We start from the raw sequence: 56,400 nt of genomic DNA, 5'->3' as shown, positions 1-56,400 counted from the left end.
GACAGGGGTGCCGTTGCGCGCGATGACGACTTCGCTTTCCTCGCCTAGCTCGAGCCGCTCGACCAGGCTCGACAATTTCGATTTCGCGTCATGCATGTTGACCGTGAGCATTGCACCCCCGAAGTTAGCTAATCAATGTTAGCTAGTATGCCGGCGTTGAGCGCAAAAGACAAGCAAGCCCCGCACCTTTTGCCGATCGCTGCTCGCGGAAAGTGATGCAACTCGCAATTTCCCCTAATCCAAGCCGCGTTCACAGAAGCGCTAACCGGTTCGTCATTTCTGCTAGCGCGCCTTGGCTGGATCGAAGTGTCTATAGTAGTCCTAATAGTAACGGTTCGTCGCACGAAGGGAAGTTGGCAGTCTCACTGAGGGGTGCCGTTCTGGGCCGTCTGGTACGTCATCGGCATGGCGCTTCCCGCCGTGGCGGGCGCGCTTCTCGGGCCGCGATACTTGCGATGGTAGAAGGCCGACCGACCGTGCATTCGACAGAGACGCGACTGAGAGCCCTGCTCATCAGCAGCATGAGCGGCGACGCCGTGGCCTATCACACTTTCCTGAGCGAGCTGACGCGCCACTTGCGCGGCTACCTGCGCAAACGCATTCCTCAGCTCACCGACGACGTCGAGGATCTCGTCCAGGAGATCCTGCTTGCCGTCCACAATGGACGCCACACCTACCGGCCCGAGGAGCCGCTGACGGCGTGGATTCACGCGATCGCGCGCTACAAGCTGATGGATTTCTTCAGGGCACGGGCGCGCTGCGAATCGCTGCACGATTCCATCGACGATCACCTCGACATCTTCTGCGCGTCGGACGACGAACCATTGGCGGCACGCCGCGACATCGGCAAGCTGCTCGATCAGCTGCCCGACAAGCAGCGCTTGCCGATTCTGCATGTGAAGCTCGAGGGTCTGTCGGTCGCCGAGACCGCGCAGCTGACAGGGCTCTCGGAATCGGCCGTCAAGGTCGGCGTGCATCGCGGACTCAAGGCACTCGCGGCCCGGCTGCGCGGGGTGGCTTAAGTAGTTGCTGTCTGAAGCCAGCAACTCTCCTTCACCCCGACCCCTGCACTGCAGCCTCGCGAAGCAAAAAATTTCGTTCGCTGTAACCCGGCGTCAATATCCGGCGAATTAACTGGCGTATCCACCACGGATACCTTCCATTCTTACTCTTGGAGAGATTTCATGTCCGCAAAGATCAATGTCAGTGCTGCCCTGCTCGCCGGCGCAGTTGCAAGCCTTCTCGCATCGGCGGCGCATGCCGCGCCGCTCACCAAGGCGGAAGAAAGTGCCGCTCTCGCGGCTCACAAGGAAAAGTGCTATGGCGTCGCGCTGAAGGGGCAAAACGATTGCGCGGCCGGCCCGGGCACGACCTGCCAGGGTACGTCGGCGGTCGATTTCCAGGGCAACTCGTGGAAGTTCGTTCAGGGTGGCACGTGCAAAAGCATTCAGGTGCCGGGCGGCGGCCACGGCTCGCTCACGCCGACCTGATCGCGCAAACGACAAGAGGGACGGGACGACCATGAGCGATTCCAAGAGATCAGCGGCGGCGAATTCGCTTGGCCGTCCCCGTCGTTCGGCGCCCGGCGCTACCGGGCTTGCCGGCACCAGCTTCAAGCACGCACACCTCGCCGCAATTCTCGAAGACGGCCTGCCGGATGGATTCTTCGAGGTTCACGCCGAGAACTACATGGGCGCGGGCGGACCGCCGCATCGGGCGCTTGCCGCAATCCGCGAGCGCTACCCGATTTCGCTTCACGGCGTATGCATGTCGATCGGCGGGCCGGATACGCTCGACGTCCGTCACCTTGCGCGCTTTCGCGAACTGGTGGAGCGCTACGAACCCACGCTCGTTTCCGAACATCTCGCGTGGTCCTCGCACGGCGGCACGTTCTTCAACGACCTCCTGCCCCTGCCGTACACGAAAGCCACGCTCGACAAGGTGTGTGAGCACATCGACCAGGTTCAGGAAGCCATCGGGCGTCCGATGCTGCTCGAAAACCCGTCCACCTATGTCGCCTTCGCGTCGTCAACCTTGAGCGAGCCGGATTTCATCCGCATAGTCGCGCAACGCACGGGTTGCGGTCTGCTGCTGGACGTCAACAACGTTTTCGTCTCGGCGGTCAATCATGGCTACTCCGCGTGCGCCTACCTCGCGGAATTTCCGCTCGAATACGTGGGCGAAATACATCTGGCCGGCCACAGCGAGCAGCATGACGACGAGAACACACTGCTGCTCATCGACAGTCATGACCGGGCCATCGCTGATCCGGTCTGGGATCTTTACCGGCATGTCGTGGCACGCACCGGGTCGATACCGACGCTGATCGAGTGGGACAGCCATCTTCCTGCGTGGCCGGAACTGCGGGCTCAGGCGCTGGCGGCTCGACGGATCGTCTCGGAGCACGAAACTGGAGAACGCCGGCCATGAAGCCTGAGTATCGTCCTCTCGAATATGCGGCGGCGTTCGCGCCGGGTTTGACGAATCCGGAGACGACGGCGCCCGAAGACGTCGTGGCTGCGCGCGGAAAAGGCGTGGTCAAGCGGTACAACGTTTATCGCAACAACGTCACGGTCAGCCTCATCGACGCGCTGGCCGCCACCTATCCCGCCGTCCAGCGCATCACGGGCGTCGAGTTCTTCCGCGCGATGGCGCGCTTTCACGTCCGCGCCACGCCGCCGGTTTCGCAGCTGTTATTCGAGTATGGGCGGGATTTCCCCTCGTTCATCGAGTCGTACGAATACGCGCGCGACATGCCCTGGCTGGCGGATACGGCGCACATCGAACGCGCCTGGCTGGACGCGTATCACGCGGCGGACGCCGCCCCGCTCAAGGCTGAGGCTTTGGTGAGCGTCGATCCGTCATCGTTGGCGCACGTGCGATTCGTCCCGCACCCTGCCGCGCGAATCGTGCGGTCGCGCTATCCGGCCGTCGCGATCTTCGCGATGAACCGCGCGGACGGCCCTGTTTCCCCGCAGTTTTCGAGCGATGCGGAAGATGCGCTCGTCACTCGGCCGGACGAGGACGTGATTGTTTCGCGCCTGCCCGCCGGTGGCGCCGCCTTCCTCATCGCGCTCATCGAGGGCGAGCCGCTCGGCGCCGCGGCCGAAGCGGCGTTCGAAGAGACCGATTCCTTCGACCTGCCGGCCAATCTGGCAGCGATGATTTCAGCTGGCGTGTTTACCGGCATCCAACAGGGGGAGTAATCAAGATGTCGACTCGACAAGACACACGACTGTCCTTCCCGCGCATCGTCGCGAATGCAATCGTGCGCGCGCAACGCCTCGTCGAACGGCTCGCGCAACCGTGGTTCGTGCAACTTGTGCTGCGCATTGCGCTGGCCGTGCCGTTCTGGAAATCGGGCATCCTCAAATGGCACGGTTTCCTGCAACTCAACGATACGGCCATCGACCTCTTTACCGATGAATTCCGGCTGCATCTGCCGGGCGGCCCGTATCCCTTTCCGGCCCCGGCCGTCTTCGCCTTCCTTTCCGCTTGCGGAGAGGTCACGTTTCCGGTGCTGCTCGTGCTCGGCCTCGGCACGCGGCTCGCCGCCGCGGGTCTGCTTCTGATGACTTGCATCATCGAATTGACCGTGCCGGACGGCTGGCCGATTCATATCACCTGGGCGGCCATGGCGCTTGGCATCGCCGCTTGGGGACCGGGCCTGATTTCGATCGACTATCTGCTTGGAGACCGTGCGAACAGGTCATGAAAACGCGAGATCTGGTCACCCGGCTAGCCAGCGACATCTCGCCGGTCAAGCGCAACGCCGTCCCCAAGCTGCTCAATTGCGCGCTGATCTTCGGCCTTGCCGGCAGCACGGTCCTGCTGGTCGCGCTGTACGGTGTCCGAAGCGACATGCCGGAGCTGATCCTCACGACGATGTTCTGGGTGCGCCTTATCTTCCCGCTCGCGATTATCGCTGCGGCCATGAAGCTCGCGGAGCGGCTCGGACGCCCCGGCGCGCCGCTCAAGTTTGCCTGGTTCGCGGTCGCGCTGCCCATCGTCACGATGCTGCTCGCCGCCGGAAGTATTCTGATGGCAACGCCGCCGGGCTACCGGCTTCAGCTGATGCTCGGCACGACATGGCGCACCACGACGGCGAGCGTCGTGGTGCTGTCTTTTCCGTCGCTCACCGCCATGATGCACGCCATGAAGCAGCTCGCGCCTACCCGCCTCGCGGTGGCCGGCGCGGGCGCGGGCCTGCTGGCCGGCGCACAGGGGCTGCTCGTTTACTCGCTGTATTGCTCGGAAATGGCCGTGCCGTTCTGGGGCGTTTGGTACGTGCTCGCGATCGCCATTACCACCACCATCGGTGCGGCCATCGCGCCGCATTGCCTGCGTTGGTGACGTTCGCGGTTTGCGGATGGCTTCGGCACATTCGCCGCCCGGGGTTCGCGCCGTTAGACTGAAGTGTTAGAGTCGAGGACCGGTTCGCCCGTCGTGCCGGTCGTCGGTTTCAGGCGTGACGATACAGAGGTGGTCCTGCCCGATGGTCGCCATGATGCAACGTTCATCGTCGCGGGCTGGAACGGCCGTTTAAGGGGCGGAGCTGACCTCTGATTGTCCGAACAACGATGGGAGCGAATGACCCTTCATGGCTGATCCGAGACGGTGGTCGCGACAGCAGAGCCGGTTACCCGTCTCCCATGCGGCGGTCACAATTTACTTGAACGAACGACCATCTCAGAAATCGCCGTTAGCCGCACTCAAACATCGTCATCTCCCACTCCCCGGCGACCTCGTCGTGGCGCAGAATATAGACGGCAGCATCATCGCCTCGGACCTTGAAATAGCGGTGGTCCGGCGCAAGCCAGCAGTCGAGTACCTCCACGACCCGGATCCGGCGTTTTCCAAGAAAGAACACACGTGGTGTCTCCTCGCCCCGATAGCCGGCGTAACACTCTACCCGAATGCCCATATTGATTTCCTCCTGCTGATCCGGCGATTCCGGGCTAACGTTGCTTGAGGCCGTGGAAGGTACGCGGCGGCACTCAATAGGCAACGTTGAACGTCGGCGAGTCTTCCAGCGGCCCGTCCAACCAGCTTGCGATTCAGTCGTTCCACGATTTGGTCGGCGCTCAATAGCAGCATGCGTCGATCAGTTTCCCGGCTGATGCTGTCAACCATGCGCCGTATGCCTTTCTTCGAAGGACGCTTACCGAGATACGCCCTGTCGGTTTTATGACAGTAGCAACACCCGAAGGTGTAGCCGAGGAAGTCAAAACGTTCCTGCGGTATCCGGCAGGGATGGGCTTTATCGTCATTGACCTCAGCTTGAGCTTCGCCATCCGGTGACGCCGATGGTCATAGATGCGGGTGGTCGCGATGTTTGCATGCCCCAGCCATTCCTGGAGCTTCGCGCAATCGGCCACGCGCTCGAGCGCATTGCTCGCCGGCGTCGCGCCCAGTCTGTGCACACCGAAGCTGTTGATCGCGATCTTTGCGGGCGCTGCGCAAGCCACCGCGGGGAACATCGGACGACGGTCGCCGCAAAGTGGCTGAAGCAAAGCAGGCCCACGCACTGGCGGTCACTGCAAGCCTTTGTTTTCGCCGCAGGCATTATGGGAGCGGTCACGCCCGCAACGGAGACCGTGCACTGCCGCCTTTTTCCGGGCGTCAGCCAGTCACGTCCTGTTCCACATGCTTCAACGCCTGCAGAAACGATGAACACCACCAGTGAACGTCGAGCTTGCGGATCCGGCTCAGCAGCGCCTCGTGCCGCTGGATCCGTTCTTCGAGGGGCATCGAGAGCGCACGCTGGATCGCCTCCGCCGTGCCCTGTGTGTCGTACGGATTGACGAGCAACGCCTCCTTCAGTTGCTCTGCGGCGCCCGCGAAGCGCGACAACACCAGCATCCCCGGGTCGGCCGGGTCCTGGGCGGCGATGAATTCCTTCGCGACCAGGTTCATCCCGTCGCGCAAAGGGGTGACCAGTGCCACCCGACTCGCGCGGTATAACCCGGGCAAGCGCCTGCGGGCGACATTGCGATGGATGTAGCGCACCGGCATCCAGTCCAGTTCGCCGTAGTCGCCATTGATCGCACCGCACAGGCTGTCCATCTGGCGGCGCAGATCGTCGTAGGCACTGACGTCCTCGCGGCTCGGCGAAGCAATCTGGATCAGGGTAGCGCTGTTGCGGTTTTCCGGATAGCGCTCGAGCAATGCCCGGAACGCCTGGACACGTTGTGGCAGTCCCTTCGAATAGTCGAGGCGGTCGACGCCGAGCAGCAGGCGGCGCCGCGCGTATTCTTCGCGCATCCGCAAAAACGTCTCACGCCCTTCCTTCGCTTGCGTGAGGCGAATGAAGTCGTCGACGTCGATGCCGATCGGGTAAGCGCCCACCCGAAGTGTCCGGTTGAACGCGCGGAAGCGTTCTGGACTCAACTGTTCAGCCTGTGCTTCCGCTTCAATGTAGTGGGAGAAGTGCGTCACGTCCGTCTCGCTCTGGAAGCCGACCAGATCGTAGGCGAACAGCGAACGCATCAGCCATTCCTGCTCCGGGATCGCCGCCATGATCAGGCGCGGGGGCATCGGAATATGCAGGAAGAAGCCGATGCGGTTACCACATCCCAGTGCGCGCAGTTCGGCGGCGAGGGGAATCAGATGGTAATCGTGCACCCAGACCAGATCTTCAGGCTTGAGCAATGGCAGCAGCTTCTGCGCGAACAACCGGTTCACCCGCCGGTAGCCCGCGGCGAAGCGGGTATCAAACTTGGCCAGGTCCAGGCGATAGTGGAACACAGGCCACAGCACGCCGTTGGCGTAGCCGAGGTAGTACGCGTCGTGATCTTCCTGGTTCAGATCCAACGTCGCCAGCGTCACCTCGCCGGCAGACTGGAAGTGAAGCTGGCCTTGGTCGGCACGGTCGGTGACCGCTTCGTCCTGAACCCTGCCGCTCCAGCCAAACCAGAGCCCCCCGGTCTGCTGTAGGCTTTCCCGCACGGCCACCGCGAGTCCACCGGCAGCGGGTTTGCGGGGATCGGCGATGCGATTGGAAACGACGACAAGGCGGCTCACGGATTCCTCCTGTTGTGGCGCGCGAAGGCGGAGCGGGCGGGAGCCATTCAGGGAGCAACATCCCCCGGACTTGCCACGGCCAGGTGTAGCGGCTCGATAACTTCCGACGCAGGAACCGATTACATCGGGGTTTGTAGAACCACATTAGCTGAGAATGTCGGGACGCGTGGGAGCACATTACGTGAGAACGGGCCCCGCTTTATGTGATAACAGCCTGATTGCATCGGCCAGAAACCACATTCCGCGAGAATGCCCGCGGGTCTCAGCCAAGGTAGGTCTTTAAGTCTGCTAACGACCCCCTTGCCGTCATTCGAATCGCCGGCATGGCAACGACCGCTCTCAACCTGAGCCGCCATTCAACTCTCGAGAAAGCTGACACTCGCGAAGTGCGATTGCCGCCCCCAAGGGATCATTGAGAGAATCTTGCAATAGGATCAAGCAAGTGGAATATCACGCCCCCCCGAATGAGCAACCTTTTCGCATCAGCCACCTTCGCTGCAGGCGCCGTACACCGTCCCAGCGCTCGACTCACTTTCGGACGTCCCCGTGGACGCAAATGCGCGAATGTACGCCCGCTAGAAAGAGTCGAGGCGACTCGGCAGCGGCCGCGCATGGTCGGACGATCCATCCATCGCGATAGTGACTCAATCGGCGAGCGAACCACGAGGAAGGTCGACTTTGCCAGCCTCCCGGTGACGGCGAGTGCTCATCGCCCCCGGCCACGACATAGCGTGTATAGCGGACAACGCCCGTCGCAGCCTTGGATTTACAAGGGGTTTGAAACTTACCCCGTGGTCTTCGCGCGCGCGTTCCACCGCGTCGATAGGCATCCCCGCTAGGCGGAAGGCTTCGACGTAGCGGTACGTGTCTGCCGGTCCGGTGCTGGCGCCGAACCACAGCGGAGCCGCGTATGCCGCCTGCAACTGCGCGCCCCCTCCCCGATTTTGGCGCAGCCCGGAGGGCGGCCTGGCAGCGGGGCAAGGAGATCATCGACGGAAAAGATAGACGACGCATCCGTCGCCAATTTATGAAGCGACTCACGCGTCAGCGGCGAGGGGAAGGGGTGCTCGCCATTGCGCATGCCCAACCTGATTGATCGAGTCAGAACCAAGGAACGCCTTGACCACTGTCATTCCAAAGATGAACGAAGCGGTTGAAGTTGCCCTGCGGCGCTTTCGTCGCGCCATCGAAAGCACAGGTTTGGTCAAAGACTGGCGTGCGCGTACGGCCTACGAGAAGCGCACACAGCCGAACGCAAGCGAAAGAAGGCTGCCGCTGTCGCGCGACTGCGCAAGCAGATTTGCAGGGGTCTGCCCCACGGAAACTGTATTGACCGTTTCGCCTGAGTATCGCAGTGAGGAGCAAAACACGTTTGTCGACCGATGGGGACGCAATTCGTGAAGATCCTCCGTATCGGGGGATGACGCGCGATAAAAGGAACGGATACGCGCGCCTTGGTGGTACACTGGGTTGGTCGCCTCAACTTCCCCTCTAGAGCTTTCTGCCGATCAGGCGCAGTGTTGAAAGGCCGGGCGTTTGCGCAACTCTCCCTTCCGACTGTCTGGTCAACATCCGTCTGTTGCCAGAAGAAGCGATCCCCTCGTCTCCGGACGCCGATTACGTTGTGCCGCCGCGATGGTTCATCCATTGCGAAACGTTTGGCACATCAAATTCATCGCGATATCGCTCGCGCGAGGCGTGGACCACGAGTCCGCGCGCTGGTAGGGCTCGATCGCTCCCAGCGATGGCTCACACTTCTGGACAGCACATCATGGAAGACATCACGAGAACCTATAGGGGGCTGGAAATCTATCCCCTCGTTTATCCCCGCACACCGCGCGGCGCTGTCGGTTCGTACGACTACGGCTCAGGGTTCGACGCCGCCGTCAGGATTTGCCGCAGGGGGACCAACGATACACTGACCGCGAGCCGTGTCTTCCGAATTCCTCAGCTCACGCCGTTTCGTGCTGCTGGCGAGGCCCGGCGAGCATCGACCAACTACGCAGAGAGTCTCATCGACGGACAGATCGACGGGAAGTCAATCGGCGATCTCTAAGCGGTCCGTATCGGACCCCGCAGCAAGTCCAATTCATGTCGGAGGGCGAGTTCCCATGAAACGCGACGTTCCCGACCACGAAGACTATAACGTTGCTGCATCATCCCGCCGGGCATTTAGCGGATCCGTTCCGACGTTGAAAGTAACCCGTCTTTCCGACAGGCGGATCATTTATCCGTTCGCTGGCTGTGCCGACATGCCGGTCTGCGCGGACCCGGAAAGTGCCATCCAATATGCGGAAACATATGGCAGGCAACTTGTCGATGGCGACATTGCCGTCCCGGAGTAGTCCACGGCCCCAGCCGTAAATGTCGTTGCCGTTGGCGAACGACACGGCTGCTTGGCAATTGAGCACAGGGGTCGATGGAACCCCTTCTTCTCGCCGCGACACGCGTAGGGTGCGCTCGCGCAAACGCGCTGCTGACGCGTGCGCCAGTGGTTTCTTTTTCGTATACGATGAACGGCTGTTCTTGGTGATGAGTCGGCATGTCGTATTCTCCGAGCCGAGCGGCACTTCCCTGATCGCCTGGAAATTGAACTGCACGTCGATCGGTGAAGTTGGGCGCATCCGCCTCGTTTTCAATTCCGCTCTATGTCTACAGTAAAAGTATCTGGCGGCCCGGCGAGGCGCTTAGCTTGAACTGTGCACGGTACGCGGACATTTCGATGACTCTCACAGCGTGCTGAAGTGCTGCGATCCTGGGCGGTTCGTACATCCCGCTTGTAGAACGTGAACCGGTAGTCGGGCAAAATGGCAACGGTCAGATGGTTTGCAAGGAAGCGTGCACGGTGCGAGACATCGATCCGGTAGTTACGGTCAGACAGAGCGACACAGCGGCGCCCAGCGTACCTCCGACACACACCGCTGATATTGCGAATGCACGAGAGAAATGGAGTTGGTCATGACGATTGACATGCATGCAATTCCGCATTTCCTGGTTTTGCGTGGTAGAAGCCAATCCTATGTCCTGAACAAAGATCGGCTACTGCTTCGGCGCGAAGCGAGCCGCCTGCTGGACACCTTTGCGAAAGCGCGCGGCAAACCGATGTCCATTGAAGATATGCTTTGGGATACCTTCTCGCAGACAGAAGGATTCTCACTGACTGAACGTGAGCGCGCGTGTTCCTACACGCTGGTTCACGGCAGCGAGACCGAGCACCAGCTTAGGCTCCTGAGCAGCCTGTGACTTCGTGGTCTGGCGATTCGTAACGGATGCGACGAGGCGAGCCACTGCCCCTGGTTCGATGCATAGCGTATGCCCGACGTACTGTACTGGGCTCTGCCCGCATAGCGACTGCGTGGGCAAAAAAGGCGCCCACGTTCGATTACAACGGAAGCTTTGTGGAGACATGACGGGCTGCTTCCATCAAATATCCGGCCGACCGTCCGGTTTCGGGCGTCGCTTTCGACTGACCGCTCATGGCCGGTTGTACGCGTTCACCGCTTTTTGCCGCAACCCGCCGTTTGAAAGCCTCGACACCCCGCTAGCGGCAACTATATGGCGTCCTATCCTAGCGGGGCACTCGGTCGACCTACGTCCCTCGGGCATGCGGTGGATTGAGAAGTAACCCAGCCATTGGGTCGCGGGCGAATCCGCGCGGAGTGAGCAGCAAACAAGCGTCGCACTCTCGGGAGTTACATCGGACTCCTTCCGGTCACCCGCGACCATGCGTCGGCCAAGCGCGCGAATGTCATCAGCACCCAGGCCGGCGTTGCGCGGCGCGGTGTGCGCTCGCCCAGTGCATCGCCCACGCGATGCGCCAAATCAGCAAGGCTCGCGTGCTCGCCACCGACCAGGTAAGCCTCATCAAACCGCTCTCTCTGCCAGGCGCGCACCTGAGCGCGCGCGATCTCGCGGACATCGGCAAATGACCCGATGTCTGGCAGCTTCTCGCGATCCACCATGACGATGAGGCGCGCCCAGTTGTGACGGTTGCCGGCGAAGCGATCGATCGCGTATTCGATCTTGGTCGGCGCGTAAGCATAGAAGTGGCCGAAGCCGCCGCCCAGATAGGGGGCACTACCCACCTGCCAGAAGAGCCAGTTCAGTGTCTCCGTGCGCACTGCGAAGTCGTTCGGGAGGAAGGCGCCGAACTTTTCCGCGAGATAAAGCAGGATCGAGCCCGACTCGAACACGCGGATCGACTTCGGGCCGCTACGGTCGAGTAACGCCGGAATCTTTGAGTTGGGGTTGACCGCCACGAAGCCACTGCCGAACTGGTCGCCATCGCCAATCTTGATCAGTCAGGCGTCGTACTCGGCGCCGGCGTGGCCCAGGGCCAGCAGTTCTTCCAGCATGATCGTGACCTTGACGCCGTTGGGCGTGCCAAGCGAGTAGAGCTGCAGTGGGTGCCGGCCCACAGGTAGCTCCTTATCATGCGTCGGCCCGGCGATGGGGCAATTTGTGCTTGCAAAGGCGCCGCCATTGGGCCTGGTCCAGGTCCAGACCTCCGGGGGCGTGTAGTCGATGGAGTCCGCCATGTGTTCTCCGCAATCGGTTCGTGGCCGGTTCAGGCTGCCGGGGGGTAGTTCGACGGAAAGAGTGCGCGCTGCGTCTCTTCGTCGTTTATCTTCTTGAACGGGTGGTCTTTGCCGACGGCGCGCGCGCGCGCGACGGCCGGTCGCACATCGACAGTCTCGAAGAAGCGCTTGAGGTTGGGGAACGGCCCGAGGGGGTTGTCCGCGTTTTTGCGCACGCGCGAGGCGCGATCGAGCCATCCCCAGGCCGCAATGTCTGCGATGGTGTACGTTTCTCCGACCATGTACGTCCGCCCTTCAAGGTGATCGTTCAACACCTGGTAATGACGCTCGGCTTCGCGCCGGTAGCGGTTCACCGCATAGTCGAGGCCTGCCGGCGCGGCGAACTGGAAGTGCACGGCCTGGCCTGAGAACGGGCCGAGACCGGACGCGAGGAAGAGGAGCCAGGAAAGCAGCTCCGGCCGGTCTTCCGGAGAGCCGAGGAACTTGCCGGTCTTTTCAGCCAGATAGAGCAGGATCGCCGTGGAATCGAAGACGCGCGTTTCCTTGCCGGCCGGTCCCTCTGTGTCGACGATGGCCGGCACCTTGCCATTGGGGTTGATGGCACGGAAGGTTGGCGCGTGCTGCTCGCCCTTGCTGGTGTCGACGGGGATCAGTTCGTAAGGGAGGCCCGCCTCTTCAAGAAAGAGAGCGATCTTCGCCGGGTTCGGAGTGGGATGGAAATAGAAGCGGATCATGGCGGCAATCTAAGGTTTGCGAAACGGTTTGGATGCGTGGTGCGCTAGCTGGGCTTGTGGCCGAGGTCGCGTCCAGATTGCGAATTTTAGAATGCTCATTCTATAATGAATCGTTGCAGCGAGGATTGCAAGCTCGCTGAGCACTGATGGGATCGGGTGACGGAATGGCGAGACCGAGAGAATTCGACGAGATGGCGGTCTTGGACGCGACTGTCCGGTGCTTTTGGAGCCGCGGTTATGAGGCGACGTCAGTGAAAGATCTGATCCAGGGGACGGGAGTTACCGCGGCTAGCCTCTACAATGCCTACGGCGATAAGCGTGGACTTTTCCGGGCAGCCCTTGATCACTATGTGGAGCGCGGCATTATGGAGCGCATTCGGCGCTGCGAAGCGCTCCCCCCCCGTCAAGCAATTGGCTCCTTTTTCGATGAAATCCTGAGCCGCTCGTTGAATGACAACGAGCACAAAGGTTGCATGCTCGTGAACTCGGCCCTGGAAATCGCGCCACATGATCGCGAATTCCAGAGGAGCATCGCCAACGCGCTCGCTCGCATTGAAACGTTTTTCCTCCATTGCATCAACGCAGGTCAGGCCGACGGAACCGTCACCCTGTCGCAGTCCGCGGAAATCCTCGCTCGGCATCTCCTCGGCGTGCTAATGGGCGTTCGCGTCCTGGCTCGGGTTCGCCCCGAAAGAGCTCTACTGGAAGGAGTGGTTGCGCCAGCTCTTGCGCTGATCGCGCCGTCGGATGGCAAGTCTGTCTAACGAACGTGAGCGGCGACCACCCTGCCAAGCCCGAGTGAAAGGACAGTGTAGGCGTGCGAAGGTCAGCCGCTATATGGAACGACCAGGTTTGCGAAATCGATCAATCGATCCCGGTCAACCGACGCTTCCGGTGCGACGAGCTGATCAACTTTCTGGCGCAGCGGCAGGCTTTGTACTTGTTGCGTAACCACGGACGCAACCGCGCAGCAGTGTAGTTGTCGAGCGCCCGATACGCGGGTCTGGCCGTTCCTACCTTGGAGTAGTTCGCTCAGCCGCGCAGCGTGCGGTTCAACTTACCTACCAGCTCCATGGTCTCCTGCCACACCGTCTTGAGAGCGGTCATCGCATGAATCTTTTCGACCATGCGACGGATGGCCGCACCGGCATCAGCAGTTGCTCAGATCGGGCGGCGTCACCCGCTCCGGGTATCGCGGTAAAAATCAGCAGAGGACAACAGTTCGATGTCGAATGCAAAGGAGACACCCATTAGCCGGCCGGAGTCAAGGGCAAAAAAAAGTACGAACGGCCTTGCTGAGGTGCTTACAAAAAACACGCCCTCAGCTCAATACTTCATATCCATTTGCGCGACGGCTTGTCATGCTCCATCTCCATTCGCATCATCTTTGTCTTAGCAAGCGCGCGGACTCGATGTCGTGAGCTCGGATCAAATGACCTGGCCGCCAACCGAAACCTTCGTACTCCGGGCGCGCTTCCGTCCGACCGCGTCAACGCCCCCGATAGAGGGCTAACAGTTGCATTTGCATCTCCATCATCGATTCCTGATACTTCACATCCATCTGCATGACGGCGTGGTCATGCTCCATCTGCGCCTGCATCATCCTTGACTTGATCTGCACGACCTGATCGCGCTGCCCGGGCGTCAACCTGTCCATCGAGATGACGACCGCTGTACTGGACGGGCCAACGGACATCTCGCTGCGGCCGATACCCTGCGCGTCCGCAGTCGCGCCGAACGCGAGGACAAGCGGCACCAGCGCACACGTCATCAATTTGCGTGTCGTAAACATGGAAACTCCTATCAGCTGTGGAGGCATGCGCCAATCAGCACGTTGGAAAATATGCGTGGACCACGCCCGAACTCCGTATCAAATGACGCGGCCGGCAAACGACGCCGCAGCCCCGATTTGAAGCGCAGGGATGCCCCGGCTTTGCAATGGCGAACGATGTATCAATGGTCTGTTCGCCACCGGCTGGAAGGTTCACTGAACCTGCACTTCTGACGGATATTCTGGTTGGCGAATCTCACGTGCCTGTCAACGAAGAATCACGTGTTCATCACGAATGCAGGAGAGCGATAAGGCGTCGACGCTCTCATTGGTTGATCGCTGGCGTGCCGGCAGCCGTGGCGTAATTCCGTGTCAGGCGGTCCAGCACCATCTTGCGTTCGATTTCCACGGCCGCGCGCGCGGTGAAGATCGAATAGACGGAATCCATCAGCACGTCCTCTTCCTTCATTTCCTTCTCGTCGAAGAAGGCCATGTGTCCGACCACCTGCCGCTCGCTGTTGAAAATCGGAAGTCCGTAGTAGCTGTCGAACTGTTCGTCGCGCGGAAACAGTTTGCCGACCCCTGTCGCATGAAACGCGGGCCGCTTCAGGTTGAAGACCGCTTCGCAAGGCGTGCCCGCCAGTTCGAACTCAAAGTTCTCGCGAAAGCTGTCCTGAAACCAGAATGCGAGCGTATGGACACTCTTCGGCGGCCAGCCATTGCACTCGGTAACGAACGCGCATGACACATCGAGCGCGCCCGCGAAGTGGCGCACCAGCGTACGGAAAAAATCCTCGCCGCATGTCCCCGAGGTTCCTTCGACGATATGCTGAAGAATATTCTCGATTCGCCTCAGGCGCGTCACGTCCGTATCGAGCGCGATGAGGCGCGACGGCCGGCCGTTCGCGTGGCGGATCACGCTGCCAGTCGAACTCACCCAGCGGTAACGGCCGTCTTTATGCAGGAGCCGCAACTGTTGCTCATAGCGCGGCGTCGTGCCGTCCAGATGGGACTTGAGTGCCGCATCGGCTGCTGGAGCGTCTGCCGGATGGACGCACTGCAGCCAGGACAGTCGTGTATTCGGCAGTTCCTCGTCATCGTAGCCAAGCATGCTTTTCCAGCGCGGCGACAAGACGAAGTCGTTAGTCTGAAGATTCCACTCCCAAAGGCCGTCGTCGGCTGTGCGCATCGCGAGCACGTAGCGCTCTTCGCTGGACCTGAGTGCGACGTCGATCTGGCTGCGCTGCTCCGTCGCGAGTTCCAGCGCCTGCTCCAGATTCTCCACCTTGCCATGGAGCAAATCGATCGTCGTCCGGGCCTGTTCAATCTCATTGGATGCGCGGGAAAGCGGGCCAGTGCGCGGGTTTGGGGCGCTTTCGCAGGGGTACGCATGCATGATCGCGGCCAGCGGGCGCCGCACATACGCGTCGATGGCCGCGCTGGTGACCGCCAGGAGCAGCACCAATCCAGCGGCGACGACGATCAGGATGCCCACTCTTGTCGAAATCGGCTCCGCGCCAGGCACCCAGCCCACCGCGAGATAAACGAGCATGAGCAATCCGCAAACAGCGATTGGAAGCAGCAGCTTTCGTCTGAGGCCCATATGCATTGTCCCTGGACAGAAAACCGCACGTCGAAAGACGATGGCGGCGACTAGTCCGGCTTGAGCGTTGCCGGATGCAGCCCGGGTGGAAAGGCGTGCCTCGGGCGTCATGTCAATCCTTCGAAGATAGCGCGGATCCAGTGTGCCGTGAGCGCCGGCATAGGTACACGGCCGATCGCGACATAAACGCAACAGCGTCGTGATCCTTTTGTGATCTTTATAGGCGAAAGTACACAGGCGAGCCAACCCAGCGACGAGAATTTCTGATGCAATCGCTAAATAGTCCATTTGAAGCGCCTGCTGCGATTCCCTGCGACGTCGGTATAGGACTTCGCGCGCCGCATTATCGGCAGATCCTGTCGGAGCGGCCGGCGATTGGCTGGATGGAAGTGCATAGCGAAAACTACTTCGGCGATGGCGGCCAACCCCTGCACTACCTCCATCGGATTCGCAACGCGTATCCACTGAGTCTGCACGGTGTCGGCCTGTCCATTGGCACGACGGATCGCCTCGATATGGGCCATCTGAGGCGCCTGAGGGCGCTTGTCGAGCGCTTCGAACCCGGGCTCGTCTCGGAGCATCTCAGTTGGGGAGCGGTCGCCGGACGCTTTCTGAACGACCTGCTGCCGCTGCCTTATACGGAGGAGGCGCTCGCCGTGGTACGTGAGCATGTTCAGGAAGTGCAGGATTACCTGGGCCGGCAGATTCTCGTCGAGAACGTCTCGAGCTACATACGCTTCCGTCACTCGACGATCCCCGAGCACGAGTTCATCACCGAGCTTGCAGCAAGCACGGGCTGCGGGATTCTCCTCGATGTCAACAATGTCCACGTCAACGCAGTGAACCACGGGATTGACCCCGTAAGCTATCTCGATGCGATGGCGGTTCACGCGGTCAAGGAAATCCACCTGGCTGGATTCGACCGTGTCGGCGACCTGCTGATCGACACGCACGGACAGCGCGTCGCTGAGCCGGTGTGGGCGCTGTACCGGCACGCGGCGAAACGCTTCGGGCCGGTGCCGACGTTGATCGAATGGGACACCGATATTCCCGAACTCGCTGTCCTTCTCGACGAAGCCGCCAGGGCCAGCGCCATCCTCGGAGACGAACATGCCGTCTCTGCGTGAACTTCAACTCGACTTTGCCGCGGCGATCATCGATCAGGACGTGTCCCGCATGAGCGATCACGTGCTGACAGGCGGCACCGCTGCCGGCGAACGGCTGAATGTCTATTTCAACAACACCTATCACAACCTGAGGGAAGCGTTACGTGACGTGTTCCCGGTTGTCGAGCGGCTCGTCGGCGAGCGCTTCTTTGCCTACGCCGCCGACCAGTACATCGGCGAACATCCGTCGACGACCGGCGATGTGCATCGGTTTGGCGCCACCTTTGCAACGTTTCTCGCGGGCTTCGCTCCCGCGGCATCGCTCCCTTACCTTCCCGACACCGCGAGGCTGGAATGGGCGATGCATGAGGTCTTTCATGCCGCGGACCACGCGCCGCTCGCGATCGACCGCCTTGCCGCAGTCGTGCAAGCCGGCTGCACGACGCTGCGCTTCACGCTGAATCCCGCTTGCCGTCTGCTTGCGTCATCTTTTCCGGTGTCGCGCATCTGGTACGTCAATCAGCCCTCGGCAACCGACTCCGACTATGTGGACGCTGATAGCGGCGGCGATTTCCTGCTGATCCGGCGTCGCAACTTCGTGGTCGAAGCGCGGCCACTCGGACCAGCCGTGTTCGCGATGCTACAGTCGCTCTGTGCAGGCGCGAGCGTCGACGAGGCGTACGACAATGCCATGCTCGTCGACGATGCCTTCGCGTTGGGGGCGTTCATACAGCAGCACATCCTGGAAGCGACAATCGTCGACTTCGATACCGGGAACTCATCATCATCAGGCTGACGGTGCCTGGATCCGGCGGCGGCATCGGCGCCGGCCTGCACACCACCGCCATGCTCGTCGAGAGCAATGTGCTCATCGATGCGGGCGCTGGCGTGGGCGACCTGTCGATCGAGGCGCTGTCGCGCATCGACGCTGTGTTTCTCACGCACAGTCATCTGGACCATCTGTGCCTGGTTCCGTTTGTCGCCAATACGGTCGGTCAACTGCGTCTAAAGCCTCTGACGATCTCCTGTGGCCCGATCTCACGTCATTGCCGCATCCTGGCTGACCCTACGGAGATTGTTGAAGACGTGTGTTCTCAACATGTCGAGCATTTCCTTAAGTCCATAGCGCTTGCGGTGAAACCGTGCGGCTTGGGTTGCGTGGCGATCACGGCGTTGCCTGCAAGCCGTACGGTGCCGGCCATCGGCCAGCGGATCGACAGCGGCGCCGCGAGTCTCGCGCTCACCGGCGATACCGGCCCTGACGACGAGCTATGGAGGTGATAAACGCAATCGGCAACTTGCGCTACCTGATCATCGGAACAGCATTTTGCGAACGCGACCGCGACATGGCCGTCGTCTCCTGGCACCTGTGTCCGAGTCTGCTTGCCGGCGAACTGGCCAGGCTGAGCGTGCCCGCTGAAGGTTTCATGACGCATCTGAAGCCGGGCGACCGCACCGTCACGATGTCGCAACCGACCGGCATGGCCAGACGATTCCTGCCGAAGGTACTGCGGGAAGGACAGGTATCCGGGTTTTGCGCGATGCACCACACGCGCATCACGCTACCGCAAGATCGACGATGAACGTCGTGCCGAGCCCGGGCGTGCTTTCGACCTGAATGTCTCCGCCATGCAGTTCGACAATACGGCGCGTGATTGCAAGCCCGAGCCCAGCGTTGCCGGTGCTGCCGAACTCGGCCCGGTCCACCCGATAGTAGCGATCGAAGATATTGTGCAGTTCGTCGCCCTGGATCCCCTGGCCGGTATCGCGCACACGCAGTTCCACGCGCGCTCCCGCCGGCCGGACCTCGACGCCGATCTCCCCACCGGCTGACGTATAGCGCATCGCGTTCTCAATGAGGTTTTCCAATACCTGCTCGATCATGCCGATGTCGGCGCGCACGGGCGGACAATCCGGCTCGCACTTCGTGACGAGCGTGAGCTGGCGCTTCTGCGCCTTCAGCGCGAATTTCTGCACGACATCCTGCGCCAGTTCCCCGACCGGAAAGGTCTCGATCTGAGGAGTCACTTCATGTGCCTCGAGTTTCGTCAGTTCGAACACATCCTTCACCAGCCTGGCCAATCGCTCGCAGTGCTTTACCGCAATTTGCAGGTAGCGATTCCTTTCTTCAGGCGTCAACTCGTCCGCCCTGATCAGCATGGTTTCGAGGTAGCCCTGCATCGACGCGAGCGGCGTTCGCAAGTCGTGCGAAACGTTCGCGAGTAATTCACGCCGCTGTCGGTCAACCTGTTCGAGCTGGCTAAGTTGTATGGCGATGCGCTCCGACATTTCCTGAAATGCGGCGCTTAGCCGATAGATTTCGTCATCGAGATTGCCAGGCAGCGCGAGCGGCACCGGCGTCGTGAACCCACTTGCACGAAATGCTTCGATCGATTCCGACAACATGCGCAGCCGGATGGTGAGAAAGCGGAAGACGATCAACGCAGCGATCAGGCTGAACACGACCGTACCTATGATGAGGTCAGTGGCAAGTTCGAAGAGCCGCTGCGCCTCGAGCATCTTCTGCGAGGCGAGGATCATGATTGCGCTGATCGCGATGAACACCGTCATCAGCACACTCGCGAGCTTGCCGTACAGCGTTCGGAACATGAGCGGATCAGCCTTTCGAATCGTTTCGGAACTTGTAGCCGACGCCCCACACGGTTTGAATATATTCGGGTTCGTTGGGGTTGATCTCAATCTTTGCGCGAAGACGGTTGATGTGCGAATTGACGGTGTGCTCGTAACCGCTATGGCTATAGCCCCAGACCTGATCCAGCAACTGGCTGCGGCTATACACGCGTCCGGGGTTTTGCGCGAAATGCAGCAGAAGCTGAAACTCCTTTGCCGTGAGACAGATGGGCTCGCAGCGAACCGTCACCTCGCGCTTCTCGATATCGATCCTGAGGTCCTTCGCTTCGATCGCCTTCGGTGCATCCGCCGCCGGATTGACAAGCACGTCGACGAGCCGGAACAACGCTTTCACCCGCGCGACGAACTCGAGGACGCTGAATGGCTTCGTCAGATAGTCGTCGGCGCCCATCTCAAGACCAAGCACGCGGTCGAGTTCCGTGGATCGCGCGGTGAGCATCAGTATCGGCGTATAACGCTGTTCACTGCGCAGGCGTCTGCAGATTTCCAGGCCGTCGACCCCTGGAAGCATGAGATCGAGTACGAGAAGGTCATACGGCTGGGCAAGCGCTTCCGCGAGCCCTGCCTTGCCATCGTTGCGCACGGTCACCTCGCAGGATAGCCGGGTTAGTTGCATCTTGACCAGTTGCGCGATGTCGTCTTCGTCTTCGACCACCAGAACATGACGTGACACAGCTTCACCTCTTTTGCGTGCGTGACGGCACAACGCCGTTTGGTGGGTTCGACTTCGTGCCCTGTGCCCTCTGCCACTTCGGCCATCACCCCCTGATCATTCTAGTCCGTGAGGCACCGCGATCCAACCTGCCATGACGCCGCGCACCTCTAAATCGCGCGTCGTGACAGAAATTTGATTTTTCGCGGACAACGGCGTGAGTTCCGTTTTGCACACTACTTACCAGAGACAGGCAAACGGTCTGTCCGAGTCCCAACCGATCCCGGAGAACCCATCATGAAGAGCAAACCGATTATTCACGGCGCCATTGCGAGCCTGCTCGCGTTTGGCGCAATCGGAGCAAGCACGCACGCATTTGCCGCCGACTTCGAGAAATGCGCGGGCATCGCGAAGGCCGGCAAGAACGACTGCGGCACAAGCAAGAGTTCGTGCGCCGCAACAGTGAAGACCGATCGTGACGCGGAAGCCTGGGTCCTCGTGCCGAAAGGCACTTGCGACAAGATCGCAGGCGGTCGTCTGCAGATGTCGGCAGACGCCAAGCCGGGTGGCAAGAGCGGCGTGCTCAGCCCGGCGGCCAAGGCTGCCCAGGGCTGACACACGTCAGCGCCTTGTCGACACCCGGTACGGCAGGCCTCGTTAGCGGCCCGCCGTCAGAGATCACGAATCGAGGAACCCGAAATGAAGTCGCCATCCAACCCGTCCGGAATCACGTCGGCTTCGTCCGGCCTCCTTCCGTTGAAAGCAGTCGTCGCCGGCAAGGCAGTTATCGGCGCGCTGGAAATTCTGACCCCTGTGCTCGACCTGGGCATCCGCATCATGATCGGCCTCGTCTTCTTCCAGTCGGGCCTGACCAAGATCGCAAGCTGGTCGACGACGCTCGCGCTGTTCCATAGCGAGTATTCCGTACCGTTTCTGCCGCCTACGCTGGCCGCGTATCTCGGCACCGGTGCGGAACTGGGCTTCCCGGTCCTGCTGGTGCTCGGACTGGGCACGCGCGGCGCGGCGTTCGGCCTCTTTGTCTTCAATATCATCGCCGTGCTTTCGTATCCTGGTCTCGGCGATGTCGGCCTGCGCGATCACCAGTACTGGGGCCTCTTTCTACTCGTGATACTGATGCACGGACCGGGCAAGCTCTCGCTCGATCACCTCCTCGGCCGTCATGTAGGGCGCACACTGGCCAGTCGCTAGTTATCGCGCGAACGAGCCTTTCCAATACGAGGAGCAGACATGAGCACCGACAGGAACATCGTCATCATCGGGGGCGGATTCGCCGGCACCACGCTGGCGCGGCATCTCGAGAAAATCGTGCGGCCACCGTACCGCGTGATCCTGGTGAGCGAGGAAAGCTATACCACGTTCAACCCGATGCTGGCGGAAGTGGTCGGCGCTTCGGTCTTCCCCGAGCAGGTGATCGTGCCGATCCGCCAGATGTTGGTCCGTTCACGATTCATCATGGCGACGATCACCGATGTGGACTACACGCGCCGGGTCGTGCATGGCAGGACGCTTGCGGGAACCCGCGAGATTCCATTCGAGCATCTGATCTTTGCTTTCGGCACCCGGGCTAATCTCGACATCGTGCCAGGCATGGCCGAACATTCTCTGCCGCTCAAGCTCGTCGGCGACGCGATGTTCATCCGCAACCGGGTATTACGTCAGCTGGCGCGTATCGAACTCGAAACCTGCCCCGAACTGCGGCGTCGGCTGGGGCATTTCATCGTGATCGGCGGGGGCTTCTCGGGCGTCGAGGTCGCGGGCGAACTGGCCGACTATATCCACAGCATCAAGCGCTTCTACAAACTCGTAAAGGACGACGAACTGGCCATCACGATCCTTCAGGATGGCGAGCGGTTGCTGCCCGAGCTGCCCGAGCCGCTCGGCATCGCGGCGGCACGGCTGATGTCCGGACGCGGTATCGACGTGCGTCTGAAGAGGCGCGCGGCACAGGTGCACGCCAACGGCGTCACGCTGCTCGACGGCACAACAATCGACGGCGGAACGGTGGTCTGCACGATCGGCACGAAGCCGAATCCGCTCGTGCAAAAGCTGATACAGAGCGTTGCGTTGCCGGTCCAGCGCGGCCGTATCGAAACCGAGCCCGACATGTCGGTGCGGGGCATGCCGAGTCTCTGGGCCATCGGGGACTGCGCGCTCGTCAGCAACGCGGCGACCGACAGCCTCTCCCCGCCCACCGCCCAGTTCGCGATGGCCCAGGCGCGCCAGCTCGCGGTCAATGTCGCACACTGCCTGCTGCACCAGCCGGGCAAGCCGTTCTCCTACGAGACCAGGGGGGCGATGGCAACCATCGGCCACATGAAGGGCGTCGCGCAGATTTATGGCGTCAACATCACAGGGCTGCCGGCCTGGCTGCTGTGGCGCGCACTGTACCTCGCGCGCATGCCGACACTCGGACGCAAGCTGCGCATCTTCGTCGAATGGACCTGGGGCATGTTCTTCCCCACCGACATCACGCACCTGCGCTTCACGCGCACCCACGAGGCCGATGAAGAGCCACGCGAGACGCTCGGCAACATGCCTGTGCAAACGGCCATCGGGGCAGACCGGCCGTCCGGCCTACCCAGGTTTCGCGCCAGCGTTCAGCATGCCAACAGCAATTTCTAACGGAGCCTTTCATGCTTCATGGTAAATCCGCCATCGTCACCGGCTCGACCAGCGGCATCGGGCTCGGCATTGCAAGCGCGTTTGCCGCGCACGGCGCTAACGTGCTGTTGAACGGCTTCGGCGACGCGGACGAGATCGAGGCGATACGCCGGAACCTCGAACGCGAGCACGGTGTGGGCGTGCGCTATTCGTCCGCTGACATGGGCAAGCCCGACGACATTCGCGCCATGGCGCGCTACGCACGCGCCGAGTTCGGCCACGTGGACATCATCGTCAACAACGCGGGCATCCAGCATGTTGCGCCCATCGAAGAACAGCCCGATGAGAAGTGGGATGCGATCCTCGCGATCAATCTTTCGTCCGCGTTCCATCTCATCAAGGTCGTACTGCCCGACATGAAGGCACGGCGCTGGGGGCGAATCATCAACATCGCATCGGCTCATGGCCTGCTCGCGTCGCCGTTCAAGTCGCCCTATGTCGCGGCGAAACACGGCTTGCTCGGATTATCGAAGACGGTCGCGCTCGAAGTCGCCGACCACGGCATAACGAGCAACACGATTTGCCCCGGCTACGTGAAAACACCGCTGGTCGAAAAACAGATCACTGATCAGGCGAAGGCACACGGCATATCTCCAGAGAACGTGGTGCGCGACGTGATGCTCGTCCACCAGGCGCGCAAGGAGTTCGTGACCGTCGAGGAGCTTGCAGCGCTCGCGGTGTTCCTGAGTTCCGACAGCGCGGCTTCGGTGACGGCGGCGGCGCTCACGATGGACGGCGGCTGGTCCCAGCACTAAGAGGTGCAACATGGCTGCGAAACGCGAGACGAGGCCTGCGAACAGCGGCCAAAAACCAATAGCACTTGCCTTACAGGGCGGTGGTGCGCGCATGGCGCGTTTGCGTGGGGCGCGCGCGACGCTACAGCTGCGGCACGAGCGATGTGGTGATCGTGCACATAAATTCGATCGTGCGTCGAGTCGTGCCCACCACCGCGAGCGAAATTCTCAACTGCATCAATGAAGTCGGCTTCAATTGTTCGCTGGTGCACGAACTGCGCAATCGGTCTCGTCACCCAGCCGATCGAGGACAGCAAGATCGCACGCAGTGAAATGAAGCAGATGCTGATCCATTCGATCCGCTACGACGGAACCATGACTGCGCGTGGCGTGTCGGGCAAGCACGACGCGAGTTCCTCTGCTTTCTTCACGACAAGAGCCGCGCGCAAGCCGGCGCGTGGCTCGCAGCGAACTACGACACGATCGGCCAGCGCCCGAGCGTCGACATTCATCACGAGTGGCTTTAACCGGCTGCATCTTTTCTGCCGGATTCATTCGGGCGTGTGCCCGCCATTACCCACCTGAGGAGAGAGGTACGTCATGAGCACCAAGAGTCAGCAACGCGCGTCGATCTGGCGTCAGTGTGTCATAGCGGGAATGGTCGCCGCCGGGCTGTCGGTCGCGGCAGGCGCGGCGAGCGCTGGGGAATGTCCGCTCGACAGGCAAGTGGCGGACGGCCAGGGGCAGAAGCCCGGACCAGGCACACCGACGGGCGTAACCGACACCGTGCGGGCGTCGACCGACTTGTCGAAGGAACCGCTTGCCTTGCAGGGGCGGCTCTTGCGGCTGCGCGAACTCGACGTGGCGCCGGGCGGCATCGTGCCCTGGCATAGCCACAAAAACCGGCCGGCGCAGATCTACATCGTGTCCGGCGAAATCGTCGAGTACGCGAGCAATTGCGCCGTGCCGATCGTGCACAAGGCGGGCGACGTGGCGCCTGAGCGCAACGGCACACAGCACTGGTGGAAGAATGAAGGAACAGTACCGGCGGTGCTGATCTCGGTCGATCTCTTCCCAGTCGAAGCGAAGATGGACGCGCACACCATGTAAGGGTGCGCCACGAGGTGCCCATGCCGCAGCGCGTGTCGCACAGGCGCCGGACTGTTTGCCGAGTGGACATCGGTCCAGCCCATCCGCTCTATGTCGCTCAGGCATCACGCATCTTCGATTCACCCGAACCGACGAGGTCGACCGCGACACGCGGTCGCCGCAGCCAAAACCTTCAACCCTGGGAGTTCCACCATGCCCAAGCAGAAATCAGCCATCGTCACCGGGTCGACCAGCGGCATCGGCCTCGCGATCGCACGTACCCTGGCCGAACAAGGGACCGATGCCATGCTCAATGGCTTCGGCGACGCGCACGAGATCGAGTTCACGCGCGCCGGGTTGCAACGGCAATACGGTGTGAAGGTGCGTTACTCGGGCGCCGACATGCGCCAATCCGGGCAGATCCACGCCATGACCGAGTTCGTCCGTGCCGAGTTCGGCAAGGTCGACATCATCCTCAACAACGCCGGCATCCGGCATGTCGCACCAATCGAGGCGTTTCCCGAGCCGAAGCGGGATGCGATCGTCGCTAACAACATGTCTTCCGCGTTCCACCTCATCAAGGCGGTCATGCCTGAGATGAAGGCGCGGCGCTTCGGCCGCGTCATCAACATCGCCTCGGCGCACGGTCTGACCGCCTTGCCGTTCGAGGCCGCCTACGTGACGGCCACGCATGGCTTGATCGGCCTGTCCAAGACGGTGGGCCGTCGAGGTCGCCGAGTTCGGCATTACCTGCAACACCATCTGCCCTGGCTATGTGAAGACCCCGCTGATGGAGAAGCAGTTCGACAATCAGGCGAAGGCGCACAACCTCTTGCCCGACGACGTGATGCTCGTGAATCAGGCGCGCAAGGAACTCGTGAAGGTCGAGGAGTTGCCGGCGCTTGCAGCATTCCTGGCAAGCGATGCCTCAGCGTCCATGACCGCCAACGCGATCCCCGTGGATGGCAGCTGGACGCAGCACTGAAGCCGCAAGGAGAATAACGTGGCGACAAGAACTGCGACTAGACAAGGCAACGGTCGAGGCCGCGGGCGCACGCATGCGAGCGTCGCGCCCGACCTCGAGCTTGGCACGCCCGGCCTGCCGGGCCAGGTCGTGCTGGTGCTGCAAGGCGGCGGTGCGCTCGGCGCCTACCAGGTGGGGGTGTACGAAGCCCTGCACAAAGCCGGTGTCGAACCCGACTGGGTGATCGGCACGTCGATCGGCGCGATCAACGCGGCGCTGATCAGCGGCAACCGCCCCGAGGACCGCCTCGATCGCCTCAACGAGTTCTGGCGCCGGGTGGCGCAGCGCTGGCCGCTAACAGGTTTCTTCGACTGGATGGGTCTGGGCAACCTGCTGCCCAACATGAACACGGTGACGCGCGGCATTCCGGGCTTCTTCACCCCGAATGCCTCGGCCATCGGCGGATCCAAGGCGGAAGTGGGCGTCGAGGCCGCGTCGTACTACAGCACGGCACCCTTGCGCGAAACACTGGGCGAGCTCGTCGACTTCGAGTACCTGAGCGAGTGCAGGACACGGCTGACCGTGGGTGCGGTGAACGCCTGCAGCGGCCACATGCGCTACTTCGACAATCGCAACGAGGAGCTCAAGGTCGACCACGTGATGGCATCCGGCGCCCTGCCCCCGGCATTTGCCGCCGTGCGCGTCGACGGCGAACCCTACTGGGACGGTGGCCTGTACTCCAACACTCCGATCGAAGCGGTGCTGGACGACAAGCCCAGGCGAGACTCCCTCATCTTCGCCGTCAACGTGTGGCACCAGGCGGCCCCCGAGCCTGCGTCGATCTGGCAGGTCATGAGCCGGCAGAAGGACATCCAGTACGCGAGCCGCGCCGACAGCCACATCGCCCGGCAGAAGCAGATCCATCGCCTGCGCCACGTGATCCGCGAGCTGCACAAGCAGCTGCCGGTGAGCCGTCAGAACGATGCCAGGGTCAAGGAGCTCGCATCCTGGGGCTGCGGCACAACGATGCATGTGGCACATCTGCTAGCACCGCGGGTCGATGGCGAGGACCACACCAAGGACATCGACTTCACGAGCGCAGGCATCCAGTTGCGCCGCAGTGCGGGATACGCCGATGCGCAGCGCATGATCGAGCGTTCGCCCTGGAAGTCCGCCGCCATCGACCCAATCGAAGGCGTGATCGAGCACACCTGAGGAGGCCCGGATGATCTCACGCATCGAAGAACTGCTTCGCGACAACCAGGCCTTCGTCGAGCACCAGCTTCGCTCGATGCGGGCTGCTTCGACAAGCTCGCCGAAGGCCGGCATCCAGAGTTCCTGTGGATCGGCTGCTCGAATAGTCGGGTGCCACCGGACCGTATCGCGGGTACCCGTCCCGGCGACATGTTCGTGCACCGGAACATCGCGAGCCTGGTCGTGCAAACCGAGATGAGCCTGCTCTCGGTACTGCAGTATGCGATCGATGTGCTGAAGGTGAACCAGCTCATCGTCTGTGGCCACTAAGGTTGCGGGGGCGTGAAAGCAGCAATGAGCGACGCTCATCATGGCCTGATCGGCAACCTGGCTGCGGCACCGCCAAAGACACGCGGCATTACTTCTGGGCGGAGCCAGCCGCGCTGGACGAGCACGCCCGCTTCAACCGGATGGTCGAGCTGAACGTCATCGGGCAGGCTACAAACCTGGGCAAGACCCATATCGTCCAGCGGGCGTGGCGAAACGGCGGCAGGCCGTATCTGCACGGCCGGGTGTTCGATCTGCGTTCCGGATACATCCACCCTCGGACGAGCATGATTAACAACGGGCAGGCGGTTCAGACGGTCTGCAAGCTCCACAACGCCATGGTGAAGAACCCGCCTTGATAGTCAGCGCCCCGCTTTCGCTGTCTGGCGACGCTCGAGCAACTTGCGGGGAATGTTCCGAGTGGACCTGCGAGCAAAAGGTCGCGAACGAAGCAAACCTTAACGGATGGTCATCCAATGAACGTAATGGTAACCAGTATCGCATTCGTGGTCGCCGCCCTGTGCGCCGGCTCGATGGGCTTTGCGATTCAACGCGGGGCGACGTGCACCGTTGCCGCGGTGAACGAAGTCGTCAACAAGCTTCGGTTCAACCGGCTGATCGCAATCGTCGAGGCGTCGGTATGGGTCACGGGCGGTCTGTTGATCGCGCAAATGCTCCATCTGCTCGCGAAGATGCCCGCAGGCTATCCGGTGAATTACCTGACCGTGCTGGGCGGGGCTCTGCTGGGCCTGGGTGCGTTCATCAACGGCGCCTGCGTCTTCGGCGCGATCGCGAGACTCGGCTCCGGCGAATGGGCTTACCTGGCGACACCGCTCGGCTTTTACGCTGGATGCCTGAGTCTCGGCACCTTGTCGACAGCTTCCGCGCATCACACACTTGACTACCGTTCATTCGTGTTGCGCGCGCCTACCTCGGTTTCGCTGCTGTTCGCGGCGTTCATCATCTGGCGCGTCGCTCGTCCGCTACTGACAGCGCGTCCCGCTGGATCGGGAGCCGGTGTGATTCAGCGGGCACGCCAAGGCATTGCTTCCCACCTTTGGTCACCCCATGCCGCTACCACGGTGATCGGCGTCGCATTCCTGTTCATGCTCCTGCTCGTCGGCACCTGGTCCTACACCGATGTGCTGATTGAGCTCGCCCGCGGCATGGCGAACAGCCTCATCACACGATGCCTGTTGCTGCTTGCCCTGCTGCTCGGTGCAGTGCTCGGCGGCCGCACCGCCGGCCCGTCTGGCAGCACCGGCGTCGCGCTTGCCCAGGTGAGCAAGTGCTTCCTGGGTGGCGCCCTGATGGGATGGGGCAGCCTTTTGATCCCCGGCGGCAACGATGGCCTGCTATTGGTCGGAATGCCCCTCCTGTACCCCTATGCATGGGTAGCATTCGTCGCAATGTGTGCCTCGATCGGCACGGCATCGCTCGTGCAGAAAGTCATGAGCGACCGCACAGCGCAGCAACGCATGGAGCGCCGTTGATTCGCTTGCGTCAGCACGCGTTCGCGTTCAACGCCGCCCCGTGACTACAAGGATAACGTTTTTGTACAGGGAGACCGCATGGGCCACCGAATCGGCAACACACTCGTGATCTTCAGCGCGATCGGCGCGGCGCTATTCGCGATTCAGCACAACGCCCATCTGATGCCGAACGCACATGCGACGTTCACATCGCCCCGGGAGCGATGCTTCGGCGTGGCACGGGCCGGGAAGAAAGACTGTGGCAACCCAAGGCATGCATGCGCCGGCCGTTCGCCGCACGATGCGGCGCGCGACGAAGGGCTGTTGCTTCCAGCCGGTACCTGCGCAACGATCGATGGCAGCGCCTTCAAGGCGACCGAATAGAGATGGCGCCGATGATCGGAATCGAATGTGCGCGCGGACACTCACGGAATAAGCACGAATTGTGCAATTTCCACGCAGAGCCAGACGATACCAACGACGATACGGGCGGCGATACATGTCGCATTGACGCCGATGCAGTTGCCGACGCGTGTGTGGCGCGAATTCGAACGCGAGCAGTATTGCAGCGAGTTGCTGGTCACGGCGGGGCAAGTGCTGATCGCGGCGCTGCTCGCCGTGCTCTACGCGAGCAGCCCGCCCGGCCTTTTTCCGGACGCGCCGACAAGAGCGGTGCCTCTGGGCCTGACGCTCTTATCGGTGCTCACGCTGGTTCGCCTCTACTTCGCGGTGACCGGGCAGCTCACTCGTTAGATGGCGGGCCCATCCGTCGTCGCAGAGACGGTCGTACTGGTGTTCATCAGCTATGCGTATCAACTGCAATATGAATAGCCCGCGCAGTTCTACCGAAGAGCACCGAGTCCGTGTACGTGTTCATTCTGATTGCGTTGCGCGCCTTGCGGCTGGAACTACCAGTCTGGGTCGCTTTGTCCGGCCTCACCGCAGCAGCAAGTTGGCTTCTGCTATTGCCCTGCGCACTGACCCACTCGCCCGGCAACCCGGTCATCTGGGACTATGTCACCGCGCTGCGTTCGATCCAGATTCGCTTGGACAGGTAAAGCTCTGGCAACAGATCCAGCGCTGCACCTGGAAGCGAGGTCGCCGCCCGTGCGTGCAGCAGGTCGAAAGTTCCGGAGAGTCGCGCATCCGGGGCACGCTGATTCCGGGCCGGCTAGCCGGCCGATGTGCGAGCGCTGGCGCCAATCGTCGGCCCCTGCGTGCTGGGTGGAAATACACACCACCCATCATCGTGCCGGAAAAAGAATATCGCCATGCCAGTTCGACGCGTAGTTTCGACGCAGACGTAGCGCCGTTGATTCGAGCTCATGCGACTGAACCGAGTGACGTGAGCCGGCGTGGCCGCAGTCGGTGCAAGCCATTTGTCGACCAGAGCGCGCAACGAATGCTGAGCGGTGTTCATGATGCTCTTCTCCCCTCTCAATTACATGCGGCAGATGCCTAAAGAAACCCGCACGTCTGGACTCTAGTATCGCCGCCGAAATTAACGCGCCGGTCAAGCATGTGTCACGTTTTTGTCCCATCGGAACTAGTGGGCTCGGACGGCGCCAGTGTGACCAACTCGTGATCTTTCCTTGATAGGGGCGTGAAGTTTGAAACCTATATTAATTTCGCGACGGCCCGACAACGCCGTTGCGGACTGGTGATGAAGGTCCCCAAAAGGGCGCATTCCAGCATTCATTGAGGTTTTTGGAGATCATCATGAAGACGAAGCTCACTGCCGCAGTGTTGGTCGCGACATCTGCGTTGCTCGCTGCCCCCGCTTTTGCGAGCGGATACGGTCCTGCACCGTTTTATAACGCCGAAGTGGGCGCACCGTCGTCGCAACGCGGCCCAAGCGCGCAAACGCTCATGGCGGAACAGCACAACGCTGCGGACACCCGCAATGACCACCGTGCTGTCGGTGGCTCCGTCGAATCCGCGGCGTCGCACTCGAGTGGTATGCATGTGCAGGTCAACATCAACGGTCTCTATCGGGGCAGTTGATTGAGCCTTCGAAGCGCCGCGTTTCGGGGCCCCGAAATCAACGTCGGTTTAACGTCCAATCGGGCGCCATCACGAATCGTCACGCGATGGTGCTCGATTTCGTTACCGCCAACCCTGCTTTCAAAAAATCTGACGCGACCTCGCCAAACCATGCACGGATGAGATCGTGTCAAAGATTTGCTACTCGATACGCGCTACATGGCTGGGCCTTCCAAACTGGCCTCTACCTCGAGGACATCGTTGGGGAATTCCATGCGACGCCGTACCGAAGCGTCGATATTCTCGTGATGGTGGCGACTGGCCTACTCAGCATTGGTCACGGTGTTATTGAATCATTTTGCGCTCGCTCAGCGGGGACCCTTCGTATGCAGACGAGATCGTGAGCCGCATTGCCAATTACGATGTGACCGTAATCGTCGAGACCGCCCCGAACGACTGCGGCAGCCTGCTCTACGCGATGAAGCGAATGCAGGAGCAACTGATTGGCACGACTCGCGCCATCAAGGCCTCCACAGAATCGATCGCGACCGCGACGAGCCAAATCGCGGCAGGCAATCAGGATCTATCGCAACGCACCGAGGAGCAGGCAGCCTCATTGCTGGAGATGGCCGCCAGTATGGAGGAGCTACCTAGACGGTCAAACAACGTTGTGCGAAGCGTGCATAACCGCGACGGGCTGAACTTCACCGCATTTCGGCCATTCGGCATGAACCTGCGATTGGCTGTTCATGGCCCATCGCTGCCCGATGCGGCCGGCGGTAGCCGACCCGTTCGAGCCATTCACGGAACACTTACAACCGCCGGTTTTTCGGCCGGCACGAGACGGTCATCGGCCCTCTGTTCGTCGAGGTCTAGCGATCCGAATGAAGATCGTGGACGTAGAGGGTGTCCGCCTCGACCACCCTCGCATGAATATCGTGGGCGTCGATCTCGCTGGCCCCTACCGCCGGGGCGTGAATGTCTTCCCCATGTGGGCCGCCAGGTTCCCCATCAACCCTGTAGACCACCCGGGCATGCACATTCTCGGCGTGAATGTCATGCGCACGAATCACACCGGCCCGCACTACATCGCTGTGAATGTCGTGTGCATAGAGAATCTGCGGCTGCGGACGAGCATGGCGGTAGCGGGGCGCATAGACGCCCTCGTACCACGTCTGCTGTACAAAGTAGACCGGTTCGCTACACGCAGCGTATTTGCGGCAATACTTGCGCCATTCTTTTGTCTGATAGGCCGGCACATACAGATAGACGGGCGCTGCATTCGCCGGCGCCTGCTCGATCACGACTGGCTGCGAGTAGATGAGTTGGGGAGGTGGCGCATTACCGATGTCGATACGGCCATAAAAGCCAGGCTGACCGACGTTGACCGACACGCCGACGTCGGCAGCGAATGCTGGCGCGGCGACGGTCGCCGTCAGGGCTGCGACTATAAAAAGACGTTTCATTCCTGGATGATCCTTCAGCATTGGCCGCAACGGGGGAGGCGGCACACCTCGACAAATTGATTCGAGCGGAGCATAACGGGCCGGGTGTAGCGCGGGTGTGAGCAAATGTAAGCGAATGTCTCGCTGCCGTGCATGCGCGAGAGTCTGAAAATCAATTCGTCTGGGCGCGACCAGGATAGCTCGCCGCGTCGCCGCCACTGGATGCCTATCTGAACGCAGAAACCACGAACTACAGCAAAGCCTTGTCCAAGGAAGTCAGTCCGAAAGGCGTTCGGGTCGTGCGTGTCTCCGCGGGCTGGGTCGAGACGGATGCCGCCGCGAGTCTCGTTGCTGAGATCGCCCGGCAGAACGGCATCGACACGGAAGGCGCCCGCAAGATCATCATGGATTCGCTCGGGGGCATTCCTCTCGGCCGGCCATGCTCTCCCCGGGAAGTGGCAGAACTCATCGGTTTCCTCGTCTCCGCGCGGGCCAGCGCCATCACCGGCACTGGGTACGTCATCGACGGCGGGACTGTTCCGACTGCGTGATCTGAGCCGCTTGTCGGTGGACGTCGACGTGCTTCGGCGTAGCGCGTTTCGCAGGTAGCTGTTCGCGGTTCCCGTTCAGGCGCCGGCCTTCACGTGGTGTGCCTGCCCAATGAACCTCTGCTTTTCTGCAGCACGGCCACCCGTGGTGGGCCGGGCATTATTCACCGGCGTCATCGCACCTGGACATCAGGTCACACAGCAGGTCACCCTTCGTCCGCAATTCGCGATGCCCTGGAATGGCGGACAGCAAGCTCAGAGCGCGATCAGCGACCGTCTCATGTCGAGCCGGGAGCGGACCCGCGAAAGCTTCCTCGGAATGGCTCAAGCTTGCCGAACCCGGAAATACGAGGTCGCCTCGAACACCGCGATCCCTGCTTGAAAGCCGAACTTCCGTAGACGACCCACTCCGGACCTTGGACCAGGCGTCACATCCAGGGCTGCTTTGTGGTGTTTAACGCCCATCTACACATCGAGCCGGCTGGCGAATCGTTGCCCATAACTGTCATTCGCAGTTTCAGGAAAACCATTTAAATCGTGTCAAGCGAAATTTTTGGGCTGGACCGAGCCCCTGGCGCGGTGACGCGACCAGCGTGGTTCCCCTGCTCGCGTCCGGACGCCGTCAGCCTTCGACATTCCGGAATCCATCGAGGCACCATCCTGGAAACACGGCGTCCCTGACCTGTTGAACCAAGGTCTCATTGACCGGCCGGAAGTTCAGGTGTCTTATTGTTTCGGGAAGGTTCACGTGTCCGTAACCTCCTCCATGCCAGCGGAATCCCCCATGGCCGGTGGATTCGTTTGCGGTAGCAATCCGGCCTCAACCCGCGTAATCAGACAGTACTGGAACGGCAGATCAACTCACCTGCTGGTCGTGCCGGCCCACCGATGTCGAGGATGTTGACAGCGGCGATGCTGTCGACCTGGCGCCCGGTGCAGTTCGTGCGCCCCGGCGAAAGCAGGTGGTTTTGGACGTTTCGGCGGCACTGGCCTGAACGCCGACGGACATCAAGACGACGGCCGGAGGAAGCGACCGCGGGATAAGCGCGGCCGTGCGCGATGCCCGGTCGGAAGGCCTCCTTTGCATGCCACGTGGCGAGTGAAGAAGACCTTGGTCTCCGCTGCAATATGGATCGTAGGGAGAGAGCAAACATGGACTGGAATCGCTGGTACAGCTTCAAGAGTTACCTGCGATCTTCGCTGTGGGCTGTGCCGCTCATCGCAGTCGCGATCTACGCAGTGGTAAAACCTCTGACTGAAATGCTGGGAAGGTGGATGATCAGGCAAGCGATCCTTGATCCGAAAACCGGTTTTCTTGGGCTGTCCATGACCGGGGCCCGGGCGTTGCTCGGTGACATCGTTTCCGCAGACCTGACGTTTCTGGTGTTTGCGTTCGGTTCGCTGCTCGTCGCAATCCAGGTCGCTGGCGGGCAGTACACCCCGCGGATCATCGCGACGACACTGCTGCGCGATAACATCATCCGTAGCATCTCGGGATTGTTCGTTTTCACAATGCTGTTCGCCGATAGAACCCTGAGCTGGATGGGTGAGAATGAGGTACACCAGCTTCAAGTGTTCCTTGCAGCGCTATTCGGATTCGCCTCCGTCGTCGCGTTCCTTTTCCTGATTGACTACGCCGCGAAATCTCTGCGTCCGGTAAGCCTCGTGGCACGCGTCGGGAAGCACGGGATGGCGGTCATAGAGAGCGTTTACCCCGCTCCGACTACGGGTGCAACTAGCCCGCCGGAACGTGACAAAGAGCGAGGCGTACCTGATCGCATTGTTCGTCACCGCGGCAAATCTGGCATCGTTCTGGCCGTGAATCTGGAAAGGCTGGTGGCCAAGGCGCGGCGCACTAACTCAGTCATCGAATTCGTGCCGCAAGTGGGTGATTTCGTCGCTGTCGACGAACCCTTGTTTTATTTGTACGGGAATTCTGGCGCGATCGATGAGAGGAGGCTCCGCACACTGGTCGCTTTCGGGACGGAACGCACAATGGAGCAGGACCCTATGTTCGCGTTTCGCATCCTGGTCGATATTGCGCTGAAAGCGCTGTCGGCGGCGATCAACGATCCGACCACGGCCGTGCTTGCGATCGACCAGGTGCACCGACTATTGCGCGTGGTGGGCAAACGGTCGCTGCACATCGAAGAGATTGTGGATAGGTCGGGGCGGGTGCGCGTGATCTTGCGGACGCCCAATTGGGAAGACTTCGTGCATATTAGTTTTCGCGAGATACGACAGTACGGCGCGGGCAGCATTCAAATCGCGCGGCGTCTACGCGCGGCGATAGAGAACCTCATCCAGAGCCTGCCGGAACATCGTCATGACGCATTGCGCGTCGAGCTAACACTGCTCGATCGCGCGATCACCTCGATGTTCCCGTTTCCCGAGGACCTGGCGTTGGCCCGTATCCCCGACTCGCAAGGGCTTGGAGGTTCGGCAGCCTCGACAGCAAACAACTAGCCCTTTCGGAGGTAAACCATGGACAAACTCATTATGGGCATCGTTGAATTCCGCGAGAAAATGCTGCCGCAATACGCGAAGCAGTTCAGCGAACTGGCGCTCGCGCATACACCTGATGCGCTCTTCATCACGTGCTCGGACAGCCGGGTTGTGCCGGACCTGCTTGCCTCGACCCATCCGGGCGATCTGTTCACGATGCGCAATGTCGGCAACCTGATACCACCGGCGAATGCGGAAGGGGTCTCTTCCGGTGACCTTTCCGAGGCAAGCGCGATCGAGTACGCAGTGCTGGTGTTGAAAGTCGCGAATATTGTTGTGTGCGGGCATTCCGAGTGCGGTGCGATGAAAGCCGTGTATACACGCAACGCCAAGCTGAAAGCGCCGAACCTCGATAAATGGCTGTACCACGCCAACAACGCAGCGTTTCGCCTCGAACACGAAGGTCCGCTCAATGACAGGCTGAAACCGCACGATCAATTGTCGCAACTCAACGTACTTGTGCAGCTTGAGCATCTGATGACATACCCGATCGTTCACCAGCAGGTCACTGCGGGCGCACTGGTGTTGAGCGGCTGGTGGTTCGACATCGCGACTGGCGACATGTATGCCTACGAGCGCACGAGCCGCTCATTCGAAGTCATCGACCGCGCGATGGCTGAGCGGATGATTGCGCGCCTTGCCGCGCGGGCGCGGTGAAGATGCACGAAGCTCTTCTAGACAATTGCCATCTCGGGTCGATGGACTAGCCGTGGAGAGAATGGTCGTGTGGTGAGGGCTGATCGGAAATGCGACAGACATGTTCTGCGCACGAAGGACCGCTGTCTGGCGCCGAGCCGACATTTGAATGCCTCCGTGAGGGCGCGGACTGCTGTCCGGAGATGGCCGAGGTTGGGTCAAAACTCAGGCTAATGCCTCTCATTCAGAAAGGCGGCTTTCGAGAAGAGCGCTGTAGTCGACGCCCCATCGCTGTTCGAGGAGCAGACGCCCCACAACTGGACTAACTGTCGATCGCGGCGGTGATTGGGAATATGGCCTTCGTTAGCCAAGTAACGTTGCAGGCAAGATACCCGCCGAGTCCTTCGGGGTGATAGCCGCATACAACGCCAACAATAAGGCGCAGTGCGCATTAGCGGATACTGCGGACAGCGATCGCACGAAGTTCACTCGGCGACTTTCCGAGGCAACGGCGGAGGAGTTTCCCGAGCCTCGCTCCGTTTGTCAATCCGACGTGTCGTGCGATCTTGTCTGCTGGCAGCGACGTCTCCGCCAACAACTCGCAGGCCAGGTCAAGCCTCACCCGTTGCAGATATCCCGACGGCGATGTGCCATAGTAAGCTTGGAAGTAACGAAGTAAGGTTCGCTCACTCATCGCGCAGAAGCTGGCCGCGTCGGCAACGCATATCGGACGGTGACAATTGTCTTTGAGCCACCGGGCCGTAGACCGGATCCTGTCCGCGCTGGCAAGGCTCACATCAATGGAATGCATGATTGTATGGTCTGCCCTTGCAACGGTCGTACGGCGCAAAGCCTCTTGCGCGATCGATTCGTCAAGATCGGCGCTGATTATTTCGAAGGCAGCATGTATCGCGCTGGCCAGGCGCCCCCGGGGCTCAGAATTTAATGCTTGCTGCCTGATCCTGTCGATGTCGGACCTTCGCGCAGTCGCCACCGTATGTTGATGAGGTTCACTGCCAGTGCTCAGGAATCGGACTGGTGTACCTAAGGCCCTCATCAGTTGCAGCCACGTCGCTTGGGGCAGTATATTGCAGATGTCCAGCGCGCTGGGGCCTGCGGCAACCAGTACGAAGGAAAATCGTGTCTCCATCGCTTCATTCAGTGTCTCGGTAGAGACGACCAGCGACTGTGCGGACCTCACGGTTCCCCCGCGCGCAGAAAGGAACTGCATTGGATATACGGTTTGATCCGCTAAAGCCGACAGTTCCGAGGCATGCTGGAGTGATTCCGCAACCACTTCGACGCCAAGCAGGTCGCAGAAATCCGATAAGACAAACGCTATTCGTCGCTTGACAGGTACTCCACAGCCATAGAACTCACGGTGAACCTGCCGGCAATCGTGCCCTACGATCATGAATCACCCTTTAGATTCGCTTTCTCGCGCATGCGATGCCCCGCTCCATAGACACCGCGTCGGAGAGCTTATAGTTCTGGCATTTGGCTTCGGCTTTCGACACTGCAACGTCCGCATCCGGATCTACCTCTGCATCGTTAAAAGGCTCGCAACGCCCCCGCCAATCCTTTGGCGTGTCAGGGAGTGATCCGCAATCACCTTGATCCAAATCGGCCGGTGCTCACGCTTTCTCATCGACTCCAATGCAAAGCTGGAACCTCGCCAGTTCAATTAATTACATCGTACGTAACGTGCTCCCGATACGTGTCAATTGAATTGCGAAATTAACGTAACGGTCTCATTTGGATGTGCTCCGGGACCCGTGATGCACACTTTCGATTCTCTCCGTTGTCTCCGTCTCCGTAACCTCACTTTCCATCCTTGCTTATCCGGCGTTTCGCGAGTTTTCTCATCGAAGCTTCAATCGATTGGCCGGGTCTTTTATCTGACGGTCTTTCGTGCCCTTCGTTCTTGTATTGCACACTACATTCGATACACCAACAGCTCAAACCATCACCGCTCCACACGTTGCAAAAGAAAGCAGTCAAAGGCTTCCGCTGCCCGCAATGAGGGCAACGCTTGTTGATAGCGTCCGGTGGCTGATTGCGAACCACGCGGAGTCCTCCACCCACTTCAGAGATACTATTTCGGGTCTCGTGAAGCAATAATAGTCAGCAAGCTAACAATCTCAAGTATCTGCGTTGATCCCGCCTTCCCCAATCACGCCGACCAACGTTCTGGTCGATCCGGTTCTGAGATCCATATTCAGTCGCGGGTTCAGTGATTGGCCCGACAGACCGCGAACCACATCGCCCCCTGATGCCGATATCCCTGGTACCGCGACTTGACCCGCCCTATACTGACAGTCGGCGCGACCGGCTAACACTGAGGACGCGCCAACCGCCCACGGCGTTCTGTTCGTCTTCTTCACCGTGATTTGCGGTTTTCCTGGCCCGCGTTTGCGGGCCTTTTCTTTTCTCCTTGTCCTTTGGACTGCGACGCCGCGTGAGCAGGCAGCATCAGGCCCGCTACTCTTCTGTTGAACGCACGGGCTTCGCCGGGTCCTTTACCCATCGCCAGAAGAGCTCATAACCGACTGCGAGCATCACGGGACCGATGAACAGGCCAATGACGCCGCCCGTTACCATGCCCCCGAGCGCGCCGATCAGCACCACAGGCATCGGGACGGCGACACCACGGCCCAGCAGCAATGGCTTGAGGACGTTATCGGCAAGCCCCGCGACGAACACATACACCGAGAAGATGATCGTCATGGTGCTAACGCCTTGCGTGGCAATCACGAAGATAATCACCGGAATGGTGACCAGCGTGGCGGGCAACTGCATGATGCCGAGCAGCAGCACCCCGAGCGCAAGCAGGCCCGCACCGGGAATGCCCATGACGACGAACCCGATACCGATCAACAGCATCTGGATGAACGCGATCCCGACCACGCCCTGGGCGACCGCGCGAATGGTGGCCGTGCAAAGATCGGCGATCTGCGGGCCGTTCTCAGGGCCGGAGATGCGCGACGCGATCTCCACCGCGCTGTCGTGGCCTTTCTCGCCATGCGCCATCAGTATGCCAGCGACAATCAGGGCGGCGAAGAATAGGAGCAGCCCCGCGCCGAGGCCCGTCACCGTTCCGAGCAGGGCGAGACCGGCATCCTTGAGTTGTGGTGCGAACTTCTGCGCAAGACCTGTGAGGTCGGTCGAGGCCTGCTGCCAGAAGTCGTACACACGCTGGCCAACGAGGGGCCAGCTGGCCACCGCGTCGGCAGGCGGTGGAACGCGGAAGCTGCCGCTTTTGAAAATGTCCATCGCATGGTCGACCGATCCGGCCACCGCGACGCCCAGCAGATAGGTCGGCACGAGGATGACGCCCAACGCGACGAAGACGATCAGCGTGGCGATCAGGCCATCCTTGTTGGCGAGCGTACGCCGAAGTCTGACCTGAAGCGGATACAGCGTGATCGCCAGGATCAATGCCCAGACCATGAGGTTCAGGAACGGGACGAAGATCTGGAAGCAGAAAATGGCCAGAACAGCAACGAGTCCGGCACGGATCAGGACATCGAGCAATTCTCTGGACAACACCCGTTGGGTAATCGGTGTGGGCAGCATAACTTGTCTCCCGGCAGGTCACCTCGTGGATCTGCTGGCAACAATCCAGGGCACGCCCGTCACAATGGCCGTCGGAACAGATCCATGCGACCGCGTCCGTCGACGCCTGAAAGAAGTTGGTTCATTGATCTGTTACTTGCTCATGCCGGGCGTGACGGATATCGCGACCGCCTCCGTGTACACGACCTGCACCTGATCTCCCTTGCGAATATTCTTCATCTGCTCGGGGTCCTCCACGATCACATCCACCGTGTTGTGCGGTCCCTTTAATGTGACGGTTTTGGCTTTCGCATTCACGGCGACAACATCGGCCATGACCGTGATTTCCCGACCGATTGTGCCACCGGGCTTGGCCCCGGGCGCGGAGCGCTGTTCCATCGTGCGCTCCGAGGCGGAACGCGGGCCGCTCGTTTTCGAGAGACTCAGCGACATCGCTTCCCGGTATTCGGTTGTGACCACGTCGCCCACCTTGAGCTGGTCAAAGTTGCGCGCCTCTTCGCCCACCTCGACGTCAACGATGTGGCCTCTCTTGTCCTTCAGGGTGACGGTCCGGGTGGCTGGGTCAATTTCGACGACCGTGGCTGTGACCTTCGTCGTTCCGGTCACGGTGGCCGTGCCGGTACCTTTTGTGACCTCCACCGACGTCTGTGGCTGGGCGAACGCCGGGAGCGCCATCATGGCGACAGTGGCCATTACAAGGAAAATCTGGGTCTTCATGTCAACTCCTTAAGACCATGGTATGCCTGCGCACGTGTCGGAATGATGCCTCGATAGTCGTGCGCTACCGTGCGGGTATCAGATGTCGAGCTTGCTGACCTTCGTGCCTTCGAAGCTAAGATTGGCCATCAGGCCGGAGTTCGTCAGCACGAATCCGACAATCGGCGAATTCGTCGTTGCAGTGTCGAGCGTACCGTTGGCGCCTGTCTTCGCCACCGCCACCGAGCCATCCACGCCGGCTGTCCAGCCCTTGTTGCTCGTGCGGAATTTATCGAGCGCCTCCTGGGTCATGAACATCAGGATCACCGCCTTGGACTGGGCGCCAATCTGCAAGCCGAACGACGCGGTACTGGTCTTGTAATAGCCGGTGGACGATCCCCCCTCGCGCAGTGCGCCTTCGCCATATTCGCCACCGACGACCAGGCCCGCGGCGAACACTGATGGAAAGACGAGAATGGCCTTGGCCTTGCTGCCCTGCGCCTGCGCGCCTGGCGTCGAACTGTATAGCTTGTTGAGGGCGCCATCGACGCCGGCATCGATTTCATGGCGCTTGATGGCCGCTTCCTCCGGATCCTTGGTTGTGTTGCAGGCGGCTAGCGAACTGGCCAGGGCGATGGCGGTGAGCGCGAAGAAGGTACGGCGGTTCATGAGAGTCTCCTCAATTGAAGGGCAGCAGATTTCGGCCTGTCGCACCTGAGATTGCTCACATCTGTCGAAACAACGAAGTAACGCAGACTGACGCGCTGCCTAGAGGCAGCCGCTAACATCACCGCCGGTGTTGCCGCCTGTCCCGCTGCCTGCGCGGAAACCGACCCACGTTTTGCTGTTACCTGTCCACGACGGCCGCACGAGCGCGGCTGCGCCATTCGGAGGCTGCTGCCCCGGGACATAGACGTCCATCGCCTGGTTGTTCGCCACAATCACCTGCGATATGACGGTCTGTTGAGACTGGTTTGCCCATTTCTGGGCGATGCATTGCGAGACTGCGGGGACGGGCTGCTGGCTTTCTCCAAGCGATGATTGTGCGCTGGGCGGCATGGGTTGGCTTGCACAGGCTGAAACAGCGATGGTCACGACGAGAAGCGGTAACGGTTTCATTTCTTCACCCTCCAGTTGGATTTCCTGCTTCCGGGCGCGCAGGCGCGTCAATCTGTACGTCATCGCGGCGGGAAGCCTTGCGGCTCTGCGAGCTCGTACGACCCGACTCAAGCTCGAACGGAACGGCAAACCAGCCGACTTGACATTGCCGTCAACAGGCCTGTTGACGTTGTCATGGCAATCTCCGAACAAAAGTACGTCAGTGAAAGAATAGGACTGGCGCACGCCGGCAGGTATTGGACCTTGGTTCAATGTCACGGGGAGCGGCAATCAATCAACTACGGACTGGACGTGTTCTCTCCATAGATGCATCCTCGGGCCACGGGTCTGATCACTCGGGCCGATGTTGATGCCAACCCTGGTGCTTGTCCGGTGTCATTGTTGCAATAACAGGGCCTCGCTGTCCGATTGTTGCAGGGTTGCTCGTTGGAACACTTTGTTAGTCGCCTGAATACGCACCAATACTCAGATAGGTGCGGGTTGTGCCGGACCTGCTTGCCTCGACCCATCCGGGCGATCTGTTCACGATGCGTCGTGTTGCCTTGCGGTCCCTTTCAAGTGACGGTTTTCGCCTTCGCATTCACGGCAGACGACATCTGCCATTACCGTTATTTCCCGACCGATCGTGCCGACGGCCTTGGCACCGGGCGCGGTCCGCTGTTCTATCAGGCGCTGCGTGGCGGAACGCGCGCCGCTCGTTTTCATGAGACTCAGCGACATCGCTTCCCTGTATTCGGTCGTGACCACGTCGCCAACCTTGAGCTGGTCAAAGTTGCGCACCTCTTCGCCCACCTCCACCTCGACGACCCGGCCTCTGTTGTCCTTCAGGGTGACCGTCCGGGTAGCTGGCTCAATTGCTACGACCGTGGCCGTGACAGTTGTCGTTCCAACCACGGTGGCCTTATACGTACCTTTTGTGACCTCCACCGATGTTCTGTGGCTGGGCCAATGTCGGGCGCGCCGTCATGGCGAGGGCAGCCATGAACCGTATTTTTTGACCTTCATTTCCGCGCTCCTTTTTTGGACAAGCCATTTGCACCCGATCGGCCCAGCGTACTGACATCCCTGGATTTCCGCGAAAGAGAGTTGTGCTGGTTATTATGACCAGGCTATCACTCACTGCATCGTATATCCACGGCCGCTCATACAGGCGGAATAGGCCTGATTGTAAGTGCCCATTGCGCTCTGACTCTGCGCCTGGGCAGATGCCTGTGCATTGCGCTTGTTCTGGCGCGCGCGTGACCCACCCGCCATCGTTCCGGCGGCGGCGCCGACAGCGGCGCCCTTGCCGGCATCACCGGCAATCGCACCAACGACAGCACCGCCCGCAGCGCCTCGCGCAGCCCCTCCAACCCGCTCTCCGCCCCCAACGGCTGGTCCCGTCGGTGGCGGAGGTGTTGCAGCCACGGCTGCCGGGTCCACCCCAGTGTTCGACTTGGCCCACGACGCGCACGCCGTCTGGTCCTGCTGTTGTTGCTGCGCGCTTTGTCCCTTGGCCGGGTAGGCGACAGGCTGCGCCTCCGCAATGGTTTGGCAACATGCTAGCGCGACGATGCAACCACACGTTCGGCTCGACCTGAATGAATTCATGATAACTCCCTCGACATATGCTATCCGGCCAGGTTTTCCTTTTCTCTTTCTCAAACCGATCTGTCGCAAGTTCGTCCTGGGACTGAACGAAACGTTTGATAAATAATCACAGGTGTATGTTTGACTAAAAGGCCCGAGAGCGATTCGAAGACGCTGACCAAGCTGGAAAGCCTTGCTCTCCTCATTAACGTGCTTGACCCGTCGGATCCTTCAATATGGCGCAGACAGGGCCGCGGCGCCAATGCCGGGCAATCTTGCCCCCGGAGTTCGTGGCAGCCTCTTCTGGCGGATCTCCAAGATGGGTGCCCTGCGCTTAAATTTGATTGACTCGCATTTGCGTGCTACTCACGGGATGGTGCTGCCCGGATAGCCAGGTGGGATTTCTTGATTAACGTCGTATGGTGCGCTCGGAACATAAGGCGACTCATGATCGCGTGCTCTCATCTTCTAAAGCAATATAGGCCGTAAGCGTGTGATTTTCCACAACGTATTTAGACCGACGAGCGTCCGCTACATTTTTCGATGGTTCGGATACAAGCCTGAGGGCGACGACGCAACTACGCCATATGAAGTGCGTACGTGACCAGTCCAGCGTTTCACGTGCGACTGCATTTTTCTAAGGACAAGCTGATACAACGGGCAGCATTCTGAGCGACGTGTTCTTGAATTCAGCCGCCGCCAGTCCCCACTGGATGAACAGACAGATGTCTTCTACGAAGATCGCATCATGTTTGCGTGGGACCGTGGGCCCGCTGTTACGGGATCGGCAAAACCCGTCCGCGGCTTTTGTATCTCGCGCTCGAGCTCGAGACGACGGTTCTCGCGGCGCAGACGCGTGAGTTCTTCGCGCTCCGTCGTCGTCAGGCCGCCGTGATGCCTGCCTGCATCGCGATCGGCCTGTGAGACCCAGCGATCAATGGTTTGAGTGGTCGGCTCGAACTCCCGGCATGTTGAAGCGGAACTGTCCTGAATACCGGCACGTACAAAATGGCAACGCACAGACCCTCGATCTCATGGCCCACGTGGTACGGGTACATCGGTAGGAAGACCTGACACGGTGAGTCACGCCGGGCAGCTCTATGAGCGCGGCCAGGGCGAAAACCATGACGTCATTCATGCGCGAAGCGCCGCTCTTGTCGATTTTTAACGATGGCGCGCTGTAACCTGCACACTATAATTTCACACGCATATCGAAGCAGGTTACGCGGAGAGCAGCCTGAATTTGCCGTAAGGATCAATTCACACTAGCCAACTGACGGGAGCGCCGCCCCGGGTCGCGGCAAAGAGGTGACGCAATGGACGGCATCGTTCGACTGCTGGCTGCAGTTGTCATCACATTCGTGTTGTGCGGTTGCGCCACTACGCTGCCGAATGCCGGCGGACTTACCTATAAGAGCCGCGCCGTGACACGCACCGAAGGAGGGCTCCGGGTTTCCGCTTCGGTGCTTTCGGCTGAAGAAAGCGAGGCTGTTTATGGCGTGCCGCTCGCGAAAAAGGAGATTCAGCCCGTATGGATCGAGGTGCAGAACGACGACACGGTCAGCTATTTCCTGATGTCGCCTGGCCTCGACCCAAATTTCTTCCCGGCTTCGGAAGCGGCCGAGGCGTTTGCCGACAGCAATGCGCCCGTCGGGAAAGACGAACTCGACCGGCACTTCCGCGCGATCGCCTTTCGCAATCCTGTGCTGCCAGGGCAGACCTTATCGGGGTATGTGCTGACTAACCTCAGCGAGGGCGCGAAGCTCGTCCAACTGGACCTCGTTGCGAGCGGGCAGGCGAAGACATTCGCGTTCCTGATGGTCGTGCCGGGCTTCTACGCCGATTACCATGTCAGCGCAGTCTTTCGGCGCGAGATCTATCCGCCGGAAAAAATCGTGAACTATACGGACGACGACGCTTTCCGCGCCGCACTCGAAGCACTTCCCTGTTGCGCGACCAATGAGGACGGTTCGAAGAACGGCGATCCGCTCAATCTCGTCATAGTGGGAGGCATCGACGACGCGTTTCCTGCACTGGTCCGACGTGGCTGGAGTCCGACCGAACAAAAATGGTCCGGCGCAATCATGAAGACCATCACGTCCGCGCTTTCCGGCGAGCGCTACGTCAATTCGCCTGTCAGCGATCTTTACCTGTTCGGCCGGGCGCAGGACCTCGCTTTGCAGAAAGCACGCGACACGATTCACCAGCGCAATCACCTGCGGCTGTGGCTCAGCCCGATGCGCTACCGTGGCAAGCCCGTGTGGGTCGGCCAGATCAGCCGGGATATCGGCGTGCGTCTGACGTTTCACTCACCCACGCTGACGACGCACAAGATCGACCCGGACGTAGATGAGGCGCGCACCGCACTGACCGAGGACATGGCCTATTCGCAGAACCTGCAGAAGATCGGCTTCGTAAAAGGAGTCGGCGCCACCCCGCAAGGCGCACCGAGCGAGAATCTCACCACCGACCCGTACTACACCGACGGCTATCGTCAGGTACTCGTATTCGACCGGCAACCCACCTCGCTCTCAGGGATCGAATTCTTCCCCTGGGAGGCGGCTGCGAAGTTCAACGCCCTGCCCTCAGGAGCAAAACGATGAACGAATCGTCGCCGCTGCAACGTGCATTGAAGAATGCTGCTGGCAGCGTTGTCCTTTCGCTCATTTTCGCGGGCTGTGCGACGTGGACGGCCCCGACCAGCATCGACGACGCGCCGCTTCGTGAGCGTGCGGTGAGCGCTACCAGGCAGAACGCGCGGGTAAGCGTGGCCGTGCTTGGGTCGGACGACAGCAAGCGCATGTTCGGCGCCGACATCAACAAGAACAACATCCAGCCGCTATGGATCGAAGTTGAAAACCGGACGTCGCAAACGTTATGGTTGCTGCACTCTGGAACCGATCCGGACTACTTCTCGCCACTCGAAGTAGCGTGGTCCATGCACACGCTTCTCGGAGGCGCGACGAATGCAAGCATTGACAGTCACCTGAACAAGCTCGGATTCAGGAATCCCATTCCCCCCGGGGGAACGCGCACTGGATTTCTTTTCGCCAACCCCGACCGGCAAATCAAACTCGTCAATATCGATCTTTTCGGAAGCAGAACGCTGATCCCCTTCTCCCTGTTTCTGCCTGTACCGGGCGACGCCGCGGACCCGCGTTTCGCGCTGACCCTGTTCCAGTATCCCGAGACTGTATTCACTGACTACCACGACCTTGCGTCGTTGCGCGCGGCGCTCGAACGGATGCCGTGTTGTGCCACTGATGAGCACGGGACAACGGAAGCTGATCCGTTGAACGTAATTGTCATCGGTACGCTTGGGGACATCGGTGCCGCAATGGTGCGGCGTAGCTATCGTCGCGACATGCGTGGAAACGACCTCGCGCAGTGGGTATTTGGACGCAGACCCGACGTCGTCCTGCGCAAGGAAGCGCAAGCGGGCGCGCCCTCCACTTCATTGCGCGCATGGCTCGCGCCCATTCGCTTCAACGGTGATGCAGTGTATCTGGCTCAGGTCGGACGGCCTGTCGGTGGCCGCTTCACGCACCACGATATGGAAGGCGGCACGCTCCATGAGGACGTCGACGAGGCAAGGAACTTTCTGATCCAGGACATGATGTATTCGGGCGGCCTGGATAAACTCGGCTTCGTGTACGGCGTCGGTTCGTCACCGCAGGCACACCCGCGGACGACGCTTAATGGGACGCCTTATTACACTGACGGGCTGCGTGCCGTGATGTTCTTCGCGACGCGCCCGCTCAGTTTCACGAACGTGGAGATTCTTCACTGGGTGCCTTACCTGGAGCTGCGTGAGTCCACCGCACCCAAGGAGAGCGGCGATGCCGGCAAGTAGCCCCGTCTCCGGGCGGCAAGGTGGCGTCGCGCCGCGACCGATCCCGTATGGATGGGCGTGGAGGAATGGCCGTGTCCGTTTTGCGGCGCTTGCGACCTGTCTCGCGCTCGCAGCATGCGCGACGAAGCCGCTGGTTCCCTATTCGACGGATACGCCGCCGCTCGCTCTCGTTCCCGCGTCCCAGGCGCGCGTGCAGGACAAACGGGCGCGGTTTCGCGAGATCTACTGTGCGGTGCTTGAAGCGCACGGCCCGGCGCTTCCTGACTACCGTACTTGCGAAGACGCACTGACACGCGTCGGCACTGAACCTGCCGGCACCGGCGCGAGCGTCGATCTCGGTCAATCGAGGCGCCACCTCATCGCGGCAGTGGTCCCTGGCATCGGGTACGACTGCTTCAAGCCGTGGCTGAATTCGCCGGGAACCGTCACAAAGCAGCTACAACAATCTGGCTACGACGGGGTCATGCTCGACGTCGACGGGCTGTCGAGTTCCACCCACAATGCACATCAGATCCGCGACGCCATCATGGCAATGCAACTGTCCGCTGGAGCAGCGCAGCTCGTGTTGGTCGGTTACTCCAAGGGTATCGCGGACATCCTGGAGGCTGTCGTCGCGTATCCGGAGATCCGTAGCCGTGTGGCAGCTGTCGTCAGCGCAGCGGGAGCGGTGGGCGGGTCGCCGCTCGCCAACGATGCCGAGCAATATCAGGCTGACATGCTGCGGCACTTCCCGGGCGCGACCTGCAGTTCGGGAGACGGCGGCGCCGTGCAAAGCCTGCGACCGGCAACGCGCAAGGCGTGGATGGCGCAAAATCCGCTTCCGGGCGACCTACGCTACTACTCTCTCGTGACGTTCCCTCAGCCGGAGCGCATATCGTCGATACTTAAATCGAGCTACGACAAACTCTCGCGGGTCGACGCGCGCAACGACAGCCAGGTGATCTTCTATGATCAGGTCGTGCCCGGAAGCGCTCTCCTGGGCTACGTTAATGCCGATCACTGGGCACTGGCCGTGCCTGTTGCTCGAACACACACCATGATCGGCTCGCTGTTCGTCACGCAGAACGCCTACCCCCGTGAGGCGCTGACAGAGGCGATTCTGCGCTTTGTGGAAGAAGATCTGGTGACACCCCGAAAGTGAAACGGCACACATGCGCGATGCCACCTTTTTTCGTCAACGAATTGCCGCATACGGCCGTTGGCAAGCTGCACACTGAAGCTGCGGGAGAGGTTCCGCGAGCACGTGCTGCCGTCGCTCCATACCAGCCGTCGGAGTGACGTGTAGCCGATAGGAGCATTGGCCGACGACTCGAGGGGCACGATCGGATGAAAGTCCGCTAACCAAGCGGAGGCGACGTTAGAATGTCCGCGTAACAGCGCGAGCCAACGGCCGGAACTGGCCGAGCCCTGCCGCACACTCAAGCGGCGAGCGCAGAGTCGATCTCGATACATGTCAGGATGTCGTCGTGTTCGCGATTGCCTTAAAATGCTACGCGCCGCTCGCCTTCGACGCCCATTCGTGGACGGGCGCTAAACGTTCGATTGCAGCTGACAAATCTTCTGTCAAGTCGCGCTCCGGATCAATTGGAGCCCATATGGTGAGGTGAGGCGTAACCGGCATCATCCTTGATTCTGCATCCGGTCCCGCCTTTCTCAACAAAGTCACAGCCTGGCGACCCCTGCCACGGTAGCTCCGGTCCTCGTTGAGGCAGCGGATGGCTTCGCTAAGTATTGTGTGCCATATCTCTTCGGTAAGTTCGGACAGGCGAAATTCGCGTTCGCCCAAGAGTTGCTCCACGATGTCCGGCCTCGAAGTTGCCAGCCACGCGTCTCGAGCGAATCGTAGGATGATATTCTCCGGGTCGCGCAAGTGAGGAACAAGTCGTAGCAGCGCCGGAACTTCGAGTTCAGAACGTATCAGCGAAGCAATCGGCCAGCCGCTGTATTTCATGCCCTCAAGATTGACTCCCACACGCGCCGTCCCAACATCCGGGTATATCTTCAAATTCCATTGAACGCCTTCGCGTCCATCACTAACTCCGTACGCCGGTTTGTTCAACTGCCCGAATGGTCGTCGTTTAATCTTCAATAATTCGGTGAACCCGTCTAACAAATGGGCGTATATGGTGTCTCTGCTTTGGCGAGCAGACTGCTTGCGGGGAGGACCGGTTCTTCTCGACACTCCGGAATCTTCTTTCTGACTTTCCGCAATGGTCACTATTCTTAGGTCCGGCGCCGACCAGAGTATAGATTGAATCGCGACAATTGCGTCGTCCGGATGAATATTGAAGAACTCTCGTTTCTTCTGTCGGAGTTGCAGCAGCTTTGCGTGAACCAGCGATTCAAACTTTCGGCAATCGTTCACACCGATGTGATGCGTCACCTCCCAAAGAAAATCACCAGTCGAGCTCTGATTGATTTCTGCACAGCGGACAACGGGATCTCTAGCGGTTCTTCCGATCTTGCACACCGGAAGATCGACCGACGTCACGCCATCACGTCGGTGGCAATGCAGCGGTTAAGCAAAGCGACGAGAATGAAGACGCAAAGAAGCCGCAGCTTCCTCAGGATCATCCGGAGGTTGTGACCGGCGCCGCACAGCACCGCGTGCATCGCATCGCCCAGTGCACCTTTGAGCCATGCATGGACGCCCCCAGTTTGCCAAGCGTTCATTTTGCGACGGGTTAGAGGTCTAGATTGCAGCCATGCATTCGGACTTCGCTTCCCAGCGCACGCTGGCGGTCCCTGATGGAATTTGCTGGTCAAGATCTCGTCAGTTTTGCGTGCTTTCGCGCACACCGGCTCAATCAGATTTTCTTGACCACGGTCTGACCTGTCACGCCATCACATCATGATTGCCCGAGCAATCGGCTGAAGTCTCCTGCTGTTCGTTACACTTCAACGGTATGGAGGGGTTATGCCGCACTCCGGATAGCCGCGTAATCACTCTGAAACTCGCGCGCGTGAGCCAATAGCGCCCACACGATGCGCACATTCTTGTTCGCGAGCGCAACTGCCGCAACATTCCGGTTGCGCCGCTGCAGCAGGCTATGCAACCAGCCTTCCTTCTTTTCCTTGCGATTGGCCGCGTGGATGACAGAGCGCGCTCCATGTATCAGAAGCGTCCGTAAATAGGTGTCGCCTCGCTTGCTGATGCCGAGTAGCACGGCCTTGCCACCGCTGGAGTTCTGTCTGGGCACGAGGCCGAGCCATGCGGCCAGCTGGCGCCCATTTGCGAAACTTTTGGCATCACCGATAGAGGCGACCAGGGCGCTCGCCGTAATCGGACCAATGCCTGGCACCCGCGCCAGTTTGCAACTGATCGCGTTCTCGCGGTGCCACACCTGGATTTTCGCTTCCAGTTCACGAACTTGTCGGTCCAGTTCCTTCAGATGTTCCAGGAGGCGTTGGATCAGCAGCCGGAAGGATCCCGTCAAGTCGTTGGCCGCATCCTCGAGTAACCCGGGCACTCGCCCGGCCAGGTTGTGGATCCCCTGTGGAACAATCAGCCCGAACTCACTCAGCAAACCGCGTATCTGGTTGGCTTGTGCGGTACGAGCCCGAACGAAACCTTGCCGAACGCGATGCAGCGACAGTACCGACTGCTGCTCAACGTTCTTCACCGGCACGAAGCGCATGTTCGGACGCGCGACGGCCTCGCAGATTGCCTCGGCATCCGCCGCGTCATTTTTGTTTGTCTTCACGTATGGCTTCACGAACTGCGGCGCGATCAGCCGTACCGTATGTCCCATGCCTTGCAGCTTACGAGCCCAGTAATGGGCGCTGCCACATGCCTCCATCCCGATCAGGCACGCTGGCAGGTTGGCAAAGAACGCCGCCATCTGGTCACGCTTGAGCAGTTTCTTCAACACCACTCGACCATGTTCATTCACGCCGTGAATCGCAAAGACGGTTTTCGCCAGATCGATGCCAATTGTCGTAATCTTCATGTTGGGCGCTCTCCTCGTTCAAGTGGTCGCTTCGACACGTCCACTAATGGGATGGTCCACCCCGCCCCGGTGGTCAGGTTAGGCTGGCAGTGTTCATCCCGAACTGGAGACCATCATGGACGCCGTAACGCTCGTTGGTATCGATCTGGGCAAACACAGCTTTCACCTGCATGGGCAGGACGCTAATGGCAAGGCTGTGTTCCGTAAAAAGATGAGCCGCAAGCAACTGATCGAATTCTTCGTGACGTTCCATGCCTGTACCGTCGTTATGGAGGCCTGCGCCGGTTCGCATCATATGGCCCGCAAGCTTGCCGAACTCGGGCACACGGTGCGCCTGATCTCGCCGCAGTTTGTCAGGCCATTCGTCAAGTCAAACAAGAATGATTTCGTCGATGCCGAGGCGATCTGCGAAGCAGCGTCGCGCCCCGCCATGAGATTCGTAACCCCGAAGACGGAATCGCAACAGACGCTTTCGGTGCTGCATCGTGTGCGTGAGTCGATGGTGCGAGAGCGCACCAGAACCGTCAACCAGATGCATGGTTTTCTCCTCGAGTTTGGCATCAGCCTGCCGGTAGGCAAGACCGCCATCACGCGTCTGCCGGTCGTGCTCGCCATGCAGGAACTGCCACCCCGGCTTGTTGCGATTCTCGAACGCCTTCACCAGCACTTCAAGTACCTTGAAGAACAGATCGGTGAGATTGACCAGGAGCTCGCACGTCAGCTCGCTGACGACGAGGTCGGACAGCGCCTGATGAGCATCCCGGGAGTCGGCCCCGTCACCGCGAGCGCGTTGGCCGCGAAAATGGGCGACGCAAAGCAGTACGGATGCAGTCGCGATTTTGCGGCATCGGTTGGGCTCGTTCCTCGGCAATACAGTACGGGCGGCAAGAGCAATCTTCTCGGGATCAGCCGGCGCGGCGACAAAAATGTCAGGCGCCTGCTCGTCCTTTGCGCCCGAGCCTACATGCGAGGCCTGGAGAAACGTACCGGTCGTCTGGCGGACTGGGTTCGCGCAATGCTTGCGCAACGGCATTCAAACGTGGTGGCGTGTGCGCTGGCCAACAAGCTGGCCCGGACCGCCTGGGCAATCGTTGCGCGTCAGACCACATTCGACGCCGGCTTTACAAGCCATCCACTCTGATCCACCACTGCTCTATCACTATTTGCCAATCATCCAACTGGTTTTGCGACGACTGAAAATTGATGACGTGAACGGCACACCGGCCTGACGAAGAACCTGAGTGCCAAAGAGGCTTTTCGAAGCCGACCCACTGTGAAGGATCGTCAGGCGCGAATCTCATCGTGGCGCGGGGGAGCAATCCCCACAACGACGCCGAATAGATTTACGCAAGCCAACTCGCCATCGAAGATCAGGGTTGCAAAAATGGGGTGGACCATAGATTTGGCACACTGATGCCGTTTCGGGTGGGGGCGTCCATTCCATTAGTTCCTGCCGAGTTTTCCGTCTGTCTTCATGTGACCGATGGCTGGCTCGATGGCGCTGCGCCGTCTGATCATCGCGCGTAGTCCGCGTGTGATGCCCCGGCGCAAGCCCGGGTGGTAGATCTTCACGCCGTCGACCGCGACACCCTTGTAGCCACGGTCAACGATGGCGACTTCCGGCCTGGTGTCGCTCAGGATTGCCGCCTGCTCCAGCGCTTCAGCCAGCGTGTGAGCGGGTAAGGAGACGACATCGCTGCCGCCTCCTCCCCAAAGAACCGCCCAAGCGACTTTCACCGCAAACGGCTCAAGCATTGCTGAAGTATCGCCAAGGCGATACCGGTCTTGCCAACTTCAGCGAGACCTTCGCCAGCGGCATATCGTCGGTTCATCCCATCGTTGGGACGAGGGCGCTGAACTGTCCAAGGACAGTCTCTTCCAAGCTTCCCTTCGTCGAACCTCAGATACTAGCGGGCGCCAGCCACGCCTCGCGGAAGTCTGCACCCTTTCGGGTCAGGGCAAATATTGAACCCCTATCCGGGCCATTACAGCTCGGCATTCGCTTTCGCCGCGTGCTCTTACCCACTTCCCCAACAGCTTCCCTCGCGAGTTACCTGCCGCATTTCTGCGGCGGGGAATTGGGCTTACCGTGTTCCGCATGAAGGACATGAGCAGGTTAGGTTCTGCCTCTACGTCGGCAATCTTTCAGTCCGTGTGCCCCCAGACGGTACGGTGGCAACCGATTGCATGCCTTTTGGCTCAAGCCTGACAGCACCTTTGGCTTGTTTCCGTTAACGACGCTTAACCAGCAGTTCGCATTTGCTAACCATACTGCCCAACCTGGCACCCTGTCGCCTTGGTGCTGGCAGACGATCTGCGTCTCTCACGAGACCCTGGTCGTTCAATGAACGGGTTGCGTTGTCCCGATGGCTTCACACCGAACCGTTACCAGTTCCGCATGCATCGGTAGGTTACGGCTGACGGAACAGCCGGTTTCCTAACTGGCCAAAGCCAGGTGAAACAATCATTCATGCAACTTCACGTCGCACACCGTCGTACGGATTGCCTGGCATCGAACGCATGCCAACAACCAGCCCTTCCTTGTGGGTCGTCGTGATCGACACCTTCACGCCGAATTCGTAGGGTGTGCGGGCTTTGCCTTTCGCCAGACACTCAACTTCCGGTGCGTGCAGAGCGTAGAGCTTGTTTTTGTCCTTCTGCTTCTGCGCCAGGACGCGCTTCGTGCGACCAATCAGCTCCAGCAGTGCCGCCCGGCCTGAGTCTGCCACCTGGGCGGCCTGTCGCTCTACATCGCGCATCACCCGTCCAACGCGCGAGCGCAGCGTGCGCAACGCTTTGCTCATGCGTTTGTACTGCTTCGCGTGAGCGTAGCGGCCAATCTGCAGTTCCAGACGCGGCGCCTCGCGGTTGTAGTTCTGCCGCAGCTTCAGGCCGTGCCGTGCCGCAGCCTTCACCAGATGTTCGCGACACCGCTCGAGCAATCGCGAATCGGTCGGATGGGCGATCGCCTTCTCCATGACTGTTGTATCGACAATCACGCGCTTCACGCTCGAAGCTTTGATAACACCAGCACGCTTTGCTGCTTCGATCGTCTCGGCCAGCAACTCTTCAACGCCGGCCTCGCCCAGTCGTTTGCGCCAGCGCGTCAGGCTCGACGGGTCAATTGGCGGCTCGGTCTGCAGGTACGTTTCGCCCGTGAACACCGGCCAGTATGGATTCTCCACCCATTGCCAGACGACCTCTTCGTCGGACAGATCGAACGCGTGCTGCAAATACAGCAGCCCCGCAATCAGACGTGGCGAACTCGCTGGTCGCCCCCTGCGTGACACGAAGCTCTCGCTCATCGACACGCCTAGCCGATCCCAGTTGATCAGGTCAGTCAGGCGCACCAGCGGATGCTTCAGGTTGATCTGTTCGCGCAGCGGTTGCCGGAAGAAATCTCCCTCCGGCACAGGCGTCTTCGGACCCATCTGCACCTCGTCGAAAAATGCAGGATTCACGCGTTAATGTGCCAGGTTCCTGCAAATCTCACAACACCATTTCGGCCTCAAAGCTCCGTCGCACGAGGCTCTCCGAATTGTTCAGGGTCGACTACGTAGCGACAAAGTCGACTTTGATTTCCGTGGGTGAATGCTAAACCAGCGCTCAAAATGTTGGAGCCGCTATTATTCGTCGCCAAGTGTTGCACCAAACCGAAATGCCAGGGGTTGCCCTTTTCCTTATGTCTGCTCCTGGCTTTCGAGACTCCAAACAGGCATTGTCAACGATCGCCGCGTGACGTCGACGGACCGCTAACGGCCGGTCGGTGCCTTTCGGCGATCGGCGGCAGTCAACCCTTTATAGATAGTCCGTCCCGCTTTCATCGATACTGGTGGGACTGGCAGATCTCCGAGGTCAAGCGGTCATCTGAGTAGGTTGACCGAAGCGGGCGGCAGCACGGCATGCTGTTAGCGTCACTCACACGCCGTGCCGCGCTCCCTATTTCCACTTCGAGCCAAGCGTTTCGAGTCCAGCTTTCTTGAGGTCATCTGCCACCATCACCACGCGAAACTCGCAGTCGGCATTGAACGTAAGAAACCATGGTTCCGCGAATTTTGGAATCTGCGACGGCTCCTCAAGGTTCACGACGAGGATTGCTCCGCGTGTTCCGTTCTGCTCGGTAAAGTAGGCGGCTTCCGGCTTCATCTCTGCGAGAATCCTCTCCATTAACTCTCCGATGGAGCCATCACGCACAAAAGCGTTGAATGGCTCGTGAGGTATTCGTATGTTGAGAAGCATGCGCATAGTCTTCCTCCTCGATTGGGTCCGAATGGACTCTTCTAGAATAAGAGTTTGTCGCGTTATTGGCTGTGACTATTCAACAAACCAGCAAAGAGCAATTGGGGGCGTTCACATGCGGTTGCTGAGCGTTCCACGCACCAGCGTTCCCGGGAGAGATGGAAGCTCTCAACCGTAGCTGGCCCAGATGTCATCCGCGTATTTCATGGCCGTTTGCTGAGCGGAGCGGTCATCTGAACGTCCGAGCCGCGCGGCGGACGAATGACGCTTCAAGGCCGCATGTCGACCCAAAGAAATATCGGCAAGTCAACCCTTCTTTCGTCTTTCGATTTCTTGTTTCACGCGTTCGATTGCAAGCCGTTTGGCCTCCGTTGTTCCCCATCGAGGTGCCGTGTTCTGGGTGGCTTCGCCGGCTGCACGAATGCGTGCTTTGGCAGCAAGTTGATTGGCTCTGCGTTCGTCCAACTCCCTCATTTTGGCCGCTTGCCGCTCGGCGAAGCGTTCAGCCGCGATGGGTGTGGTTCGTTCAGGTAGTCCGGCAAGGATCACTAGTTTGTCAATATTGTCCCAAGTGCTGATCCAGCCGTCGTTGTGGGCAAACTCGCTAATCAACGGGAGGTTGAGTGCCGTGTAGATCGGGATCCAGTTTTCTTCTTCGCCCTGGCGGCGACGCACAGCGAGTTTGGGATTGAACTGGTACCGCCCGGTGGATACGCGCAGAAACAGGGATCGATTGTAGGCATAGTCTCTGTCGATTTCGTTCCTCGCCAGCACGCCAGAAAGATGCTGGCGCTTGTTGCGCTCCGGCCGCACTATGTTAGCGGGTAAGTGTTGCCAGGCATCGAGGATGGTTTGGGTCTGGAACGCGCTGTCTGCATTGCGTCGTATCTTGCTGAATCGGGCTTTGAACAATACCCACAGGGTCTGGAACAGAAAGTATTCAGACAGATGCCGATCGATGCGGACCAAGCGATCACCTGCTCTGACATCAATGCAGGGCGGAGCCAAGCATTCATAGATTGCCGCCAGCGGGCCAGCAGCGAACTTTGCATCGCCAAATGCCTGACGCAAAGCCCAGTGCAGTGCATTGTGACCATAGTGATCGACGGCATCGCGGTCGGCACCGCGCTCCAGCAGGGCTTCCACCAGCGCCACATTGCCTGCCGCAGCTGCGGCCATCAGTGGCGTCTGGTTCATTGGCAGGCGATGATCGACGCCATGCTGGTCACACTGCCTGAGGATGTCCTTGAAGTGGTTGGCGAAGAAAGGGACGTAGCTCTTGCGGGCGAACACCGCGCGCTGCTGGTCAAAGGTTCGTGCCTGCTCGAATTTCGCCTCGACGGCCAGCCACTTGGCGAGCTGCGGTTCATCGAAGCAGGTGGCATAGTCAAAGAGTTGCTGCTTGCCCTTGTTGCCCGGAGACTGCTCGCGGAAGACCTTGATCAGCAGTTCCCTGACCTTGGCCTCGTCGAACACCGGCCATGGCACCGGGACCTGCTTCAAGATGGTGCGGCGGATGGCCTCCGCCTGCTCCTGCTTGCCCTGCAGTTCGAGTTTGCGTGCTTCCTTCTGCCAGTCTTCGAGTGTCGATTGCTTGGCCTCGATCTTGGTCTGGCCCACGCTCAGATCCAGCAACCCGAACAGATCATGCCCTGTGTCCGACTCGATCATGTAGATGTTCTTGATGGCACGCGTCAGCGCTACATACAGGGCATTGACGAAGAACTTATAGACTTCGAG

General features: G+C 60.3%; 55 protein-coding genes and 7 pseudogenes (1 of these 62 only partly in view). 38 read left to right on the top strand and 24 right to left on the bottom strand.

What is annotated here, in order from left to right:
• Positions 1-111: the start of a type II toxin-antitoxin system Phd/YefM family antitoxin gene (locus SB822_RS44055; RefSeq protein ID WP_007578059.1), read on the bottom strand. Its footprint begins 159 nt before the window's first position; the window shows 111 of its 270 coding nt (coding positions 1-111); the start codon lies at positions 109-111; its stop codon lies beyond the left edge, outside the window.
• Positions 112-405: 294 nt separating this feature from the next.
• On the opposite strand from SB822_RS44055, the gene SB822_RS44050 reads away from it, so the two are divergent.
• The 7 genes from SB822_RS44050 (at position 406) to SB822_RS44020 (ending at position 4,353) form a co-directional block, all read left to right on the top strand.
• Positions 406-462 carry a hypothetical protein gene (locus SB822_RS44050; protein ID WP_407671767.1) on the top strand — a complete coding sequence of 19 codons (57 nt, stop codon included), beginning with the start codon at positions 406-408 and terminating at the stop codon, positions 460-462.
• Complete coding sequence (locus SB822_RS44045; protein WP_007578060.1) at positions 456-1,022, top strand: sigma-70 family RNA polymerase sigma factor; 567 nt, start codon at positions 456-458, stop codon at positions 1,020-1,022. Before SB822_RS44050 ends, SB822_RS44045 begins: the two co-directional genes overlap by 7 nt.
• A gap of 162 nt (positions 1,023-1,184) precedes the next feature.
• The gene (locus SB822_RS44040; protein ID WP_007578061.1) at positions 1,185-1,490 is read left to right on the top strand and encodes a DUF2282 domain-containing protein; all 306 of its coding nucleotides are present in this window, start codon (positions 1,185-1,187) and stop codon (positions 1,488-1,490) included.
• A 31-nt stretch (positions 1,491-1,521) separates the two neighbouring features.
• The gene (locus SB822_RS44035; protein ID WP_007578062.1) at positions 1,522-2,430 is read left to right on the top strand and encodes a DUF692 domain-containing protein; all 909 of its coding nucleotides are present in this window, start codon (positions 1,522-1,524) and stop codon (positions 2,428-2,430) included.
• Positions 2,427-3,206: a DNA-binding domain-containing protein gene (locus SB822_RS44030; protein ID WP_007578063.1), complete on the top strand. Its 780-nt coding sequence runs from the start codon at positions 2,427-2,429 to the stop codon at positions 3,204-3,206. The genes SB822_RS44035 and SB822_RS44030 overlap by 4 nt, the downstream gene beginning before the upstream one ends.
• 5 nt (positions 3,207-3,211) lie before the next feature.
• Positions 3,212-3,715, top strand: a complete 504-nt coding sequence (locus SB822_RS44025; RefSeq protein ID WP_007578064.1) for a DoxX family protein — start codon at positions 3,212-3,214, stop codon at positions 3,713-3,715.
• Positions 3,712-4,353, top strand: coding sequence for a DUF1109 domain-containing protein (locus tag SB822_RS44020; RefSeq protein ID WP_086909112.1), 642 nt, complete (start codon positions 3,712-3,714; stop codon positions 4,351-4,353). Before SB822_RS44025 ends, SB822_RS44020 begins: the two co-directional genes overlap by 4 nt.
• 349 nt (positions 4,354-4,702) lie before the next feature.
• On the opposite strand, the gene SB822_RS44015 is transcribed toward SB822_RS44020, so the two are convergent.
• Both SB822_RS44015 and otsA read right to left on the bottom strand, forming a co-directional pair.
• Entirely contained in the window at positions 4,703-4,924 is a 222-nt protein-coding gene (locus SB822_RS44015; RefSeq protein WP_007578068.1) for a hypothetical protein, read from the bottom strand.
• A 698-nt stretch (positions 4,925-5,622) separates the two neighbouring features.
• Entirely contained in the window at positions 5,623-7,023 is a 1,401-nt protein-coding gene (gene otsA, locus SB822_RS44010; protein ID WP_086909113.1) for an alpha,alpha-trehalose-phosphate synthase (UDP-forming), read from the bottom strand.
• A 1,119-nt stretch (positions 7,024-8,142) separates the two neighbouring features.
• On the opposite strand from otsA, the pseudogene rpsU reads away from it, so the two are divergent.
• The 4 genes and pseudogenes from rpsU to SB822_RS43990 all read left to right on the top strand — a co-directional run bounded on the left by rpsU (position 8,143) and on the right by SB822_RS43990 (position 10,266).
• Positions 8,143-8,369: pseudogene (gene rpsU / locus SB822_RS44005) on the top strand (30S ribosomal protein S21).
• 425 nt (positions 8,370-8,794) lie between these two features.
• Positions 8,795-9,079: a hypothetical protein gene (locus SB822_RS44000; RefSeq protein ID WP_009769853.1), complete on the top strand. Its 285-nt coding sequence runs from the start codon at positions 8,795-8,797 to the stop codon at positions 9,077-9,079.
• Positions 9,080-9,134: 55 nt separating this feature from the next.
• Positions 9,135-9,368 (top strand): DUF6723 family protein, encoded by a 234-nt coding sequence (locus SB822_RS43995; protein WP_081498924.1) that lies wholly within the window; start codon positions 9,135-9,137, stop codon positions 9,366-9,368.
• A 613-nt stretch (positions 9,369-9,981) separates the two neighbouring features.
• The gene (locus SB822_RS43990; RefSeq protein ID WP_039902009.1) at positions 9,982-10,266 is read left to right on the top strand and encodes a hypothetical protein; all 285 of its coding nucleotides are present in this window, start codon (positions 9,982-9,984) and stop codon (positions 10,264-10,266) included.
• 752 nt (positions 10,267-11,018) lie between these two features.
• On the opposite strand, the pseudogene yghU reads toward SB822_RS43990, so the two are convergent.
• Positions 11,019-11,561 (bottom strand): annotated as a pseudogene (yghU, locus tag SB822_RS43985) (glutathione-dependent disulfide-bond oxidoreductase); the annotation flags it as partial.
• A 29-nt stretch (positions 11,562-11,590) separates the two neighbouring features.
• The gene (locus SB822_RS43980) at positions 11,591-12,295 is read right to left on the bottom strand and encodes a glutathione S-transferase family protein (RefSeq protein ID WP_009769857.1); all 705 of its coding nucleotides are present in this window, start codon (positions 12,293-12,295) and stop codon (positions 11,591-11,593) included.
• Between the two features lie 164 nt (positions 12,296-12,459).
• Between SB822_RS43980 and SB822_RS43975 the strand changes: the two genes are divergently transcribed.
• Positions 12,460-13,059, top strand: coding sequence for a TetR/AcrR family transcriptional regulator (locus SB822_RS43975; protein ID WP_039902004.1), 600 nt, complete (start codon positions 12,460-12,462; stop codon positions 13,057-13,059).
• A gap of 725 nt (positions 13,060-13,784) precedes the next feature.
• Here SB822_RS43975 and SB822_RS43970 read toward each other — a convergent pair.
• Positions 13,785-14,087 carry a hypothetical protein gene (locus tag SB822_RS43970; RefSeq protein WP_009769860.1) on the bottom strand — a complete coding sequence of 101 codons (303 nt, stop codon included), beginning with the start codon at positions 14,085-14,087 and terminating at the stop codon, positions 13,785-13,787.
• A 304-nt stretch (positions 14,088-14,391) separates the two neighbouring features.
• On the bottom strand, positions 14,392-16,134 hold the full coding sequence (locus tag SB822_RS43965; RefSeq protein ID WP_341352341.1) for a PAS domain-containing protein: 1,743 nt from the start codon (positions 16,132-16,134) through the stop codon (positions 14,392-14,394).
• Between SB822_RS43965 and SB822_RS43960 the strand changes: the two genes are divergently transcribed.
• From SB822_RS43960 to SB822_RS43945, 4 genes are read left to right on the top strand one after another with little or no spacing between them, the layout of a single operon-like run.
• A complete protein-coding gene (locus SB822_RS43960; protein ID WP_410857593.1) occupies positions 16,023-16,796 on the top strand; it encodes a DUF692 domain-containing protein in 774 nt (257 codons plus the stop codon). The two genes, SB822_RS43965 and SB822_RS43960, sit on opposite strands and share 112 nt — an antisense overlap.
• Positions 16,780-17,571, top strand: coding sequence for a DUF2063 domain-containing protein (locus tag SB822_RS43955; RefSeq protein WP_009769863.1), 792 nt, complete (start codon positions 16,780-16,782; stop codon positions 17,569-17,571). Before SB822_RS43960 ends, SB822_RS43955 begins: the two co-directional genes overlap by 17 nt.
• 50 nt (positions 17,572-17,621) lie before the next feature.
• Positions 17,622-18,056, top strand: coding sequence for an MBL fold metallo-hydrolase (locus SB822_RS43950; RefSeq protein ID WP_131542688.1), 435 nt, complete (start codon positions 17,622-17,624; stop codon positions 18,054-18,056).
• Positions 18,053-18,358, top strand: a complete 306-nt coding sequence (locus SB822_RS43945) for a hypothetical protein (RefSeq protein ID WP_131542689.1) — start codon at positions 18,053-18,055, stop codon at positions 18,356-18,358. Before SB822_RS43950 ends, SB822_RS43945 begins: the two co-directional genes overlap by 4 nt.
• Here the strand turns inward: SB822_RS43945 and SB822_RS43940 are convergent.
• Both SB822_RS43940 and SB822_RS43935 read right to left on the bottom strand, forming a co-directional pair.
• Positions 18,333-19,385 (bottom strand): sensor histidine kinase, encoded by a 1,053-nt coding sequence (locus tag SB822_RS43940; RefSeq protein ID WP_086909117.1) that lies wholly within the window; start codon positions 19,383-19,385, stop codon positions 18,333-18,335. The genes SB822_RS43945 and SB822_RS43940 overlap by 26 nt on opposite strands.
• 7 nt (positions 19,386-19,392) lie before the next feature.
• Positions 19,393-20,100 (bottom strand): response regulator transcription factor, encoded by a 708-nt coding sequence (locus SB822_RS43935; protein ID WP_039902006.1) that lies wholly within the window; start codon positions 20,098-20,100, stop codon positions 19,393-19,395.
• Positions 20,101-20,376: 276 nt separating this feature from the next.
• On the opposite strand from SB822_RS43935, the gene SB822_RS43930 reads away from it, so the two are divergent.
• The 15 genes and pseudogenes from SB822_RS43930 to SB822_RS43860 all read left to right on the top strand — a co-directional run bounded on the left by SB822_RS43930 (position 20,377) and on the right by SB822_RS43860 (position 30,545).
• The gene (locus SB822_RS43930) at positions 20,377-20,694 is read left to right on the top strand and encodes a DUF2282 domain-containing protein (RefSeq protein ID WP_009769866.1); all 318 of its coding nucleotides are present in this window, start codon (positions 20,377-20,379) and stop codon (positions 20,692-20,694) included.
• An 84-nt stretch (positions 20,695-20,778) separates the two neighbouring features.
• Complete coding sequence (locus SB822_RS43925) at positions 20,779-21,288, top strand: DoxX family protein (protein WP_009769867.1); 510 nt, start codon at positions 20,779-20,781, stop codon at positions 21,286-21,288.
• Positions 21,289-21,327: 39 nt separating this feature from the next.
• The gene (locus tag SB822_RS43920) at positions 21,328-22,722 is read left to right on the top strand and encodes an NAD(P)/FAD-dependent oxidoreductase (protein WP_009769868.1); all 1,395 of its coding nucleotides are present in this window, start codon (positions 21,328-21,330) and stop codon (positions 22,720-22,722) included.
• Positions 22,723-22,733: 11 nt separating this feature from the next.
• Entirely contained in the window at positions 22,734-23,516 is a 783-nt protein-coding gene (locus SB822_RS43915) for a 3-hydroxybutyrate dehydrogenase (RefSeq protein ID WP_009769869.1), read from the top strand.
• Between the two features lie 219 nt (positions 23,517-23,735).
• The gene (locus SB822_RS43910) at positions 23,736-24,080 is read left to right on the top strand and encodes a hypothetical protein (RefSeq protein WP_009769870.1); all 345 of its coding nucleotides are present in this window, start codon (positions 23,736-23,738) and stop codon (positions 24,078-24,080) included.
• A gap of 15 nt (positions 24,081-24,095) precedes the next feature.
• Positions 24,096-24,605, top strand: a complete 510-nt coding sequence (locus SB822_RS43905) for a cupin domain-containing protein (RefSeq protein WP_009769871.1) — start codon at positions 24,096-24,098, stop codon at positions 24,603-24,605.
• Positions 24,606-24,797: 192 nt separating this feature from the next.
• A pseudogene (locus SB822_RS43900) lies at positions 24,798-25,569 on the top strand (3-hydroxybutyrate dehydrogenase).
• Between the two features lie 18 nt (positions 25,570-25,587).
• Positions 25,588-26,763 (top strand): patatin-like phospholipase family protein, encoded by a 1,176-nt coding sequence (locus SB822_RS43895; RefSeq protein ID WP_009769873.1) that lies wholly within the window; start codon positions 25,588-25,590, stop codon positions 26,761-26,763.
• A gap of 123 nt (positions 26,764-26,886) precedes the next feature.
• Positions 26,887-27,072, top strand: a complete 186-nt coding sequence (locus SB822_RS43890; protein WP_081498925.1) for a carbonic anhydrase — start codon at positions 26,887-26,889, stop codon at positions 27,070-27,072.
• Between the two features lie 140 nt (positions 27,073-27,212).
• Positions 27,213-27,428, top strand: coding sequence for a carbonate dehydratase (locus SB822_RS43885; protein WP_009769875.1), 216 nt, complete (start codon positions 27,213-27,215; stop codon positions 27,426-27,428).
• A 147-nt stretch (positions 27,429-27,575) separates the two neighbouring features.
• Positions 27,576-28,562, top strand: coding sequence for a YeeE/YedE thiosulfate transporter family protein (locus SB822_RS43880; RefSeq protein ID WP_236674049.1), 987 nt, complete (start codon positions 27,576-27,578; stop codon positions 28,560-28,562).
• Positions 28,563-28,640: 78 nt separating this feature from the next.
• Positions 28,641-28,925: a DUF2282 domain-containing protein gene (locus SB822_RS43875; RefSeq protein WP_009769877.1), complete on the top strand. Its 285-nt coding sequence runs from the start codon at positions 28,641-28,643 to the stop codon at positions 28,923-28,925.
• Positions 28,926-29,057: 132 nt separating this feature from the next.
• Entirely contained in the window at positions 29,058-29,294 is a 237-nt protein-coding gene (locus SB822_RS43870; protein WP_009769878.1) for a hypothetical protein, read from the top strand.
• Between the two features lie 116 nt (positions 29,295-29,410).
• Entirely contained in the window at positions 29,411-29,599 is a 189-nt protein-coding gene (locus SB822_RS43865; RefSeq protein ID WP_051058275.1) for a hypothetical protein, read from the top strand.
• Positions 29,600-30,260: 661 nt separating this feature from the next.
• Positions 30,261-30,545: a hypothetical protein gene (locus tag SB822_RS43860; RefSeq protein ID WP_009769879.1), complete on the top strand. Its 285-nt coding sequence runs from the start codon at positions 30,261-30,263 to the stop codon at positions 30,543-30,545.
• A gap of 851 nt (positions 30,546-31,396) precedes the next feature.
• Here SB822_RS43860 and SB822_RS43855 read toward each other — a convergent pair.
• On the bottom strand, positions 31,397-31,990 hold the full coding sequence (locus tag SB822_RS43855; protein ID WP_007579931.1) for a hypothetical protein: 594 nt from the start codon (positions 31,988-31,990) through the stop codon (positions 31,397-31,399).
• Positions 31,991-32,211: 221 nt separating this feature from the next.
• Between SB822_RS43855 and SB822_RS43850 the strand changes: the two are divergent.
• From SB822_RS43850 to SB822_RS43840, 3 genes and pseudogenes are all read left to right on the top strand, one after another.
• Positions 32,212-32,520 (top strand): annotated as a pseudogene (locus tag SB822_RS43850) (SDR family oxidoreductase); the annotation flags it as partial.
• Positions 32,521-33,669: 1,149 nt separating this feature from the next.
• Complete coding sequence (locus SB822_RS43845) at positions 33,670-34,983, top strand: DUF2254 domain-containing protein (protein WP_007579928.1); 1,314 nt, start codon at positions 33,670-33,672, stop codon at positions 34,981-34,983.
• Between the two features lie 18 nt (positions 34,984-35,001).
• Entirely contained in the window at positions 35,002-35,679 is a 678-nt protein-coding gene (locus tag SB822_RS43840; RefSeq protein ID WP_007579926.1) for a carbonic anhydrase, read from the top strand.
• 430 nt (positions 35,680-36,109) lie between these two features.
• Here SB822_RS43840 and SB822_RS43835 read toward each other — a convergent pair whose 3' ends face one another.
• The 7 genes from SB822_RS43835 to SB822_RS43805 form a co-directional block, all read right to left on the bottom strand.
• On the bottom strand, positions 36,110-36,352 hold the full coding sequence (locus SB822_RS43835) for a helix-turn-helix domain-containing protein (protein WP_079486494.1): 243 nt from the start codon (positions 36,350-36,352) through the stop codon (positions 36,110-36,112).
• A 1,787-nt stretch (positions 36,353-38,139) separates the two neighbouring features.
• Positions 38,140-39,234, bottom strand: a complete 1,095-nt coding sequence (locus SB822_RS43830) for an AI-2E family transporter (RefSeq protein ID WP_007579923.1) — start codon at positions 39,232-39,234, stop codon at positions 38,140-38,142.
• A gap of 132 nt (positions 39,235-39,366) precedes the next feature.
• Positions 39,367-39,951: a hypothetical protein gene (locus SB822_RS43825; protein ID WP_007579921.1), complete on the bottom strand. Its 585-nt coding sequence runs from the start codon at positions 39,949-39,951 to the stop codon at positions 39,367-39,369.
• A 78-nt stretch (positions 39,952-40,029) separates the two neighbouring features.
• Positions 40,030-40,599, bottom strand: a complete 570-nt coding sequence (locus SB822_RS43820; RefSeq protein WP_007579919.1) for a YSC84-related protein — start codon at positions 40,597-40,599, stop codon at positions 40,030-40,032.
• A 99-nt stretch (positions 40,600-40,698) separates the two neighbouring features.
• Complete coding sequence (locus tag SB822_RS43815) at positions 40,699-41,049, bottom strand: hypothetical protein (RefSeq protein WP_007579916.1); 351 nt, start codon at positions 41,047-41,049, stop codon at positions 40,699-40,701.
• Between the two features lie 522 nt (positions 41,050-41,571).
• Entirely contained in the window at positions 41,572-41,976 is a 405-nt protein-coding gene (locus tag SB822_RS43810) for a hypothetical protein (RefSeq protein WP_236674050.1), read from the bottom strand.
• A 189-nt stretch (positions 41,977-42,165) separates the two neighbouring features.
• A complete protein-coding gene (locus tag SB822_RS43805) occupies positions 42,166-42,639 on the bottom strand; it encodes a glycine zipper domain-containing protein (protein ID WP_007579912.1) in 474 nt (157 codons plus the stop codon).
• A 1,295-nt stretch (positions 42,640-43,934) separates the two neighbouring features.
• On the opposite strand from SB822_RS43805, the gene SB822_RS43800 reads away from it, so the two are divergent.
• From SB822_RS43800 to SB822_RS43790, 3 genes are read left to right on the top strand one after another with little or no spacing between them, the layout of a single operon-like run.
• A complete protein-coding gene (locus SB822_RS43800; protein ID WP_007579910.1) occupies positions 43,935-45,221 on the top strand; it encodes an LssY C-terminal domain-containing protein in 1,287 nt (428 codons plus the stop codon).
• Positions 45,218-46,471, top strand: coding sequence for an LssY C-terminal domain-containing protein (locus tag SB822_RS43795; protein ID WP_007579908.1), 1,254 nt, complete (start codon positions 45,218-45,220; stop codon positions 46,469-46,471). The genes SB822_RS43800 and SB822_RS43795 overlap by 4 nt, the downstream gene beginning before the upstream one ends.
• Entirely contained in the window at positions 46,458-47,612 is a 1,155-nt protein-coding gene (locus tag SB822_RS43790; RefSeq protein ID WP_090839135.1) for a hypothetical protein, read from the top strand. Before SB822_RS43795 ends, SB822_RS43790 begins: the two co-directional genes overlap by 14 nt.
• Before the next feature lie 348 nt (positions 47,613-47,960).
• On the opposite strand, the gene SB822_RS43785 is transcribed toward SB822_RS43790, so the two are convergent.
• From SB822_RS43785 to SB822_RS43775, 3 genes and pseudogenes are all read right to left on the bottom strand, one after another.
• Positions 47,961-48,962 (bottom strand): GIY-YIG nuclease family protein, encoded by a 1,002-nt coding sequence (locus tag SB822_RS43785; RefSeq protein ID WP_051058242.1) that lies wholly within the window; start codon positions 48,960-48,962, stop codon positions 47,961-47,963.
• Positions 48,959-49,111: pseudogene (locus SB822_RS43780) on the bottom strand (IS5/IS1182 family transposase); the annotation flags it as partial. The gene SB822_RS43785 and the pseudogene SB822_RS43780, both read right to left, overlap by 4 nt.
• Before the next feature lie 275 nt (positions 49,112-49,386).
• Positions 49,387-50,421, bottom strand: a complete 1,035-nt coding sequence (locus SB822_RS43775) for an IS110 family transposase (protein ID WP_007588917.1) — start codon at positions 50,419-50,421, stop codon at positions 49,387-49,389.
• A 115-nt stretch (positions 50,422-50,536) separates the two neighbouring features.
• Here SB822_RS43775 and SB822_RS43770 point away from each other — a divergent pair, with 115 nt between their 5' ends.
• Positions 50,537-51,562, top strand: coding sequence for an IS110 family transposase (locus tag SB822_RS43770; protein ID WP_410857592.1), 1,026 nt, complete (start codon positions 50,537-50,539; stop codon positions 51,560-51,562).
• 305 nt (positions 51,563-51,867) lie between these two features.
• On the opposite strand, the pseudogene SB822_RS43765 reads toward SB822_RS43770, so the two are convergent.
• The 4 genes and pseudogenes from SB822_RS43765 to SB822_RS43750 form a co-directional block, all read right to left on the bottom strand.
• A pseudogene (locus SB822_RS43765) lies at positions 51,868-52,095 on the bottom strand (IS5/IS1182 family transposase); the annotation flags it as partial.
• Positions 52,096-52,910: 815 nt separating this feature from the next.
• A pseudogene (locus tag SB822_RS43760) lies at positions 52,911-53,852 on the bottom strand (IS5 family transposase); the annotation flags it as partial.
• Between the two features lie 508 nt (positions 53,853-54,360).
• Positions 54,361-54,666 (bottom strand): hypothetical protein, encoded by a 306-nt coding sequence (locus SB822_RS43755; protein ID WP_007588921.1) that lies wholly within the window; start codon positions 54,664-54,666, stop codon positions 54,361-54,363.
• Positions 54,667-54,966: 300 nt separating this feature from the next.
• A partial coding sequence (locus tag SB822_RS43750) for an ankyrin repeat domain-containing protein (RefSeq protein ID WP_410857591.1) occupies positions 54,967-56,400 on the bottom strand: 1,434 nt, incomplete at its 5' end.

This window comes from Paraburkholderia sp. SIMBA_054, from assembly GCF_046534875.1.
GTDB classification, from domain to species: Bacteria; Pseudomonadota; Gammaproteobacteria; order Burkholderiales; family Burkholderiaceae; genus Paraburkholderia; species Paraburkholderia hospita.
This window is presented reverse-complemented; position numbering and strand designations above follow the sequence as displayed.

Excerpts from the sequence above, each read along its gene's own strand:
- SB822_RS43835 (WP_079486494.1), bottom strand. The coding sequence starts at position 36,352 with ATGAGTGAGCGAACCTTACTTCGTTACTTCCAAGCTTACTATGGCACA.
- SB822_RS43815 (WP_007579916.1), bottom strand. The coding sequence starts at position 41,049 with ATGAAACCGTTACCGCTTCTCGTCGTGACCATCGCTGTTTCAGCCTGT.
- SB822_RS43925 (WP_009769867.1), top strand. The coding sequence starts at position 20,779 with ATGAAGTCGCCATCCAACCCGTCCGGAATCACGTCGGCTTCGTCCGGC.
- SB822_RS43820 (WP_007579919.1), bottom strand. The coding sequence starts at position 40,599 with ATGAACCGCCGTACCTTCTTCGCGCTCACCGCCATCGCCCTGGCCAGT.
- SB822_RS43840 (WP_007579926.1), top strand. The coding sequence starts at position 35,002 with ATGGACAAACTCATTATGGGCATCGTTGAATTCCGCGAGAAAATGCTG.
- SB822_RS43875 (WP_009769877.1), top strand. The coding sequence starts at position 28,641 with ATGGGCCACCGAATCGGCAACACACTCGTGATCTTCAGCGCGATCGGC.
- SB822_RS44030 (WP_007578063.1), top strand. The coding sequence starts at position 2,427 with ATGAAGCCTGAGTATCGTCCTCTCGAATATGCGGCGGCGTTCGCGCCG.
- SB822_RS43910 (WP_009769870.1), top strand. The coding sequence starts at position 23,736 with ATGAAGTCGGCTTCAATTGTTCGCTGGTGCACGAACTGCGCAATCGGT.
- SB822_RS43905 (WP_009769871.1), top strand. The coding sequence starts at position 24,096 with ATGAGCACCAAGAGTCAGCAACGCGCGTCGATCTGGCGTCAGTGTGTC.
- SB822_RS43755 (WP_007588921.1), bottom strand. The coding sequence starts at position 54,666 with ATGCGCATGCTTCTCAACATACGAATACCTCACGAGCCATTCAACGCT.
- SB822_RS44035 (WP_007578062.1), top strand. The coding sequence starts at position 1,522 with ATGAGCGATTCCAAGAGATCAGCGGCGGCGAATTCGCTTGGCCGTCCC.
- SB822_RS44015 (WP_007578068.1), bottom strand. The coding sequence starts at position 4,924 with ATGGGCATTCGGGTAGAGTGTTACGCCGGCTATCGGGGCGAGGAGACA.
- SB822_RS43980 (WP_009769857.1), bottom strand. The coding sequence starts at position 12,295 with ATGATCCGCTTCTATTTCCATCCCACTCCGAACCCGGCGAAGATCGCT.
- SB822_RS43790 (WP_090839135.1), top strand. The coding sequence starts at position 46,458 with ATGCCGGCAAGTAGCCCCGTCTCCGGGCGGCAAGGTGGCGTCGCGCCG.
- SB822_RS43855 (WP_007579931.1), bottom strand. The coding sequence starts at position 31,990 with ATGAAACGTCTTTTTATAGTCGCAGCCCTGACGGCGACCGTCGCCGCG.
- SB822_RS43830 (WP_007579923.1), bottom strand. The coding sequence starts at position 39,234 with ATGCTGCCCACACCGATTACCCAACGGGTGTTGTCCAGAGAATTGCTC.
- SB822_RS43825 (WP_007579921.1), bottom strand. The coding sequence starts at position 39,951 with ATGAAGACCCAGATTTTCCTTGTAATGGCCACTGTCGCCATGATGGCG.
- SB822_RS43795 (WP_007579908.1), top strand. The coding sequence starts at position 45,218 with ATGAACGAATCGTCGCCGCTGCAACGTGCATTGAAGAATGCTGCTGGC.
- SB822_RS43800 (WP_007579910.1), top strand. The coding sequence starts at position 43,935 with ATGGACGGCATCGTTCGACTGCTGGCTGCAGTTGTCATCACATTCGTG.
- SB822_RS43995 (WP_081498924.1), top strand. The coding sequence starts at position 9,135 with ATGAAACGCGACGTTCCCGACCACGAAGACTATAACGTTGCTGCATCA.
- SB822_RS43930 (WP_009769866.1), top strand. The coding sequence starts at position 20,377 with ATGAAGAGCAAACCGATTATTCACGGCGCCATTGCGAGCCTGCTCGCG.
- SB822_RS44025 (WP_007578064.1), top strand. The coding sequence starts at position 3,212 with ATGTCGACTCGACAAGACACACGACTGTCCTTCCCGCGCATCGTCGCG.
- SB822_RS43775 (WP_007588917.1), bottom strand. The coding sequence starts at position 50,421 with ATGAAGATTACGACAATTGGCATCGATCTGGCGAAAACCGTCTTTGCG.
- SB822_RS43845 (WP_007579928.1), top strand. The coding sequence starts at position 33,670 with ATGGACTGGAATCGCTGGTACAGCTTCAAGAGTTACCTGCGATCTTCG.
- SB822_RS43860 (WP_009769879.1), top strand. The coding sequence starts at position 30,261 with ATGAAGACGAAGCTCACTGCCGCAGTGTTGGTCGCGACATCTGCGTTG.
- SB822_RS43805 (WP_007579912.1), bottom strand. The coding sequence starts at position 42,639 with ATGAATTCATTCAGGTCGAGCCGAACGTGTGGTTGCATCGTCGCGCTA.
- SB822_RS43950 (WP_131542688.1), top strand. The coding sequence starts at position 17,622 with ATGCTCGTCGAGAGCAATGTGCTCATCGATGCGGGCGCTGGCGTGGGC.
- SB822_RS43990 (WP_039902009.1), top strand. The coding sequence starts at position 9,982 with ATGACGATTGACATGCATGCAATTCCGCATTTCCTGGTTTTGCGTGGT.
- SB822_RS44040 (WP_007578061.1), top strand. The coding sequence starts at position 1,185 with ATGTCCGCAAAGATCAATGTCAGTGCTGCCCTGCTCGCCGGCGCAGTT.
- SB822_RS43940 (WP_086909117.1), bottom strand. The coding sequence starts at position 19,385 with ATGTTCCGAACGCTGTACGGCAAGCTCGCGAGTGTGCTGATGACGGTG.
- SB822_RS43975 (WP_039902004.1), top strand. The coding sequence starts at position 12,460 with ATGGCGAGACCGAGAGAATTCGACGAGATGGCGGTCTTGGACGCGACT.
- SB822_RS43955 (WP_009769863.1), top strand. The coding sequence starts at position 16,780 with ATGCCGTCTCTGCGTGAACTTCAACTCGACTTTGCCGCGGCGATCATC.
- SB822_RS44020 (WP_086909112.1), top strand. The coding sequence starts at position 3,712 with ATGAAAACGCGAGATCTGGTCACCCGGCTAGCCAGCGACATCTCGCCG.
- SB822_RS43870 (WP_009769878.1), top strand. The coding sequence starts at position 29,058 with ATGCAGTTGCCGACGCGTGTGTGGCGCGAATTCGAACGCGAGCAGTAT.
- SB822_RS43920 (WP_009769868.1), top strand. The coding sequence starts at position 21,328 with ATGAGCACCGACAGGAACATCGTCATCATCGGGGGCGGATTCGCCGGC.
- SB822_RS43885 (WP_009769875.1), top strand. The coding sequence starts at position 27,213 with ATGGTCGAGCTGAACGTCATCGGGCAGGCTACAAACCTGGGCAAGACC.
- SB822_RS43770 (WP_410857592.1), top strand. The coding sequence starts at position 50,537 with ATGGACGCCGTAACGCTCGTTGGTATCGATCTGGGCAAACACAGCTTT.
- SB822_RS44000 (WP_009769853.1), top strand. The coding sequence starts at position 8,795 with ATGGAAGACATCACGAGAACCTATAGGGGGCTGGAAATCTATCCCCTC.
- SB822_RS43915 (WP_009769869.1), top strand. The coding sequence starts at position 22,734 with ATGCTTCATGGTAAATCCGCCATCGTCACCGGCTCGACCAGCGGCATC.
- SB822_RS43970 (WP_009769860.1), bottom strand. The coding sequence starts at position 14,087 with ATGTTTACGACACGCAAATTGATGACGTGTGCGCTGGTGCCGCTTGTC.
- SB822_RS44045 (WP_007578060.1), top strand. The coding sequence starts at position 456 with ATGGTAGAAGGCCGACCGACCGTGCATTCGACAGAGACGCGACTGAGA.